The 57,671-nt window shown below is 35.6% G+C and carries 25 protein-coding genes, 1 other RNA gene and 1 pseudogene (1 of these 27 cut by a window edge); 14 read left to right on the top strand and 13 right to left on the bottom strand.

The features are described from left to right. Together lon and E5D58_RS06170 are read right to left on the bottom strand one after the other, a co-directional pair. Nucleotides 1-2,191, bottom strand: the 5' portion of a protein-coding gene (lon, locus tag E5D58_RS06175; RefSeq protein ID WP_136480959.1) for an endopeptidase La. It extends 260 nt beyond the left edge of the window; 2,191 of the gene's 2,451 nt are visible here — the first part of the coding sequence; the start codon lies at nucleotides 2,189-2,191; the stop codon falls past the left edge of the window. 287 nt (nucleotides 2,192-2,478) lie between these two features. Beyond that, nucleotides 2,479-3,129 (bottom strand): rhomboid family intramembrane serine protease, encoded by a 651-nt coding sequence (locus E5D58_RS06170; RefSeq protein WP_136480958.1) that lies wholly within the window; start codon nucleotides 3,127-3,129, stop codon nucleotides 2,479-2,481. A 58-nt stretch (nucleotides 3,130-3,187) separates the two neighbouring features. Here E5D58_RS06170 and E5D58_RS06165 point away from each other — a divergent pair, with 58 nt between their 5' ends. Next, nucleotides 3,188-4,078: a lysophospholipid acyltransferase family protein gene (locus E5D58_RS06165; protein ID WP_136480957.1), complete on the top strand. Its 891-nt coding sequence runs from the start codon at nucleotides 3,188-3,190 to the stop codon at nucleotides 4,076-4,078. Nucleotides 4,079-4,081: 3 nt separating this feature from the next. Here E5D58_RS06165 and glmM read toward each other — a convergent pair whose 3' ends face one another. Then, nucleotides 4,082-5,470: a phosphoglucosamine mutase gene (gene glmM, locus E5D58_RS06160; protein WP_136480956.1), complete on the bottom strand. Its 1,389-nt coding sequence runs from the start codon at nucleotides 5,468-5,470 to the stop codon at nucleotides 4,082-4,084. Between the two features lie 76 nt (nucleotides 5,471-5,546). Here glmM and E5D58_RS06155 point away from each other — a divergent pair, with 76 nt between their 5' ends. From E5D58_RS06155 to E5D58_RS06145, 3 genes are all read left to right on the top strand, one after another. Then, nucleotides 5,547-6,146 (top strand): acyl carrier protein phosphodiesterase, encoded by a 600-nt coding sequence (locus tag E5D58_RS06155; protein ID WP_136480955.1) that lies wholly within the window; start codon nucleotides 5,547-5,549, stop codon nucleotides 6,144-6,146. Then, a complete protein-coding gene (ggt, locus tag E5D58_RS06150) occupies nucleotides 6,143-7,828 on the top strand; it encodes a gamma-glutamyltransferase (RefSeq protein WP_394345705.1) in 1,686 nt (561 codons plus the stop codon). The genes E5D58_RS06155 and ggt overlap by 4 nt, the downstream gene beginning before the upstream one ends. A gap of 63 nt (nucleotides 7,829-7,891) precedes the next feature. Then, nucleotides 7,892-8,599 carry a hypothetical protein gene (locus E5D58_RS06145; RefSeq protein WP_136480954.1) on the top strand — a complete coding sequence of 236 codons (708 nt, stop codon included), beginning with the start codon at nucleotides 7,892-7,894 and terminating at the stop codon, nucleotides 8,597-8,599. A 115-nt stretch (nucleotides 8,600-8,714) separates the two neighbouring features. Here the strand turns inward: E5D58_RS06145 and E5D58_RS06140 are convergent. Continuing rightward, nucleotides 8,715-9,239, bottom strand: a pseudogene (locus tag E5D58_RS06140) (hypothetical protein). 125 nt (nucleotides 9,240-9,364) lie between these two features. On the opposite strand from E5D58_RS06140, the gene uvrA reads away from it, so the two are divergent. The 7 genes from uvrA to E5D58_RS06105 all read left to right on the top strand — a co-directional run bounded on the left by uvrA (nucleotide 9,365) and on the right by E5D58_RS06105 (nucleotide 23,221). Beyond that, nucleotides 9,365-12,196 carry an excinuclease ABC subunit UvrA gene (gene uvrA / locus E5D58_RS06135; RefSeq protein WP_136480953.1) on the top strand — a complete coding sequence of 944 codons (2,832 nt, stop codon included), beginning with the start codon at nucleotides 9,365-9,367 and terminating at the stop codon, nucleotides 12,194-12,196. A gap of 38 nt (nucleotides 12,197-12,234) precedes the next feature. After that, nucleotides 12,235-12,924 (top strand): LOG family protein, encoded by a 690-nt coding sequence (locus E5D58_RS06130; RefSeq protein WP_136480952.1) that lies wholly within the window; start codon nucleotides 12,235-12,237, stop codon nucleotides 12,922-12,924. 110 nt (nucleotides 12,925-13,034) lie between these two features. Continuing rightward, entirely contained in the window at nucleotides 13,035-15,866 is a 2,832-nt protein-coding gene (locus tag E5D58_RS06125) for a M1 family metallopeptidase (protein ID WP_136480951.1), read from the top strand. A 169-nt stretch (nucleotides 15,867-16,035) separates the two neighbouring features. Continuing rightward, nucleotides 16,036-18,447 carry an alpha-ketoacid dehydrogenase subunit alpha/beta gene (locus E5D58_RS06120; RefSeq protein ID WP_136480950.1) on the top strand — a complete coding sequence of 804 codons (2,412 nt, stop codon included), beginning with the start codon at nucleotides 16,036-16,038 and terminating at the stop codon, nucleotides 18,445-18,447. Between the two features lie 58 nt (nucleotides 18,448-18,505). After that, nucleotides 18,506-18,982, top strand: a complete 477-nt coding sequence (locus E5D58_RS06115; protein ID WP_136480949.1) for a hypothetical protein — start codon at nucleotides 18,506-18,508, stop codon at nucleotides 18,980-18,982. A gap of 118 nt (nucleotides 18,983-19,100) precedes the next feature. Beyond that, a complete protein-coding gene (gene pheT / locus E5D58_RS06110) occupies nucleotides 19,101-21,527 on the top strand; it encodes a phenylalanine--tRNA ligase subunit beta (protein ID WP_136480948.1) in 2,427 nt (808 codons plus the stop codon). A 1,463-nt stretch (nucleotides 21,528-22,990) separates the two neighbouring features. Further along, entirely contained in the window at nucleotides 22,991-23,221 is a 231-nt protein-coding gene (locus E5D58_RS06105; protein WP_136480947.1) for a putative signal transducing protein, read from the top strand. On the opposite strand, the gene E5D58_RS06100 is transcribed toward E5D58_RS06105, so the two are convergent. After that, complete coding sequence (locus E5D58_RS06100; RefSeq protein WP_136480946.1) at nucleotides 23,222-24,847, bottom strand: ABC-F family ATP-binding cassette domain-containing protein; 1,626 nt, start codon at nucleotides 24,845-24,847, stop codon at nucleotides 23,222-23,224. A gap of 175 nt (nucleotides 24,848-25,022) precedes the next feature. Between E5D58_RS06100 and E5D58_RS06095 the strand changes: the two genes are divergently transcribed. Then, nucleotides 25,023-26,444 (top strand): TlpA family protein disulfide reductase, encoded by a 1,422-nt coding sequence (locus E5D58_RS06095; RefSeq protein WP_136480945.1) that lies wholly within the window; start codon nucleotides 25,023-25,025, stop codon nucleotides 26,442-26,444. 6 nt (nucleotides 26,445-26,450) lie between these two features. On the opposite strand, the gene E5D58_RS06090 is transcribed toward E5D58_RS06095, so the two are convergent. Both E5D58_RS06090 and ffs read right to left on the bottom strand, forming a co-directional pair. Beyond that, nucleotides 26,451-27,254 (bottom strand): SDR family oxidoreductase, encoded by an 804-nt coding sequence (locus tag E5D58_RS06090; RefSeq protein WP_136480944.1) that lies wholly within the window; start codon nucleotides 27,252-27,254, stop codon nucleotides 26,451-26,453. A 77-nt stretch (nucleotides 27,255-27,331) separates the two neighbouring features. Beyond that, an RNA gene (gene ffs, locus E5D58_RS06085) (signal recognition particle sRNA small type) lies at nucleotides 27,332-27,430 on the bottom strand. An 88-nt stretch (nucleotides 27,431-27,518) separates the two neighbouring features. Between ffs and E5D58_RS06080 the strand changes: the two genes are divergently transcribed. Beyond that, complete coding sequence (locus E5D58_RS06080) at nucleotides 27,519-28,553, top strand: glutaminyl-peptide cyclotransferase (RefSeq protein WP_136480943.1); 1,035 nt, start codon at nucleotides 27,519-27,521, stop codon at nucleotides 28,551-28,553. 79 nt (nucleotides 28,554-28,632) lie between these two features. Here the strand turns inward: E5D58_RS06080 and E5D58_RS06075 are convergent, their stop codons facing one another. From E5D58_RS06075 to E5D58_RS06060, 4 genes are all read right to left on the bottom strand, one after another. Beyond that, nucleotides 28,633-30,126 (bottom strand): aminotransferase class V-fold PLP-dependent enzyme, encoded by a 1,494-nt coding sequence (locus E5D58_RS06075; protein ID WP_136480942.1) that lies wholly within the window; start codon nucleotides 30,124-30,126, stop codon nucleotides 28,633-28,635. A 21-nt stretch (nucleotides 30,127-30,147) separates the two neighbouring features. Beyond that, complete coding sequence (locus E5D58_RS06070; protein ID WP_136480941.1) at nucleotides 30,148-32,136, bottom strand: protein-disulfide reductase DsbD family protein; 1,989 nt, start codon at nucleotides 32,134-32,136, stop codon at nucleotides 30,148-30,150. Nucleotides 32,137-32,700: 564 nt separating this feature from the next. Further along, nucleotides 32,701-33,684 (bottom strand): PorP/SprF family type IX secretion system membrane protein, encoded by a 984-nt coding sequence (locus E5D58_RS06065; protein ID WP_136480995.1) that lies wholly within the window; start codon nucleotides 33,682-33,684, stop codon nucleotides 32,701-32,703. Nucleotides 33,685-33,707: 23 nt separating this feature from the next. After that, a complete protein-coding gene (locus tag E5D58_RS06060) occupies nucleotides 33,708-41,867 on the bottom strand; it encodes a T9SS type B sorting domain-containing protein (protein WP_136480940.1) in 8,160 nt (2,719 codons plus the stop codon). Between the two features lie 158 nt (nucleotides 41,868-42,025). Here E5D58_RS06060 and E5D58_RS14930 point away from each other — a divergent pair, with 158 nt between their 5' ends. Then, nucleotides 42,026-42,256, top strand: a complete 231-nt coding sequence (locus E5D58_RS14930) for a hypothetical protein (RefSeq protein WP_168796638.1) — start codon at nucleotides 42,026-42,028, stop codon at nucleotides 42,254-42,256. Nucleotides 42,257-42,311: 55 nt separating this feature from the next. On the opposite strand, the gene E5D58_RS06055 is transcribed toward E5D58_RS14930, so the two are convergent. Both E5D58_RS06055 and E5D58_RS06050 read right to left on the bottom strand, forming a co-directional pair. Further along, nucleotides 42,312-43,295 carry a PorP/SprF family type IX secretion system membrane protein gene (locus tag E5D58_RS06055; protein WP_136480939.1) on the bottom strand — a complete coding sequence of 328 codons (984 nt, stop codon included), beginning with the start codon at nucleotides 43,293-43,295 and terminating at the stop codon, nucleotides 42,312-42,314. A 25-nt stretch (nucleotides 43,296-43,320) separates the two neighbouring features. Further along, nucleotides 43,321-57,387 (bottom strand): T9SS type B sorting domain-containing protein, encoded by a 14,067-nt coding sequence (locus tag E5D58_RS06050; protein WP_136480938.1) that lies wholly within the window; start codon nucleotides 57,385-57,387, stop codon nucleotides 43,321-43,323. Nucleotides 57,388-57,671: the final 284 nt, after the last annotated feature.

Below are 57,671 nucleotides of genomic sequence, written 5' to 3'. Positions count from 1 at the left end.
CTTTTCGTTGCGTAAATAACGAAACTAATGATGTTAACATAGTAACACCTGCACTTGGACCATCTTTAGGAGTCGCGCCTTCTGGTACATGTATATGAACATTGTAATTCTCAAAAACACCTATATCTATTCCTAGCTCGTCTGCATTCGACTTAATGTACTCCATGGCTATCGTTGCAGATTCTTTCATAACTTTACCTAAATTACCAGTAATAGTCATATTTCCCTTCCCCTTAGAAAGAATAGATTCAATAAATAAAATATCACCCCCCACGCGAGTCCAAGCCAAACCAGTAACTACACCGGCTACATTATTATTTTCATACTTATCTCTTTCAAGCTTCGGACCTCCCAGAATTTCAATAATATCTTCATTAGATACCTTAACACTATAATCCTCTTCCATAGCAATATTCTTGGCAGCGTAACGAACCATTTTTGCTACTTGTTTTTCAAGTCCACGCACACCTGATTCTCTTGTATACCCTTCAACAATTTTTTCTAATTGAGGTTTACCAATTTTTAAATCCTTTGCAGTTAATCCATGCTCTTTCAATTGCTTGGGCAATAAATGTCTTTTGGCGATCTCTACTTTTTCTTCAATGGTATATCCTGTTACATTTATAATCTCCATACGATCTCTCAATGCAGGTTGGATAGTCGCTAAACTATTTGAAGTTGCCACAAACATAACTTTAGACAGGTCGTAACCCATTTCTAAAAAGTTATCATAAAACTCGCTATTTTGCTCAGGGTCTAAAACCTCCAACATAGCAGATGAAGGATCTCCTTGATGCGAATTAGACAACTTATCTATTTCATCAAGTACAAAAACAGGATTAGACGTTCCTGCTTTCTTTAAACTTTGAATAATTCGACCTGGCATAGCTCCAATATAAGTTTTTCTATGCCCTCTAATTTCAGCTTCGTCTCGCAATCCTCCTAGTGATATTCTAACATATTCCCTTCCTAGAGCCTCAGCAATAGATTTTCCTAAAGACGTTTTTCCAACCCCTGGAGGACCATATAAACACAGAATAGGGGATTTCATATCATTGCGTAGTTTTAGCACCGCTAAATACTCTATAATTCTACGTTTAACATCTTCTAAGCCAAAATGATCTCTGTCTAAAATCTTCATGGCATGCTTTAAGTCAAACTTGTCATCACTAAACTCGTTCCAAGGCAGGTCTAAAAACAACTCCAAATAATTTCGTTGTATTGAATACTCTGCAACTTGAGGATTCATGCGTTGCATTTTTGCTATTTCCTTATCAAAATGCTTAGCCACTTTCTCATCCCAAAGCTTTTCTTTGGCTTTAGCTTTCATTTCATCAATCTCCTCGTCATGACTCACCCCTCCTAATTCTTCTTGAATGGTTTTCATCTGCTGATGCAAGAAGTACTCCCGCTGCTGCTGACTCATGTCCATTTGAACTTTAGATTGAATGTCGTTCTTTAATTCCAATTTCTGAAACTCAACATTCATGTACTTTAAAGTGGCTAAAGCACGTTTTTTTAAGTCGTCAATCTCTAAAAGTTCTTGTTTTTCTGAAACAGAGAGATTCATATTAGAGGATACGAAATTCACTAGAAAAGAATTGCTTTCAATATTCTTGATAGCAAATGATGCCTCACTTGGAATATTGGGACTCTCTTTTATTATCTCTAAAGCTAAATCTTTAATAGAATCAATTATAGCAGAAAACTCCTTGTTTTTAACCGCAGGTTTAGCCTCTGGAATATCGCGAATTGTAGCATTTATATAAGGTGTTTCAGTTAATACTTCTGCCACCTTAAAGCGCTTTTTACCTTGAATGATAACTGTTACATTTCCATCAGGCATCTTTAAGACTCTTAATATTCTTGCTACGGTACCCGTCTCATGAATATCCTTGGCCTTTGGTTTTTCAACAGACTCATCTTTTTGAGCAACCACGCCAACTACTTTACCTCCTTTATTAGCGTCATTAATTAGTTTTATCGAGGCATCTCTACCCGCCGTTATAGGGATAACAACACCTGGAAATAAAACAGTATTCCTTAATGATAAAATAGGTAAAGTTTCCGGTAATTCCTCATTGTTAATGGCCTCCTCATCTTCAGGAGTCATTAACGGAATTAATTCTGCATTTTCATCAAATTCTTGAAGTGACAAACTGTCAAGAGTTGTAAATTTTGATTTTTTCATAAGCATATTTAGGTCAATCTGTCATTCATACAGATCTAACTAGATTTTTAAATTTTAAAAAAAACTATAAACTCTTTCGTAAATAGAGCTATACAAGCCTTTAAACTCGTTTCTTGCTATTATAAATCCAATAGTTGTGCCATTATTAAAACTAAATAATGAAATATACTTCCTAAGATATTTAAATAAGTATGCTGCTATCTTTTAAAAAACAAAGTCCGACATTAATATAGTATTTCGCAGAACGATCAAAGAAATAAAGGCAACATCAAGAAAACAAAAACCAATTAAATTTTACCCATTCTTTTTAAGAGAAATAAAATAAAAATAGGAACAGCCAACAATATAATCATCAACAAGTTGGTTTCAAACAACCCTGGCGACAAGATTAATGTAATAATGTAACCACCTATGGCACCTCCAAAATGAGCATCATGACCAATATTTCCAATCCTATTTTTCATACCATAAATAGAATACAACAAATAACCAATACCAAAAAGGTAAGCAGGAATGGGTATTGGAATAAAAAATAGGTACAAATTCATTCCTGGCTGCAATAGAATAGCTGAATATATAACTCCACTTACAGCACCACTAGCTCCTACAGCACTGTAATTATATTCGTTTTTATGAAAATAAAGCGACAGCAAACTACCTAGCATTAAACTTCCAACATAAACAATTAAAAACTGAATAGGGCTCAATAAAGAAATCACTACATCGGCAAAAAAATAAAGTGTAAGCATATTGAACAATAAGTGTTGAACATCGGCATGTAAAAAGCCTGAACTAAACATCCTTATTTGCTCCCCTCCCCTTACAGCTCCTACATGAAACTTGTATTTATCAAAAAAACTATAGTCATTAAAGCCTTTGTAGGATATAATAACATTAGCAGCTATTAATATTCCTGTAATTAATTCTAAATTGCCCATTTAGGAAATTAAGTTTGAAATTAGTATATATTTGCTCTTACAAATCTAAAATTAATTAATGCAATTTCTAGCTTATATCATAGTTTATCCATTTTTATGGCTAATTTCTTTACTTCCCTTTAGAGTACTATACGCCCTATCTGACATCGCTTACATATTTGTATATCGCATTTTTGGTTACAGAAAAAAAGTCGTTACAAACAATATGAAAATGACGTTACCGAATAAAACAGACAAAGAAATAGCTGTTTTAAGAAAAAAATTCTATCATCACCTATGCGATATGTTGGTTGAATCCATCAAATCAATTACAGTTTCTGAGAAGGAAATCATAAAAAGATATGCATTTACCAACCTAGACGACTTACATGAGTTGGAAAAAGAAAAACGCAGTGTAGTACTTATGATGGGCCACTATGGTAGCTGGGAGTGGATCTTTATACTACAAAAACATGTAAATTATATAGGTTATGCTGTTTACAAACAGCTTAGTAACAAGTATTTTGATAGGCTAGTAAAACGGATTCGAGCCAGATATAACAGCTATTTAATTACCACGAAGGAAACATTCCCAACGCTTATAAAAGCTAAAAGAAATAAGGAATTAACCTTTAACGGTTTTGTTTTCGACCAGTCGCCAAAACTAGACAAAGCGATATATTGGAAAGAATTCATGGGAATAAAAGTACCGGTTCATGTAGGCGCAGAAATTTTGGCGAAACGACTAGACATGACCACACTGTTTTTAAAAGTTAAAAAAGTAAAACGTGGCTATTATGAAGCCACGTTTACTGATATTATAAAAAACCCTAACGAGTTCGATAATTTTGATATTACAGATATTTCTTTAAAACGTGTTGAAGAACAAATTCATGAAGCTCCAGAGTTTTATTTATGGACACATAAACGCTGGAAACACAGAAATAATGTTCCTGAAAAATTTAAATAATTGCTAAGCTTCTGCTAAAGCTTCTAATTCTTTTATGAATCTATTTCCGAGGGCATCCGCTTCGTCTTGCGACCTGGCTTCAGTATAAATTCTAATTATGGGCTCTGTATTACTTTTACGCAAATGCACCCAACTATCTGAGAAATCTATTTTAACACCATCAATAGTGGTTAATTCTTCATTTTGATACCGTGCTTCTATGCCTTTTAGGATAGCATCGACATCTAAATCTGGCGTTAATTCTATTTTCTTTTTACCCATATAATAACTTGGGTATGTTTTTCTAAGCTCGCTAACTTTCATTTTTTTGTCTGCCAATAAACTTAAAAACAAGGCTACTCCAACTAAGGCATCCCGTCCATAATGCGCTTCTGGATAAATAATACCCCCATTACCTTCTCCACCAATAACGACCTTGTTTTTCTTCATCAGTTTAACCACATTTACTTCTCCTACAGCACTGGCCTCGTACATACCGCCATGTTTTTCGGTAACATCTCTTAAAGCCCTTGTAGAACTCATATTGCTCACGGTATTCCCAGGGGTTTTACTCAATACATAGTCGGCACAGGCAACCAATGTATATTCCTCTCCAAACATATCTCCATTTTCATCCATGAATGCTAAACGATCTACATCTGGGTCTACCACAATTCCAAAATCCGCATTGTGTTTTTTAACTGCATCCGAAAGGTCTGTTAAATGTTCTTTTAAAGGCTCTGGATTATGAGGAAAATGACCATTAGGCTCGCAATGTATTTTTACAACATCTACGCCGAGGCGTTCAAGCAATAACGGAATAGCTATACCTCCAGTAGAATTCACGCCATCAACAACCACTTTAAAACGTTCTTCTTCAATAGCCTTAACAGTAACTACATCTAAATCTAGAACTTCAATAATATGCAAATCGATATAAGCCTTGTTCTTCGTTATTTTCCCTAAACTATCTACGTCAGCAAAATTCATAGTATCACCTTCTGCGATATCTAAAATTTTCCCACCTTCAACAGCATCTAAAAATTCTCCTTGGGCGTTTAAAAGTTTTAAAGCATTCCATTGCTTCGGGTTATGGCTTGCAGTTAGAATAATCCCACCATCTGCACGCTCCATAGGAACCGCAACTTCAACGGTTGGCGTAGTGGAAAGACCTACATCTATAACATCAATACCAAGCCCTATCAAGGTATTCATTACTAAATTCTGTATCATTTTACCAGAAATTCTGGCATCTCTGCCAACCACCACCTTATACTGGTCTTTTTGACGTTGCTGCTTTAACCACACCCCATAAGCTGATGCAAACTTAACAGCATCTATAGGCGTAAGATTTTCGCCTACTTGTCCCCCAATGGTCCCTCTTATTCCCGAAATAGATTTTATCAAAGTCATAATATTGTTTCTTTTATCGAGCAAATATAATGTTTCAAAATCGGATTTCTTGAAAGGGATTTTGTAAATTTCACAAATGAACTACTTGGCCCATATTTATCTTTCTGGTGATAATGATTTGGTAACTATTGGAAATTTTATTGCCGATGGTATTAAAGGAAAGAGTTATAAAAACTACCCTAAGGATATTCAAATTGGTATTTTATTACATAGGCATATTGACACTTTCACCGATGCTCATAAAACAGTAAGAAAAAGCACAAAACGATTACATAGTAAATATGGCCATTACTCAGGCATTATTGTGGATATTTTATACGACCATTTTTTAGCTAAAAATTGGGAAAAATACTCCAAAACAACACTCAAATCTTACACCAATGCTTTTTATGACTCACTTGAGACACATTATCATTTGCTTCCTAATAGAATTCAAAAAATGATACCTTATATGCTTGCAGATAATTGGCTTTTAAGCTATGCCTCTATAAAAGGTATTGCTAAAGTACTTGATGGTATGAATAGGAGAACACAAAATAGATCAGCTATGAACGAAGCTGTTGAAGAACTTAAAGCGTTTTATAATGAGTTTGAAAATGAATTTTCCTTATTTTTTGACGAATTAATAGTGTCATCAAAAAACAAACTTATTGAACTTAATACGCAATACGCTTGAAATACTCCATATTCTACATTTTCCTATTCCTAATTGCATGTAAAGATCAAGACAAAGCTCTAAGAAAAGTAGGTTTAATAGCCAAACATGCCATGGTGGTTTCGGCAAGAGTCGAAGCCTCTCAAATAGGCAGTGATATCCTAAAAAAAGGCGGTAATGTGTTTGATGCAATGATAGCAACAGAATTTGCGCTAGCAGTTGCCTATCCATACGCAGGAAACCTTGGAGGCGGCGGCTTTATGGTTTACAGAACAAATAGTGGTGACATTGGAGCGATTGATTATAGAGAAAAAGCACCAATAGCAGCCACAAAAAACATGTATTTAGATAGCATTGGTAATGTGATTCCTGAAAAAAGCACCTTGGGCGCCTTGGCAGTAGGTGTTCCAGGAACGGTAGCAGGTATGTTTGCTATACATGAAAAATTCGGATCCTTACCTATAAATGTCATACTTAGACCAGTTATTGAATTAGCTTATAAAGGTGTGGTTGTTACTCAAAAGCAAGAAGATCGAATAAAAAAATACCAACCACTTTTCCTTAAAACTAATAAGGATTCCATAAAGTTCAATAGACCATGGAAAACTAACGATACTATTAAATATCCAGAACTGGCAAAAACATTGGAACGCATTTCAATGTATGGAAAAGATGGATTTTACAAAGGAAAAACCGCCAAATTACTTTCTAGTTTCATACAAAGTAATGGTGGTATTATTTCGCAAGAGGATTTAGCCAAATACAAGGCCATATGGCGATCTCCCATAATTTTTAATTATGATGATTTAAAGATAATTTCTATGTCGCCTCCGGCAAGTGGCGGCATCTGTCTAGCTCAAATAATGAAAATGATAGAACCTTTCCCAATTCATGAATATGGGCATAATTCCTTAAAAAGCATTCAAGTTATTACAGAAGCCGAACGCAGAGCTTATGCAGACAGAAGCTTTTTTTTAGGAGATCCAGACTTCGTGGAAATCCCTATAAAAAATCTTATAAGTGAAGATTACGCCAAACAAAGAATGCAAAGTTTTTCGTTTAACAAACCCACACTATCCTCAGATTTAGAGCACGGCACCATAGATTTTATAGAAAGTGATGAAACCACCCACTATTCTATAATTGATCGCTTTGGAAACGCCATTGCAGCTACTACTACTTTAAATGGCGCCTATGGTTCTAAATTGTATTGTAAAGAACTTGGTTTCTTTTTAAATAATGAAATGGACGACTTTAGTAGCAAACCGGGTAGTCCAAACATGTTTGGGCTCCTAGGAGCTGAAGCCAATAGTATTGCTCCAGAAAAGCGCATGCTAAGTTCTATGACTCCTACTATTATTGAAAAACAAGGAGCTCTATACATGACCTTAGGTACACCTGGAGGCTCCACTATTATTACTTCTGTATTACAAACAATATTGAACGTTCATGAATATAAAATGAGTATGCAAGAAGCCGTAGATGCTCCGCGGTTTCATCATCAATGGCTACCAGATGAAATTAGAATGGAACCCAACGCTTTTAATAAAAGATTGATTAACGATCTTAACGACAAAGGTTATAAGACTAACCAAAAGGACAGTCCCATTATTGGAAAGGTAGACGGAATACTTGTATTACAAGATAAACGGTATGAAGGAGGTGCCGATCACCGAGGGGATGATACGGCTGTCGGTTTTTAATGGTTTTCTTTTTAATAAAACCACATATTTAATAACTTAGAACCCTACGGTCCCAAAAAACGCATGAAAAAAGAATCAAAAAAAACACTTAAAATCATTAGTGGGATAATTATATTTTGCACTCTACCCAGTATCCTTTTATTTGGTTTTTTCTATTTTAAATACAATGAAAAGCTTCCAGAAGGTAATGCCGGTGCCGAGGCTGATAACATAGCCCTAAAAATGCTACAAAGCTTAGATTACACAGCTTTTAAAACCACTCCAAATCTAGAATGGACCTTTAAAAAAAGAAGGCACTATGAACTTAACAAAAAAGATAGTGTTTGCACAGTATATTGGGGTGCTAATAAAGTGGTTTTAGATTTGAAAGACATTAACCATAGTAAGGTATATATACACAGCTTTAAAAATGAAAGTGACATGGCTAAAGATCTTATTGAAAAAGCCTTTAACTACTTCGCAAATGACGCCTTTTGGGTATTAGCGCCGTACATGGTTTTTGATAAGGGAACCATACGAAAAACGGTTAGCACATTAAATAGTGGACGTAATCTTCTGGTTACTTATAAAACTGGAGATTCTTTTTTATGGTTACTAGATGAAAACTTTAAACCTAAATCGTTTAAAATGTGGACCTCTCAACTTCCCATAGACGGTCTGGAAGCCTCATGGACTGATTGGACTACTACCGAAACCGGTGTTCAACTTCCAACATTTCATAAATTCTTGTTCTTTGGCATGGAAATTACAGATATTAAAAGCTCCTATTGAATTGGTGAGTGTTTATTATTTTAAACAATTGCAGTAGTTTATAACAACAGCATATCCGTCTCTATCAATAGTATAGCAATTATCATTGAAAGCCCTGATAATTATCTTGAAAATACTATTTACTTCTTTGCCCAACAAATTGCTGGTTTTTAGATTTAAATAACACATTAAAACTTGTTAAACTACCGTAAATCCTAGTTATATATTGTTGTAAATCTATTTTGCCTTGTTCATCTAAATCACTCGCGTTAATGCGCTGCTCCATCACACGCAACCGATCTCTTACCATGGTTATTTTATGAAAAAACTTATCAATTGGTATATCATAAGATTTCAAACTGGTATCAGCGGGCTGTAAAATAAGTGTTCCCCCTTTATATTTATCAGAAATAGGTACAATTTCACTAGCGTCACTCCACTTCTTTAAAATCTTTACTAAGCTACTTTCTACTTCAAATAAGCTAATTGTATCAACCTCGTCAATAGCTGCTTCTATGACTTCAAAATCGCTGTCTAGATCAATGGTTTCCAGTCCATTATCTATAAAGGTCACCCATTAGTGCTGAGATGTCACATTAGTTACCACGCCTTTTCCAAACGATTCATGATTAATTCTAGATCCTATTCCTAATAATTTCATAAGTTAAATTGATTTATTTCGCCAAAGCAAAACACTTAGTTAGTGCTTACAATAATAACAAATCTGAAATAAACCTTCACAAGAATTTAACAACTAAAATTGTACCTTTGCACTTTTGCAAATTTATGAGTCATTCCAACGAATTTATTGAGGTTAAAGGAGCAAGAGCACACAATTTAAAAAACATTGATGTCTCCATTCCAAGAGAAAAACTGGTTGTTATAACGGGTTTATCTGGAAGTGGAAAATCCTCTTTAGCCTTTGATACCATTTATGCGGAAGGTCAACGTCGCTATATTGAAACTTTTTCCGCCTATGCAAGGCAATTCTTAGGAGGTTTAGAACGGCCCGATGTAGACAAAATTGATGGACTCTCTCCTGTTATAGCCATTGAACAGAAAACTACGAGTAAGTCTCCAAGATCTACTGTTGGGACTATTACCGAGATTTATGATTTTATGCGCCTGCTATTTGCAAGAGCTAGCGACGCATATAGCTATAATACAGGTGATAAAATGATTAGCTATAGTGATGAACAAATTAAAGCGCTCATTCTTAAAGATTTCAAGGGGCAAAGAATCAACATATTATCTCCAGTAGTACGTTCAAGAAAAGGACATTACAGAGAATTATTTGAACAAATAGCTAAACAAGGTTTTGTTAAGGTGAGAACTGATGGCGAGATTCGTGATATTGTAAAAGGCATGAAATTAGACCGTTACAAAACTCATGACATAGAAATTGTAATAGACCGTTTAGTGATTGATGATTCCGTAGATAATGACAAACGCTTAACCGAAACTATAAATACAGCCATGTATCATGGTGATGATGTACTAATGGTAATAGACCAAGATACTAAAGAAGCTCGCTATTTTAGTAGAAGTTTAATGTGCCCCACATCTGGCATCTCATACCCCAACCCTGAGCCGAACAACTTTTCATTTAACTCGCCTAAAGGCGCTTGTAGTCATTGTAATGGTATAGGCGACTTATATCAAATTAATGAAAGTAAAATAATCCCTGATGACAGCCTTTCCATTAAAGCTGGTGCTTTAGCGCCACACGGCCCTGAGAAAAACAGCTGGATTTTTAAGCAATTTGAAACCATAGCACAACGTTTCAATTTTAAATTGAGTGATCCCTACAAAAGCATTCCAGAAGAAGCCAAACAAATGATTCTTTATGGCGGTAATGATAAGTTTTCGGTGGAAAGTAAAACTTTAGGGGTTACCCGCGACTATAAAATTGATTTTGAAGGGGTCGCAAATTTTATTGAAAATCAATACAAAACTGCCGAATCTACCTCGTTAAAGCGATGGGCCAAAGACTTTATGGATAAAGTTAAATGCCCTGTTTGCAAAGGTTCCAGGCTTAAAAAAGAATCGCTCTATTTTAAAATAAATAAAAAAAATATTGCCGAACTAGCAGAAACAGATATTGTAGAACTAGCCGATTGGTTTAACAATTTACATAAACACCTATCGAAAAAACAACTAATCATTGCAGAGGAAATAATAAAAGAGATCAAGTCTAGACTCCAGTTTTTACTAGATGTAGGATTAGATTATTTAGCTTTAAACAGAAGTTCTAAATCGCTATCAGGTGGTGAGGCCCAACGTATTAGATTAGCAACTCAAATTGGATCTCAACTGGTTGGTGTCTTGTATATTTTGGATGAGCCTAGTATTGGTTTGCATCAACGAGATAACGAAAAGCTTATAAACTCGTTGGTATCGTTAAGAGATATTGGTAACTCCGTTATCGTGGTTGAACACGACAAGGACATGATAGAACGTGCTGATTATGTTATTGATATCGGCCCTAAAGCCGGGAAGCATGGCGGAGACATTATAAGCCTTGGAAATCCGGAAGAATTAAAATCGCATAACACACTTACTGCGGATTACCTTAATGGCAATAAAGCTATTGAAATCCCTAATTCCAGACGGGCTGGTAATGGCAATTTTTTAGAACTAAAAGGCTGTACTGGAAATAACTTGAAAAATATCTCTGTTAAGTTTCCATTGGGGAAAATGATTGGAGTTACTGGTGTTTCAGGTAGTGGCAAATCTACCCTAATTAATGAAACTCTTTACCCCATTCTTAATGCACATTATTTTAACGGTGTTAAAATACCTATGCCTTATAAAAGTATAAAAGGCTTAGAACATATTGACAAAGTTATTGATATAAACCAATCTCCTATAGGTAGAACACCTAGAAGCAACCCAGCAACCTACACAGGCACTTTTAGTGAGATTAGATCTCTCTTCGCGAAAATACCAGAAGCCATGATAAGAGGTTATAAGCCCGGACGGTTTAGCTTTAATGTGAAAGGTGGACGCTGTGAAACCTGTCAAGGTGGAGGCCTACGCGTAATAGAGATGAATTTTCTCCCGGACGTTTATGTAGAATGTGAAACCTGCCAAGGAAAAAGATTTAATAGAGAAACCTTAGAAATAAGATATAAAGGAAAATCGATTAGTGATGTACTCAACATGACTATCAATGAAGCTGTAAACTTTTTTGAACACATTCCTAAAATCCATAAAAAGCTTAAAACAATCAAAGACGTAGGTTTGGGTTACATTACTTTAGGTCAACAGAGCACGACACTTTCAGGAGGAGAAGCACAGCGTATAAAGTTAGCTACAGAGCTCTCTAAACGAGATACTGGAAACACCTTTTATATTTTAGATGAACCTACTACTGGTCTGCATTTTGAAGACATAAGAGTACTCATGATTGTTTTAAATAAATTAGTAGATAAAGGAAATACAGTTCTTATTATTGAACACAATTTAGACGTTATTAAAACTGTTGATTATATTATAGATATTGGCTACGAAGGTGGAAAAGGTGGAGGACAAATTGTAGCCAAAGGAACACCTGAAGACATTATAAACCACAAGAAAAGTTACACAGCAAAGTTCCTAAAAAAAGAACTGAATTAGTTGAATACATTATACTAACTTTAAGCAAAAAATTAACTATGAGAAAAGAAATTCATCATAAAGGTTGGAATGAAATAAAAACAAATGATTCTTGGGCTATTTTCAAAATTATGGGCGAGTTTGTCAATGGTTTTGAACGTATGAGTAAAATAGGCCCTTGTGTTTCCATTTTTGGTTCAGCACGAACTAAACCTAACGAGACATATTATGAACTTACCGTCAACGTTGCCAAAAAAATTGTTGAAGCTGGCTATGGCGTAATTACCGGTGGAGGCCCAGGTGTTATGGAAGCTGGGAATAAGGGCGCACACATTGGAGGAGGTACTTCCGTTGGCCTAAACATAGAATTACCATTTGAACAACACGATAACCCATATATAGATCCTGATAAAAATTTAGACTTCGACTATTTTTTTGTTCGAAAAGTAATGTTTGTTAAATACTCGCAAGGTTTTGTTGTTATGCCGGGCGGTTTTGGTACTTTAGATGAGCTTTTCGAAGCTATCACCCTTATACAAACTCATAAAATTGGAAAATTTCCGATTATTCTGGTAGGCACAGATTTTTGGCAAGGTTTATTAGAATGGATAAAAAGCACACTGCTTGAATCTTTTTCTAATATAAGTCCTAAAGACTTAGACCTCATACATTTAGTGGATACCGAAGAAGAAGTTATAGATATTTTAGACAATTTCTATAAAGATTCTGGTTTGAGCCCAAATTTTTAGCATGTATTCTTTTGAATATCCAGCTAGTCATTATGAAACCTTAAAACCACTATATTTCATTATATTGCAGCGCCTTACATGAATCTTTTAACCCTAATTGTTTTTTTAAGTTGAGAATCCGTTTTTTTAGTTGTGTTTTATTCTTACCAATATGCATTGCTAGCTTTGGTCAAAACAAAATTGACCTAAAAGCTGTATTTGATATTGGTAACAAACAGATTAAAATTTCGCAAACCATTAGATATGAAAACACGACATCTGATGAACTAAAAGTCATTTATTTAAGCGACTGGAACAATAGTTATTCAACAAAACAAACACCTTTAGCCATTCGTTTAGCCGAAGAATATAACAACAGTTTTCACTTGGCTAAAAGTGAAGATAGGGGATTTTCAGTAATCAAATCCATACAACAAAATGGTCAAAATGTTTTATTTGAGCACCTAGAAAATCAAAATGACATTATAAAGGTTGAGCTTAAAGAAGCTCTAAAACCCAATGATGCTTATGTATTAAACCTTGATTACTTGGTGCAAATTCCAAATTCGAAATTCACGAGCTATGGAATTACTAATAAAGGAGACTTAAACCTTAGATATTGGTATATAACACCCGCTATTTATGATGGTGAATGGCAATACTATAGCAACAAAAACTTAGATGACTTATTCATCCCAAAAGCTGACATTACTTTAAATCTAGAATTTCCTTTAGGGTATACATTGACTTCAGATTTAGATGTAATTAAAACAACTCAAAATACTAACAGTCAGGTTATTGAATTAAAAGGAAACGATAGAAACAGCAATAAATTATTTTTAAGTAAACGTAGCAATTTTGAAACTTTAGACAATAACGAGTTAGAAGTTATATCAGATATTAATTATGACCAGATAGATATTCTTGAAAAAGTTCTAATCATTGAAAAGGTAACTAAATTTATCTCGGAACATTTTGGGGACTACCCGCAAAAAAAGCTGCTTCTGTCTCATATTGACTATGAAAAAGATCCAATTTATGGCTTAAACTTTTTACCCAAATTTATTAAACCTTACCCAAGTAATTTTCAGTATGAACTCAAAGTTTTAAAAATTGCCTTGCACAATTTTTTAGAAAATACGCTTTTAGTTAACCCTAGAAATGAGCAATGGCTTCTTGATGGCATACAAATTTTCTATGCCATGAAATATGTAGACAGTCATTACCCTGATATGAAATTTCTTGGTACCATAGCAGATGCCTGGCTTATTAGGTCATTCCATGCAGCCGACATGAAATTTAATGATAAATATGTGCTGGCCTATATGCTTATGGCAAGAAGCAATAGGGATCAAGAATTATCGAAGCCAACTGATTCCTTATTAAAGTTCAATAGAAACATTGCAAACAAATACAAGGCTGGTGTTGGCCTTAAATATTTAGACGACTTTGTAAATCGCGACGTTGTAGAAACGGGTATCGAATCTTTTGTTAAAGACAATAAACTTAAACCAACCACTACCAAGCAATTTGAAAGTTACCTAAAATCCTTAACTGATAAGAACATTGATTGGTTTTTTACAGATTATCTCAATACGAGTAAAAAAATAGACTTCAAAATAAAAAACGTTTCAGAAACAGAAGACTCCATTACACTTACTATTAAGAATAAGCGAAATAACAACATGCCTGTTTCTTTATATTCATTAAAAAACGATAGCATAGTTTCCAAAATTTGGATAGAAAACATATTTGAAGAAAAAAAGGTTACAATTCCTCGTAACAATGCGAATAAATTAGTACTAAACTACGAGAATACAATTCCAGAATTTAACCTTAGAGATAATTGGAAATCGTTAAAAGGGTTCTTCTTTAATAATAAGCCTTTACAGTTTAGGCTGTTTAAAGATATTGAAGACCCTTATTACAATCAGGTGTTTTTGATGCCTATTATAGAATTCAACAATATTTATGATGGTATTACCTTAGGTGTTAAAGCATATAACAAAACCCTATTAAAAAAGCGATTTAATTATAAAATTGCACCAAAATATTCTATTGGATCTAACGCTCTCACTGGCAATGCTTCTGTTTTAAACACGCATTATCTAGAAAACAGAGATTTGTATTCAATAACCTATGGAATATCAGGAGGATACAACTCGTATGCCGAAGATTTGTTTGTAAGAAAAATAACTCCAGGCTTAACATTTAGATTTAGAGAAAGTAATGATCTTAGGTCAAATAAAAGAAAAACCCTACTCTTCAGGTATGTAGACATCAATAGAGATAAAGATATCAATAACATTTTAACCTCAGACGAACCAAACTACTCGGTGTTTAACGCAAGGTATATCCACTCCAATGATAACTTAATTACGTTTCACAGATGGTATACAGATTTTCAATTGGGAAACAACTTTAGCAAATTGGCCTTTAATTATGAATTTAGAAAGCTATTTGAAAACAACCGACAATTGAACTTAAGAATGTTTGCTGGTACCTTTTTATCAAATAAAACCGATTCTGATTCTGATTATTTTAGTTTCGCATTGGATAGACCAACAGATTACCTTTTCGATTACAACTATCTAGGTCGCTCAGAAGACACTGGCTTGTTTAGTCAGCAATACATACCTGCCGAAGGTGGCTTTAAATCTAAACTAGATCCTCCTTTTGCAAATCAATGGATGACAACCTTAAACGCCAGTACTACGCTTTGGCGATACATACTCCTTTATGGAGATTTAGGGTTTGTGAAAAATAGATTCGAGTCATCAAAATTCGTTTATGATTCTGGTGTTAGAATAGATTTAGTAACAGACTATTTTGAAATCTATTTCCCCCTGTATTCAAACCTTGGCTGGGAAGTTGGCTTACCTGATTATGCCGAACGAATTAGATTTAGGCTAACGCTCGATCCTAAATCGCTTTTAGGCTTGTTTAGAAGACGTTGGTTTTAGTTAGTAAAATACATTATTTTTAATTTATCGTGTTTTTTTTGCGTTTTATTTAATAAATATAGTTTTTTAGATAAATATTTAAATAATAAGCAAGAAAATAGCACAGTCTAAAATTGTAGAAAAGGCAAACTTTACCTACTTTTGCAGGTACGTAAAAAGCATGATTATTATGCAAATTCAGTCCTATTTGAAAGACAATTTATCGTTCGAAGATTTTAAAGCAGAAGTTATAAACGACTACAAGACAGCTGTTATTAGTCGGGAATGTAGCTTACTTGGTAGACGAGAAGTTCTTACAGGTAAAGCAAAGTTTGGAATTTTTGGAGATGGAAAAGAAATACCTCAAATAGCCATGGCGAAGGCTTTTCTAAGTGGAGACTGGAGATCAGGCTATTACAGAGACCAAACCTTTATGATGGCTTTAGGTGAACTAACACCCGAACAGTTTTTTGCAGGACTTTATGCTAATACCAATTTAGAATTAGAGCCCATGTCCGCTGGTCGCCAAATGGGAGGGCATTTTGTTACGCATAGTTTAAATGATAATGGCAGCTGGAAAGACTTAACTACTCAATACAACTCAAGTGCCGACATCTCTCCTACCGCTGCTCAAATGCCACGACTACTGGGACTAGCCCAGGCGTCAAAAGTTTTTAGAGAAGTTAAAAATATAAACGCTACTGGTTTTTCGGTAAATGGTAATGAGGTTGCTTGGGGTACTATTGGTAACGCAAGCACAAGTGAAGGTCTATTTTTTGAAACGATAAATGCTGCTGGTGTCCTTCAAGTACCTATGGTAATAAGTATTTGGGATGATGAATATGGTATTTCCGTCCATGCCAAACATCATACCACCAAAGAAAACATATCCGAAATTCTAAAAGGGTTTCAACGTGATTCTGAAAACCAAGGTTTCGAGATCCTAAGAGTTAAAGGATGGGATTATGCTAACTTAATTGAGACCTATCAGGAAGCAGGTAGCATTGCCAGAGAAGAACATGTTCCCGTTTTAATTCATGTATTGGAATTAACGCAACCCCAAGGCCACTCAACCTCTGGATCACATGAACGCTACAAAAATGCTGAACGATTAGAATGGGAAGCTAATCATGATTGCAACACTAAAATGCGTGAATGGATTATTGAAAGTGGTATTGCGACTGTTGAAACGCTTGTTGAAATTGAAAGAGCTGCTAAAAGAGATGTTAGAGAGGCAAAAAAGAATGCCTGGAATACCTTTTTAAAACCAATATCAAGAGAACAGAAGGAAGCCATAAAATTACTGAAATTGGCCGCTAAAAAAAGTAAAAATGGCGTATTTATAACCAAAATTCAAGAGAGTCTTGCGAACATTGATGAACCAACAAGAAAAGACATTCTTTCCCATGGAAGAAAAGCGTTGAGGTATTTAATTGGAGAAACATTCGAAGAAAAGCAAAAGCTTGGCACTTGGATAAACGAGCTTATTAATAACACACAGCCTAAATTTAGCTCTCATTTATATTCACAAACCCAAGGTTCTAATACCAGAATAGCAGAAACGAAACCCGCTTACAACGACGATTCTGCATTGGTTGATGGCAGAATTATACTTCGCGATAATTTTGACGCTCTTTTTAACAGGTACCCAGAGGCTTTAGTCTTTGGGGAAGATACAGGAAAAATAGGCGATGTAAACCAAGGATTGGAAGGCTTGCAAGATAAATACGGAGAATTAAGAATTGCAGACACTGGCATTAGAGAAGCTACAATTGTTGGGCAAGGTATTGGTATGGCTTTGAGAGGGTTAAGGCCCATTGCCGAAATACAATATTTAGACTATATTTTATATGCTTTACAAATAATAAGTGATGACTTGGCGACCACGCATTATAGAACCAAAGGAAAACAAAAAGCGCCTGTTATTATAAGAACCCGAGGACATAGGTTGGAAGGGATTTGGCATTCTGGCTCACAAATGGGAGGTATTATAAATTTGGTTAAAGGGGTCAATTTACTAGTTCCGAGAAACATGACAAAAGCCGCTGGTTTTTACAATACGCTGCTTCTTGGGGACGACCCTGCGATAGTTGTAGAGTGTTTAAATGGCTATCGCTTAAAAGAAAAGATGCCAAATAATTTGGGTATTCTTAAAACCCCCATTGGTGTTGTTGAAACGTTAAAAGTAGGAACCGATATTACCGTAGTGTCTTATGGCTCTACATTGCGTATTGTTGAGGAGACAGCTAAAGAACTGTCTGCTGTTGGAATAGATATCGAAATTATAGATGTTCAGTCGCTAATGCCTTTCGATTTAAAGCATGATATAGTAAAAAGCATAGCTAAAACAAATAGAGTTATGATTATTGATGAAGACGTACCAGGAGGAGCATCAGCATATATTTTAGATGAAATTTTAAATAAGCAAAATGCATTCGAATATTTAGACAGCTCGCCAAAAACATTAACAGCGAAACCTCATAGACCAGCTTATGGCAATGATGGTGACTACTTTTCAAAACCCTCTGCGGAAGATATCTTTGAAGCTATTTATGAGGTTATGCACGAGGTAAACCCAAGTCATTATCCGCAGTTAAGATAGTTTATTCCCATGATGCAAAGATCACTTCCTTTTGGTTTGATTGTTATATCATAATTCTATGAAAGCCGTTTCCTTAAGAGAAATTAAAAAAGAGTTAGATACGTTGTCTACTCAAGAAATAAAAGACATTTGCTTAAGGTTATCTCGATTTAAAAAAGAAAATAAAGAGCTTCTCACCTATTTGCTTTTTGAGTCGCATAATGAAGACGACTATGTTCTTAGCATAAAGGCATATATGGACGCCGAGTTCGAAATTATAAATAGAGTGAGTTTTTTTTACATAAGAAAAAGTGTCAGGAAAATATTGCGAAACGTAAAGAAGTTTATCAGGTATTCTCAAAACAAAGAAACAGAAGCGACTCTTCTACTCTATTTTTGCTTAAAATTAAAAAACTTTCAACCTTCAATTTCCAATAGCACACAATTACAAAACACCTTTGAACGCCAGCTGCTGCTATCAAAAAAAGTGATTGGTTCGCTTCATGAGGATTTGCAATATGATTTTAATGTACTGGTTGAAAATCTTGTTGAATAATTGAAGGCTTTTATTATTTGCCATTTATTTAGTTTACATAGCACAATTCACCACCTTGCTATTTGAATGCTTGCAGCAATATTTTATCTTTGCCGCCTATTAAATAGGATATTTATTTATGAAGATTTCATACAACTGGTTGAAACAGTTTTTAAAAACATCTTGGACACCAGAACAAACAAGTGAATTACTTACAGATTTAGGTTTAGAAGTTGAAGGTCTAGAATCTTACCAGTCTATTAAAGGTGGACTAGAAGGTGTTGTTGTGGGTGAAGTTTTAACCTGTGTAAAACATCCCAATGCAGATAAATTGAAAGTAACCACAGTTGATGTAGGTGACGAATCCCCGTTGCAAATTGTTTGTGGGGCTCCCAATGTTGATGCTGGCCAAAAAGTACCTGTTGCAACCATTGGAACTGTTTTATGTACCAAAGAAGATGAAGCATGGACTATAAAAAAAGGCAAAATACGCGGGGAAGCAAGTCATGGTATGATATGTGCTGAAGACGAATTGGGTTTAGGTAAATCGCATGATGGTATTCTAGTTCTTGATGAAAAATTAAAACCAGGAACCCCTGTTTCTGATATCTTTGATATAGAAAATGATTATGTCTTTGAAATAGGTCTTACTCCAAACAGAGCCGATGCTATGAGCCATTTAGGAACTGCAAGAGATTTAAGAGCTGGACTTATTCAAAAAGAAATAAATTTAGAGCTTATTACACCATCGGTAAGTGCGTTTCAGGTTGAAAACAGAACAGTAAAAATTGATGTTAATGTTATTAATCAAGATTTGGCACCTCGTTACTGTGGCGTAACAATTACTGGACTTAAAGTTAAAGAATCTCCTAAATGGATACAGCACAGACTAAAAGCTATTGGCTTAAGCCCTATTAACAATATTGTTGATGCTACAAATTATGTGCTTCATGAACTCGGTCAGCCGCTACATGCTTTTGATGCTGTTAAAATTACTGGAAACAAAGTTGAAGTTAAAACATTAAAAGCAGGAACCAAGTTTGTAACCTTAGATGGTATTGAGCGTGAGCTTCATGAAGACGACCTGATGATTTGTGATGCAGAAAAGCCCATGTGCATAGCAGGAGTTTTTGGAGGTGAACATTCTGGAGTTTCAGAAAGCACCACAAGCATCTTCTTAGAAAGTGCTTATTTTAATCCTGTTAGCATTAGAAAAACTGCTAAACGCCACGGTTTAAACACGGATGCGTCTTTTAGATTTGAAAGAGGTATTGATCCAAACATAACAGAATATGCCTTAAAGCGTGCTGCCTTATTGATACAAGATATTGCTGGTGGGGAAATAACTAGCGACATTGTAGACCTATACCCAAAAAAGATAAAGGATTTTGAGGTGCGACTAAGTTTTGAAAATGCTAAAAAACTCGTTGGAGAAGAAATACCGCGAGAGGTTATAAAACGCATACTTACGTCTCTAGATATTAAAGTAAATAATGTTACCGAAGCAGGATTAGGCCTTACTGTGCCTGCTTACAGAAACGACGTTCAGCGTGAAGCTGATATTATTGAAGAGATTTTAAGAGTATACGGGTATAATAATATTGAAACTACAAAAAAACTAAATGCCTCTATTTCTACGACTTCGCGTTTTGAAGACTATAAAATTCAAAACATTATTGGAGACCAATTAGCCTCACAAGGTTTTTTTGAAATTTTATCAAATTCCTTAACAACACCCAATTACATTGAATTAAGTGAGCAACTTAAGGAGAATCATAATGTTACTATGCTAAACCCTCTAAGTAACGATCTCTCTGTTTTAAGACAGTCATTGTTATTTTCGGGATTAGAATCTATTTCTTTTAATATTAATAGAAAACGTTCTAATTTAAAATTCTTTGAGTTTGGTAAGACCTACCATGCCTATGATAATAAAAGAGAAGAATACAAACATTTATCACTATTTATTACAGGTAACCAATTTGCAGAAAACTGGAATCAAGAAAACAAAAAAAGTGACTTTTTTGTGATGAAAGGCCTTGTTTGTTCCATTCTTGAACGTTTAGGGGTTTTAAAATTTAATGAATCGCCTGTTAAATCTGATTTGTTTTCTGAAGGACTTTCTCTGTCATTAGGAAAAAACAAACTAGTCGATTTTGGTATTATTAAAAAAAGTGTTTTAAAACACTTTGATATTGAACAAGAAGTTGTCTATGCAGACTTTAATTGGGACACTGTATTAGATGTTATTAAGCATCATAGTATTAAATTTAAGTCCATACCAAAGTACCCAGAAGTGCGCCGGGATTTCGCCCTATTATTAGATAACAATGTTACTTTTGAATCTATTTACACCGTTGCTAAACAAACCGAAAAACAACTTTTAAAAGAGATTAACCTTTTTGATGTTTATCAAGGTAAAAACTTACCAAAAGGAAAAAAGAGCTACGCCGTTAGCTTCACCTTGCAGGACGAAAGAAAAACGCTCAACGAAAAACAGATTGATAAAATCATGAAGAAATTGCAATCTAGTTTTGAAAAGCAGCTTGGAGCCGAATTAAGATAATATACTAATATAATTGACTTTGTATACTTCGCCTTTTTTGAATCCTTTAAAACGGGATAAATATTTACAACAACTTATTGTATCACAATGAATTAAAATTTCTTTTCGAGCTGAAACCTCTTTTTATTAAGTATTCATTTTAATAAATTACCGTTTATTTAGTGTTAGCCTTTATTGACTTTTCAACAAGAAAAAAATAAAACAAAATAACTACTGAAAAACTAAAAAAAAGATACAGATTAAAAACGCCAACTCTTGGGCCTATAGTGGTGCGATATATACCAAATGATAGAACTGCGTTAATTAAAAAGGCTATAACAAAAAAAATACTTCTTCTGCCACTGAGAAATAATGATTTAAAACTAAACATCTTGAATATAAGCTTGAAGTTCTCGTAAAATAATGTGCCAAATATAGGCCATAAAAAAAATAATGGCATCAAAAATAAACGAACCTCTCTTGATTTAGTATTCATGTATACCACAAGGGTGTTTATTAATAGAGTAATAAAAAATGCATAAAGCATTTTTTTATTTTTTACCGTCAATTGAGATTTCTGAAACCTGTTTATAAATAAGAAACTCAATGGAACTAAAAAAATCAATAAAAACCCACCAATTGATTCAATGCTATAAATAGCACTCTGAAAATTCCATTTAATGTAAGAGAATCGTTGTAAAAAATACTCCTTTGAAGCTTGATTAGATGCATTAGTTTTTATGAAAAACAGCAGGTAAAACAAGTAAATTATTAAAGACATAACGATTGAAAGGGATCTTACCCAAAACTCCTTCGATTTAATATTTTGATATAACGATTCACCCCAATTGTATACAAAAACAAAAAAAAGAGCCGGCAATAAAATCACTCCACTTTCTCTTACTATTAAACTTGTTCCAAAAACTATTGCAAAAATTAGGTAATTATCTCTATAATAACAGATTAAACTAAACAGAATAAGACAAAACTGCAAGGGTTCATCATATGAATAAACGGGCGGGAAAAACATAAAGAAAATTGGAAAACACAAATAATAGGCATAAAGGCTATACATATTTAGAATATAATTATTTGTGAATCTCCGTGAGAGATAAAAAATTAGTATTCCGCTAAAGAAAAGTAACGTAAAATTAACTAGGACAAATGCACTCCCAATGTTGATACTAAAAATATTTGAGCAAAAATCTATTAATAGGGTGGTTACTTTTCGTCTAATAAAAACGGGATGTGTTCTATGCAAATTAACAATTTCTGTTAATGAGAAATTTGAAATACCAAATCCACCCCCATTAACCATTGTTGAAATACCTCTTGTAACATGAACTAAAAGTATAATCAATGTAAAGAACAGACTAGTGAGTATTGGTCTTACTTTTTTCATTACAAATTAGGCATTAAAATGAAGCTGTACAATAATAGAAATTTTTTCGTATCTTTAAAAGAGAACCCTTAAACCTATTGTCATGTCAAACTATATAAAAGTCTACACTGGAAATTTTATTGAGGTACAACGCATTTTTAATGCCCTAGAAACACAGAACATTTCTGCTATTATTAAAGATGAATCAGAGTCGGGAAGACTTGCCGGTTTTGGTTCTTCAATACAGGGACTTCAAGAAATTCATGTGCATAAAGATGAACTTGCGTTAGCTGAACCTATTATTGAGAAATTAACATCGGAACTGCATAATTAACTAGACCGTAACGCTGTACATTTTATTTCTTAATTCCTTTATTTTTGAGTCCTGCATGTACTCATCAAAAGTAGTATATCTATCAATAACCCCATTTGGCGTTAATTCAACAACCCTATTAGCCACTGTTTGAGCAAACTCATGATCGTGCGTTGTAAATAAAATCGTGCCTTTAAAGTTTTTAAGTGAGTTATTAAAAGCGGTAATACTTTCTAAGTCTAAGTGGTTTGTTGGCTCATCTAACTGAAGTACATTGGCCCTCATCATCATCATTCTAGATAACATACATCTTACCTTTTCTCCTCCAGAAAGTACAGAAGACTTTTTAAATGCTTCCTCTCCACTAAAAATCATTTTTCCTAAAAAACCTCTAATGTTTACTTCTTCTCGTTCTTCTTCGGTTGTTGCCCATTGGCGTAACCAATCTATTAAAGTTAAATCATTATCAAAAAACTCGCTGTTATCTAGTGGTAAATACGATTGTGTTGTGGTAACGCCCCACATAAATTTACCAGCATCTGCCTGCTCTTTATTATTAAGTATTTGGTAAAAAGCTGTTGTAGCTCTTGAATCTCTTGAAAAAACCACAACCTTATCACCTTTGGCTAAGTTTAAATCAATATTTTTAAAAAGCACTTCTCCATCTATAGACGCTGCTAAACCTTCGATATTCAATATTTGATCGCCCGCCTCTCTATCGCGCTCAAAAATAATGGCTGGATACCTGCGGCTAGTCCTTCTAATATCTGCAATATTTAACTTATCAATCATCTTTTTTCTACTGGTAGCCTGTTTACTTTTAGCAACATTGGCAGAAAAACGCCTAATAAACTCTTCAAGTTCTTTCTTCTTTTCTTCGGCCTTTTTATTTTGTTGCGCATGCTGTTTTGCTGCTAATTGAGAAGACTCGTACCAGAACGTATAGTTTCCAGAATAATGGTTTATTTTACCAAAATCTATATCAGAAATATGAGTACAAACCGCATCTAAAAAGTGTCTGTCGTGAGATACCACAATAACACAATTATCGTAGTTAGCCAAAAAATTTTCTAACCAAGCAATGGTTTCATAATCCAAATCGTTGGTAGGCTCATCCATGATTAACACATCAGGGTTACCAAATAAAGCCTGTGCCAATAATACACGTACTTTTTGCTTTCCATCAAGATCTGCCATCATAGTATAATGAAACTCCTCCTTAATTCCTAAATTTGACAACATAGCAGCAGCATTACTATCGGCATTCCAACCATCCATTTCTTCAAACTTAACCTGTAACTCCCCTATTTTATCGGCGTTCTCATCAGAATAATCGGCATAAAGTGCATCAATTTCTGTCTTAATATCATATAAGGGCTTATTTCCCATTAATATGGTATCCAAAACGGTTTGCGCATCGTATAAGTTATGATTTTGCTCTAACACAGACATACGTTTACCAGCCTCTAGTGATACATGACCGGATGTTGGCTCAAGCTTTCCTGAAATAATTTTTAAGAAAGTAGATTTACCAGAACCATTTGCTCCAATTATACCGTAACAATTACCGTTATTAAATGTTGTATTTACTTCATCGAAAAGCACACGTTTTCCGAATTGAACTGAAAGATTTGATACTGATAACATAAACTTCTATTAAATTTTTTGCAAAAGTAGAAAAATCAAACCGTAAGACGAAAACATAGCTTCTCAAATTTTATTCAAGAGCAGTATTGATATATAAACTTTTAACAGCGCCTTAACAGGTGTTTTTGAAGACAAGGTATACTTTTGTTATACAGAATGTACCCTAACATTATCTATGAAAATTTATCTCTCAATATTACTATTAGTACTCACTTGTTTTGGATGTATTAATGATTCCAAAAAAAAGGACGTACATTACGCTTACCTTGGAGGTGAAATAATTAATCCTAATTCAAATTACATAATACTATCGCAACGTGAACGCGTTATCGATACCATAAAACTTGACGGAAGAAATAGATTTCTGTACAAAATTAAAAATGTAAATGAAGGTATTTACACCTTTAGCCATGGTGGCGAATACCAAATTGTCCTTATCGAACCTGCGGATAGCTTACTTTTAAGACTCAATACTTTAGATTTTGACGAATCATTGGTGTTTACAGGAATTGGTGATAAAAAGAATAACTACCTTATTAACGATTATCTTGAAAATGAAATAGAAGAACGTCATATACTTAGACTATGCCAGCTCAGCCCGAACACATATCAGAATCACATTGACTCTCTAAAATTAAAAAAACTTGAAGCATTAAAGAAGTTTAAGAAAAAATATGACTACTCACCATTGTTTGAAGAAATAGCCTTAACAAACATTAACTATAGCTATTATTCAAATAAAGAGGTGTATCCTTTTGTTCATTATGGTAAGAATAAGGCCGCAATATTAGCGTCTTTACCTAATGATTTTTATGATTACAGAAAAAACATTGATTATAATGACGAGTCGCTAAGTAGTTATCATAATTATAATACCTTTTTGAGACATCATTTTAGAAACCTCTCTTTAAAGGCACATGATGAACATGCAATGGGCAAATCATTTAATAGAAAATCTGTTTGTTACAATTTAGATAGATTAAAGTTAATTGATAGCCTAGTGGTTAATGAAACCATTAAGAATGATTTACTTAATTATTTTACCATTAAATATCTTGCCAGTAGCAAGAATGAAGTGTCTAATAATGCCATTTTAAAATCTTATCTAAACAAAAGCACGAATGATAAAGATAAAGAAATGATTAGCCAATACACTAAATCCATTAACTTGTTAAAAGATGGATCAAAAATTCCAAGTGTTTCGCTTATTGATTACAACAATCAAGTGTTAGATCTTGAAAATATTATTGTTAGACCTACGGTAATTACATTTTGGTCGTATCTATATTACCAACATTTTAAGGAGAGTCATTATAAGCTCATTGAGTTAAAAGAAAAATATCCTGAAGTAGATTTTATAAGTATTAATGTAGATAAATTTGGTATAGAAAAATCTAGAAAAATCCTTAAAAACAATGAGTTCACTCAAGAAAATGAATTTCAATTTAAGTACCCAAAAGAAGCTTCAAAGGCTTTAGCTATTCACCCTATGACCAAAACTATAGTAATAGATCAAGATCATAAAATTGTGAACAGTAATACCAATATATTTTCTATATATTTTGAAAAAGAACTACTAGGCCTAATTAACCGATAGCTATAGCTATAGCTTATAATGATTCATTAATAATTTTTCGTAGACCTTACTAGGCAGTACTCTCTTTAAAACGATTGAAAACTTCTGCATAAATTCTCCAACTTTGTAGTGTACTCCGGGTTTTCCTGTATTTATTAATTTATAAACGGCCTGGGCCATTATGCTAGGGTCGCTACCAGTGTCTACATGTTTGTTCATTAAGTCTAAAGTGTTTCCGTAAGACTGCTTATAAGGAGATGTATCATTTAAAGGCACATGATACCTTCCTGCCGCAATATTAGTTGCAAAATCACCTGGGGCTACATTAGTCATTTCAATATTGAAACCTTTTAACTCCATTCTAAAGGCTTCAGTAAGTAACTCTAAGGCTCCTTTGCTCGCACTGTAAATACCTCTGTATGGCAAGCCCATATAGCCTGCAATTGATGTTATGTTAATGATTAAGCCTGACCTTTGCTTACGCATTTGCGGTAAAACCGCTTTTATAACATTTATGGGGCCAAAAAAATTAGTTTCAAAATTCTTCTTGATTTCATCTTCTGGAGTTTCTTCAATGGGCCCTGTAATCCCAGCACCAGCATTATTGATGAGCACATTTAAGCACCCCTCCTTTTTAATGACTACTTGTACAGCTCTCAAAATAGTTTGATTATTTTGAACATCTAATTCAAGAATAGGAAACTTACTGGATTTATAATTATTAGGGTTTCTACTGGTTCCATAAACCTTAAACCCTTTTTCTAACAAAAATTCGCCAATAGATTTTCCAATACCCGATGATCCTCCTGTGATCAAAACAACCTTAGACATAGTCATTGAATTAAGAAATGAAAGCGCCAAAATACAACATTGAAACCTTTAAAGAAAACGTAAATATAGCGCATAAAAAAAGGCAAGCTACCTACATCACACCGCTACGACCATTTACCTTTGCTTCGTTCCCGACCTGGAGGATTCAACAGGAGCTGGTTGTGTAGGACTTGCCGGCTGCAAAGATACAATCTTTTAAAATTTTCACAATGATTTTTTAAACTGATTTTAAATAAATATCTTGCTTCGAACTAAATTATAATAATGAAATCTATCAAATATCTCACTATCATATTTTTAGGAGTTTTACTAACTTCTTGTGGCTCAAATACTGGGCAAAAAAAAAGTGATTTTACTATAGTTACAAATGCTAAAAAGGGGAATTTACCAAATAATAAAACCCTAGAATTATCTATAGAAAACAAAAAAAAGTACACCATAGATTCTATCACTTATTTGCTGAATGGCATGAAAATAGGGTCCCAGACATTATTAAGTGATTTTAAATTGGGCAAACAAACGCTTGAAGCTGTAGTTTATTTTGAAGGAGAACAGCAAAAAGTAACGTCTACTATTACCATATTACATAATGAACTCCCTAAAGTTTATACCTATAATATTATAGATGAATACCCTCATGATATAACATCCTATACACAAGGCCTAGAGTTTTATAATGATACGCTTTATGAGAGTACTGGGCAGTATAAAGAATCTAAACTTAGAAAGGTAAATTATAAAACAGGTGAGGTTATTAAGAATATGAACCTAGCTGACGAATACTTTGGAGAAGGACTCACCATTTTAAACGATAAAGTATATCAACTTACTTGGCAGAAAGGTACAGGATTTATATATGATGTACATAGTTTTAACAAATTGGACAGTTTTAAGTATGGGAACAGTAAGGAAGGATGGGGATTATGTAACCATAACGACATTATTTATAAAAGTGATGGAACCGAAAAAATCTGGCTACTAAATAAAGATACTTTAGCCGAAGAAGATTACATTCAAGTATATACAAACAAAGGCAAAATTGTTGGTATTAACGAAATGGAATGGATAGATGGTAAAATATATGCCAATAGATATCAAAAAGATGGCGTTGCTATTATAAACCCCGAAAACGGAGCTGTTGTGGGTGTAGTAGATTTTTCACCCCTAAAAAAATTGATAAAACAACATGCAGGTTTAGATGTTTTAAATGGTATTGCGTACAACCCAAAAACAAAAACAATTTTTGTAACAGGAAAACGCTGGAACAAATTGTTTGAGGTTGAAATTATAGAAAAATAATAGCTTAAAATAGGTAATAACAGACAAGATCAGGTTATAAACACTAGCCTTTTAGTTTAAAATTAACCTATGAGCTATTTTATATTTTAAACCAATTTTTGATTATGTCCTTTTCGATGTTATAGTTTCCCTTATGAATAAACTCATTTTTAGATGCATTATATTCATAATCCTTTCCCCAGTCCTTATAATTCCTTGCAACTTCTTTTATAGACTCACAGATAAAATGAATCTCTTTATCAGTCATAGTGGGATGAATAGACATGCGTACCCAACCTGGGCGTTCGATTAAACAGCCATTAAGTATTTTTTGTTCAATAGACTTTGATGTTGGTTGGTCCACATTCAATAAATAATGGCCATAAGTTCCTGCACAGGAGCACCCCCCTCTTGTTTGAATGCCATACTTATCATTTAAAAGTTTAACAATTAAGTTATAATGAACATCTTCAATATAAAATGAAAATACACCTAATCTTTCCCTATGTTTAGGAGCTAATATCTTTAAATTTTCAATTTTTGATAGTTCATCAAACACAATTATATTGAGTTCATGCTCTCTATCCAAAATATTCTGAACCCCCATTTGCTCTTTAAGTTTGATAGACAAAGCTATACGAATGGCTTGCATAAAACCTGGTGTTCCTCCATCTTCTCGGGTCTCAATATCGTCTATATAATCATGATCTCCCCACGGGTTTGTATAACTTACAGTTCCTCCTCCAGGGTTATCGGGAACTAAATTATTATAAAGTTTTTTATTGAAAATTAGAACTCCCGACGAGCTAGGCCCACCCAAAAACTTATGAGGAGAAAAGGTAATGGCGTCTAAATATGCCTCTTTACCATCTGGGTGCATATTAATATTCACATAAGGAGCAGAACAGGCAAAATCAACAAAACATAAACCATTATTTTGATGCATAACTTTTGCAACTTCGTAATAGTTTGTTCTAATACCTGTTACATTTGAACAACCTGTTATAGCCGCAATTTTTATCGGGTAATCCTTATACTTTTCAATAAGTTCTTGCAACTTTTTAGTGCATGGCAGCCCCTCTCTATTAGATGGAATAATCTCCACACGAGCAATAGTTTCTATCCAAGACGTTTGATTACTATGATGTTCCATATGAGAAACAAAAATAATTGGACGCTTCTCCTTAGGGATTTGAGTATAATCCTTTAAATTTTCATTTAATTTAATACCTAAGATGCGCTGAAACTTATTAATAGCTCCCGTCATTCCAGTCCCAACGGTAATTAAAACATCTTCGTCTGAAGCATTAACATGCTTTTTAATTATCGTTCTTGCATCATGATACGCATGTGTCATAACACTTCCTGTAACGGCTGTTTCAGTATGCGTATTAGCCACAAAGCGACCAATTTCATTACTTAACTTATCTTCAATAGGTTTATATAATCTACCACTTGCAGTCCAATCGGCATATATTACTTTCTTTATTCCATAGGGAGACTCAAAATATTCATCTATTCCAATAATGTTCTTTCTAAACCCTTCAAAATAATCTTCAAGATTCTTAGCTAGAGTATTTGTTTTTTGTTCCATAACACTATTGTTTTTGTACAATTATTTATAGGCGTCTAAACCCTTTTGTAAAAACGTGGCATACTCATCTTCATCTGGCGTATAACCAACAGGCTCGGTTAATACCTCATTGTTTTTCGCATTAAACAATACATAAAACGGTTGGGAATTCGATTTAAAAAACTGTGTTTGAAAATTTGCCCATTTATGCCCATAATTTTTAAGAAGTCTCGTCCCTCCATTAACTCGATTAACCTCTAACTGTTCATCGTCAGGAAGTTCCCTTTTATCATCTACATATAAAGAAATTAACACATAATCATTTCGCAAATAGCTGTCTATTTTATCAAGTGGCCAAATGTGCTCTTCCATCTTTCTGCAATTAACACAGGCATACCCTGTAAAATCAATCATTATTGGCTTATTTACCTTTTTAGCATAGGCAATACCCGTTTTTAAATTTTTGAATGTTTTAAGGTTATTTGTAGAAGAACTCGGAAAAAACCAACTATACCCGACAGGAGGTGCTAATCCGCTAAGCAGTGTTAATGATTTATAGGTATTGGTTTTCTCATCAACTCGAAAACCAGACACCAAATATATCACAAATGCAATGACTAAAACCCCACCTGAAATTCTAAAAAATGACAATTTCTTGAGAGGTGAATCATGCGGAAATTTTATTTTTCCAAAAACATAAAGCGCTAAACCAGCAAATATTAGAATCCAAATAATAAGAAAAGGCTCTATTTTTAATAAACCCCAACGTTTCACCAAGTCTGCATTGGACAAAAACTTAAAAGCTAAAGCCAATTCAAGAAAGCCTAGAATAACTTTGGTAGTATTTAGCCACCCTCCAGACTTTGGTAAGGCATTCATCATATTTGGAAACATAGCAAATAAAGCAAAAGGCATCCCTAAAGATACACCAAAACCAGCCATACCAGCTGTAAGTTGCCAAGCCCCACCATCAGCCGTTAAAGATCCTGCAAGAAGCGACCCCAATATAGGTCCTGTACAAGAAAAAGAAACGATGGCAAGCGTAAGGGCCATAAAGAAAATACCGATTAAACCTCCTGAACGTTCTCCTTTAGTTGTTTTCGTTGTCCAAGTAGCTGGTAGTGTTAACTCATAGTATCCGAAGAAAGAAAAAGCAAAAAACACAAAAATGACAAAGAACACAATGTTTAAAAACACATTGGTTGAGATTTCATTCAGAATATCTGGGTTTACAGAATCTAATAAGTGAAACGGAATACTTAAAATTAAATACACCATCAATATAAAAAAACCATATAAGATTGCTTTCGAAATTCCTGAACTCTTACTATGATCTCCTTTTTTAGTAAAAAAACTAACCGTTAAAGGAATCATTGGAAAGACACAAGGTGTTAATAGTGCCAACAGACCTCCTAAAAATCCTAATCCAAAAATGGTCCAAAGTGATTTCTTTTTTATCGAAGTACTTTCTATTAAATGAATATCTCTAGGAAGCATGCCGTAAAGAGCCTTATTAACCGATTCGTTATCCAACAACCTATCTTTTTCTTTATTTAAATTCGCTCCAGCCTCCGCACCGTTGCTACCTGACAGATTAAATTCCAATTCAACTTCTGTAGGGGGAAGACAACGCGTATCATCACAAACCATAAAATCAACTGCTCCTTTTATAGCTTTTATATCCTCAATTATTACTATAAATTGTTCAAACACGGCTGTATTTTCGAAAAACTTGATGCGCATTTCAAAAACAGGATCGTCTACCACATGTCCATTTTCTTCAAGTGTTTTGCCTTTTAGATTGAAAGTTCCTAATGAATTATCATAGGTAAAAGTAGTTGGTAGCGGACCATCTTCAGGTACTTCCTGAGCATATAGGTGCCAGCCTGCTTCGATTGAGGCTTTACTAATAAGCTTATATTCTGTTTCGGATACTTTCTCTACCGACGTTGACCATTTTACTGGTTCCAAAATCTGGGAAAATACATTTGTACTAATAACTAATAATGCAAATAATAAAACTCTTTTCATATGCTGGATTTAGTTAAAAACAACTATTACATACCAATAGCCTTCAATAAAATATTTCTTTTTTATTGACCGTTGAACGTAATAATACATTAAAACAAATGTAAAAAGAAAGATAGTGATTAATGTGTTAAATAGTCCATAAAACCTTGTATCACTTACTAATTAAATGTTAAAACCGATAACAACTGTAACCAAAAACCAATTCAAACATAAGACACTCATTACATGATAATTATACTTAAAAAAACTGGTTTTTTGACTTAGAACCTACAATAGTTATAAATTCAGGGCTATGAAGTGTCTTTATAGAACTGAAACTCTAAATTGTCACATATAATTTAAATCCTTCCAGACTCTAAACCGTATTGACACCGTACGTTTTGGGTTGAGATTATGTATGCATTGATCCGCTTGTAAACAAGCAGAATACGGGCCCTCAATCGGTAAAAATTATCTGTCTGCATAAAGGGTACGATTATTTCCCTGGCTTTTTCATTCAAAAAAAATAATTCAACCAAATAATATCGATTGATTATTTGAATTTATCTCAAAACATAAAATTCTTTATTTATGCACAGCTCCTTGGGTACACGGACAATCACTTAACCCTTGTAAAAAGTTTAATCCAATAGTTACGACATGTGTTCCAGAGTTATAAGCGGACAACTCATTGGTTGTAATCTGGTAGGCATATCCGAAATAAAATATGGACTTTTGAAACCCTACCATTGGCCCTATATTTAATGGTTTTAAAAACTGGTCGTTTAAAAACCTATAAGATATACCCGCCCACAAATAATCTTCATTTCTATTAAACTTTCTTACTTTAAAATTTAAATCGGTACTAGATCGTTTGTCACTGCTAAACATTTGATAGAAAATAGATGGTTCAAATTCTAAACCACTTTTTTTAGGTCCGTTAAAAGTATACCCCGTAAAGATTTGATAGTTTAATAACAAACTTGGCTCCTGTACCCTAACCACATCATCAAAATTCTTTTTGAGAAGGTTGTTAATATTAAAACTTAAAAAGTACCCTTTATTTCTATACAAAGCTCCAATGTCAAAATTAACATTCGAAGTTCTTCTGTCATCAGTTACGAAGGCATCTATACTAGGATTATCATAACCGTTATCAAAATTATTAATATCTATCCTAAAATTATTTATGTTTAAAGATATACCAAAAGATAGATACTGTTCTGTGTAATAATCTAGAATAAGGTGATGAGAGAAAGAGAACTTCATCCCTGTTTGAATGGTATTTCCATTTCTATCATTATAAAATGATGCACCAACACCAGTACGGTTAGCAATTCTGGCATCTCCATAAATGGATTGATTATCTGGAGCACCTTTAATACCAACCCATTGAGTTAAACCATTAGCCCTAATCTTAACATTGTCACCAATACCCGCAAACGTAGGCGACACTACAAAATTATTATCGGCCAAATACTGCGTAAAAACAGGTAGATTTAACTCTTGACTGTAACTTTTGGTTACAATAAAAAGTAATAAGAACGGTATTAGTATTGATTTTCTCATCATTATAGAAAGGCTACTAATCATTATCTATATAGCGTAAAGTGTCCAACAAAATCTCTATCATCTTTAGGGTCGTTAAGCTTAACAACATACCAATAGTCACCAGTTGGTAATTGGGCTCCGTTATAGGTTCCATCCCATTTTTGATTAACATCTAAAGACGCTACTTTTCTTCCATATCTATCAAAAATATCAAAGGTTAGTTCCTCATATTGTGTGGCACAACCAGGGCCCCATCTATCTTCTGTTCCATCACCGTTAGGCGTAAAATAATTTGGTATACATACGTCTACATATTCAAAATACCTTGTTGCAGATGCCACACATCCATTACTATCGGTAACTGTTACGGTATAATCGCCCGACGCATATATGATAAACCTATTCTGCTCTCCAAAAGATTCCCCATTTAAAGTATATTCATAAGGTTCTGTTCCTCCTGAAGTTAAAGCTACTATCTCATTAAGTTCGCCATCTTCTAAGGTCATTTCTAATGGCTCTATAGCGTCTACATCAAAGCTTAATGCTGTTTTTTCACATCCATTGGTATGACGTACGGTTATGCTATGCCCTAAACCAGGTACAACATTCGTAAATACATTAGATGCTTGATACGGGCCATTGTTTAATGAATAATCAATATTTGAAGTGTCTGTTATACTTGGGTCAACACTCACGGTAACAGTATTAGCGGATAGATTATCTACACAGCCATATTCTACCTGAATTTGTGGAGCCAATAATACAGATTCAGGGAAAGTAATATTCCATTCAGATTCACATCCTTCATTATCGCGAACATATACTATATGATCACCTCCATTTAAATTATCAAAATCGAAAATAGTCTGAGTTAAATCACCGGTAGTATAAACTCCTGAAATATCGTCTAAGCTTACACTATAAGGTAATGTTCCTCCTGAAATTTCAATACTAAACGCACCATCTAAGTCACCCGAACATACTTCAGGAATAATAGAATTACCAACTATACTTAACATTACTGGTGTTGGTTCTTTTATTGTAAAATCAAAGATTACGAAACATCCTAATTCATCCTGAGCAATAGCTTGATAGTTCCCTGCCATTAATTCTGTGAAAACAGGTGAATCAAAAAACTGATTTAACTGAGGAGATATAGCATATTTTATCGCACCTGTACCTCCAGAAGCACTTATCTCCATAATACCATCATCACCTCCATTACAGGTAACGTCGTTAACTGTAAAATTAGCTACTAGCGGTTGTGCAGGTTCGGTAATTGAAATAGTTGCCGAAACTTCTTCACAATCAGATCCGCTTGATACCCTGACTTGATAAACACCAACTGGTAAATCTGTGAAAACACCTGGTGTGGTTTGATTTGGCGCTGGAGTAATGTCTGCCCCTGAGGCATTCTGTAACACATAAGTATAACTACCTAATCCTCCTTCAGCCTTTGCTACAATAACTCCACTTTCATCACCTGTACAGTTAATTGTGGCGTTTGTTGCATCAATATTAACTTTTAGTGGAGGAAGCGGATCTATTTTAATTTCATTTGAAACAGTAGATACACATCCATTAACATCTCTAACGTAATACATATAAGTTCCAGCTCCTACTGTAATTGTTATAGATGATGCAAATGATCCTAAAACAGAGGTGAATGCTGGAGAATCACTAAAGGTATATGGACCTGAGCCTCCCGTTGCACTTAATGTTAAAGTTGTTGTTGTAAAGCAAGATGGCGAAACAGATTTTACGAGTGATGCTTCTATTTCTGTAGGCTCATTAATAGTAACATCCGCAGTCGTGAAATCACAATTATACCCATCAGCTATAGTAACATTATAGGTTCCTGCAGCTAATCGATTAAAAACTGGAGAAGTTTGAGGTCCTGAAGAACTAGCCGTTGGTGTTATTTGATTGAGCACATAGGTATAGTTACTACCTCTACCTCCATTAACCGTAGTTACAGTAATATTGGCATTAGAATCACCAAAACATAATAAGGTACTCGTACTTGCTGAAATAGTTCCGTCTATAATTGTTGGACGTATTAGCGTTATATTGTCAGACGCTACGCAGCCACCTGCATCACGAACATTAACAGTATAATTACCAGCAGCTAAGTTCGAAAAAGTACCATTTGATGAATAAGCAACAGTAGCTGCTCCCGTCAATTCATATTCATAACTTCCCCAACCGCCGTTTGCAATTGCAACGATCGTTCCTTTATCGTTATCACAGGTCACATTTGATGCTTCTGAAGCATTTACTGTGAGCGTTTCATTTGGTGAGGAAACAATAATATTAGAAGTACCAGAACAAAATGGACTTAAGCTCTCTGTAACTACTACAGAATAAGTATCAGCTAATAGGCCTGTTACTGGTTGTGGGTTTAAACTTGTATTCCCTGTACCAGTTCTTACTGAACTTCCAAGACTATTAAATATCTCATAAGTATACCCACCGGAGTAACCTGAAACACTAATACCAATTTCTCCATTATTATCAGTTAAACAAGTTACTGGTGTCGAGGTTGTACTCACAATTGGGTTCGCAGGCTCTGATAAAAAGATACTGGCCTCCTTTGAACAAAGTGTTATGGCATCGGTTAGGGTAATAACATAAGTTCCTGATGGTAAACCAGAATATACATTACCGCTTAAAGTAGCAGATACTGGGCTTGGGTTTATAGCATAGGTATATGAACCAGAACCTCCTGTTCCCACGACTGTAATCTGACCGTCGGTAATATTACAAGTAGGTGCACTTGTTAGTTCTGGAGCTATATTTAATGGTGCCTGAATATCAATAGTAACTAGATTACCACATCCGTTAGCATCTTGAACTTGCACTGTGTGAGTTCCTGAACTCAGATTACCAACCGTAAAAGGAGCTGTTCTTGTTTGAAATGCACCGCCGTCAATACTATAGGTATAAGGTGCAACACCTGCAGTTGTCATGGCCACATCAAGAGTAAAACTCCCCTCAGTAACTGTACATTGATTATTTACTGAGGCTGTTATTACTGGTTCAGGGTCTAATCCTATGGTTTCACTAAGTCTAGTTTCACAATTATTAGCATCTCTTACCACAATATCCCAATTAGTCCCAGTGGCATAATCTACGTTTAAAACATTACTTAATCCAAAATCAGAAGGTGATGGTGAAAATCCTGGAGCACCAGCTGCATAAGTGTAGGGTCCTGTACCCCCAGCAGTTGTTAAAACGATTTGTGCTCCCACGTTACAATTTGCATTCTCTTTTGATGCTACCGTAGATAGTAGAGGTTGAATTGGTTGCCTAATTTGAAACATTTGTGATGTATTACATAATGTTCCATTTGCTTCCCTAACTAATAGTGTATAGTCGCCTGCTCCTAATCCTAATATAGAGGCACTGGCTGGACTACCTGTTAAGCCTGTAAGCGTTCCATTTTGAGCTGGTATAATTGGATCGTTGGTTAAGCGGTCTACTATTTCATAATATAAAGACGTTACAGAAGCATCATAATCTGATACGGTAAAACTTACAGTCCCATCATTACCGCCATGACAATTCACATCGGTTGCCGTTACCGCATTAAGATTAATTGGAGATAAAACAGGAGTAGTAACTTCTATTACTGCTATACAACCACCAGCGTCTTCAACTTGGAACTGGTATGTAACACCGTGATCCAAATTTGTAAATGTATGCGATGTTGCCGCAGTTGGTCCAAATGCAGTACCTGGTTGTCCATAAATAGAATATGTAAAAGAAGGCGTTCCTGAAAGCACAGAAATATCTGCGGTAGCACCGGTTGCACAAGAACCAGTTGTTGCTGTTCCATCTAATTGAATATTTGGCGGTGTTTCAATTCTTTGAACACTACTTCTAAATTCACACCCATTAGAATCAACTATAGTAATATAATAATCGCCAAAAGATAAACTATTAAACGTATGCGTTACAAACGCTGATGAAACGCTAGCACCAATTTGAGTAAATGTGTTATCGTATAAACTATATACAAACGGTGCCACACCTCCTGAATTAATACTTACATCTAAACTACCTAAAGTTCCAGATGCACATTGAATCGGGTTTCTAACAATCGAAGCATCAATAGGTAGTGGGTCTATTAAGGTGACAGTACCTGAAGCCTCACAGCTTTTGCTGTCGCGAACAATATAATTGTAGTTTCCAGCCGCTAAGCCACCAAAAATATTAGAGGATACAAATGTACTACCTCCGTCTATACTATAGGTAAAAGGAGCTTGGCCTGTTACACCTGTTAAGGTAATAGAACCATCATTATAACCATTACATGTTGGATTATTTGTTGATGAACTAGCCGTTACAACTACTGGTGCATCAAGGGTTTCTATGGCAGACTCTGTAGTACAGTTATTAGCGTCGGTAACTTGTATTTGATACGTTCCTGCCACTGAAGCCGCGTAATTAAAGGTTGAACCTGTGGCAACAGGTGCTCCATAACCTCCTCCGTTAAAAGATACAGCATAGGTAAATGGCTCTACTCCACTAGTAATGGATCCTGAAATAATAGCATCTGGAGATATCGTACAATCTAGACCTTTTGTGATTACAGTATTTAAAGCTACTGGAGGCAAAGGGTCTATGGTGTATGACTCTGTATACGAACAATTATATGCATCTGTCACTCTAAATGTATAAGTGTCAGGTGTTAGATTCGTAAAGATACCGTTTGTAGCACCAGAAGTATTTACAGTAGCACTAGCAGGTGCAATAATTTCGTAAGTTAATGCTCCAAATCCGTCTGTAGTGCTTAGTGTAACATCAGACACATTAAGCGGACAACTTAATGGTGTATTTGTAAAGCTTAGGTCTGTTGGCGGTGTTATTGAATTAATGGTTGCTGGTACCGTAATAAATGTACAATTACTGGCATCTCTAATAGACACCGTGTAGGTACCATCTGTTAATCCTGAAAATACTGCCCCACTTTGAAAGTTTAGGCCATCAATACTATAGGTGTAAGGCGCAGTTCCTCCAGTAACTCCTGAAACGGTAATCTCTCCTGTTGTGGTACATGTAAACGGTGCGGTTACAATTGCCTCTCCTTCTATAGGACTAGCAGCATCGATAGTAATACGCTGCGGATCAGACAAACAAGCATCAGGACCTGTAGTATACCTTACAACAACATCATAATCACCTGAAGTCAATCCAGAAAAGACAGAGGCATTAGAAAACGTAGCGCCATTGTCAATGCTATATTCTAAGCTATTACCGTTAGCATTTATAGCATTAAACTCTATCAGACCTGTATTTCCAGCTTCAAAACATAAAATATCTGTTTTTACTACATTAAAATCTGGAGCATCAATTTGATCTATAGTAATCGATGTTTGTGCTGTACAGTTATTAGAATCAACGACTGTAATATCAAAGGTTCCTGGTGCCGTTACTGCAACGGTTGGTGTACTTTGAAAAACAGTTGAGCTATTTACAAAATAATAATATGGCGGTGTTCCACCTACTGGGTACACCGTAATCTCTCCATCTGTACAAGTTAATGGTTTCGTCAAAGCTGAAGTAGCTTCTAATAGGTCCGGTTCAATTATTTCTATATCTCCAGAATACACACAACCATCTTCAGTAGAAACATCTATGGTATAGACTCCTGCATTTAAATTAGAAAACGTATAATCATTCTCAACTATAGGCCCCACACTGTTTACTAAGGTACCTCCTTGTGAAATGGAAAAGAAATACTGTGGTCTAGCATCATTAGCTGCAATAGCCACACTTCCCAGTTCGCCATAACACAAAGGTTGTGTAATAATGTTGGATACTGAAAAATCGTGATCAACAATTTGAACATCTGGTACTGTAAAAATACAGGGGTTAGGTGTAACACCAATTTGTCTAATATAAATCGAGTAAGAATTAGCCGTTGTAATGCTGAACGTATTACTTGTTTGGTAGTTAGTTCCATCAATACTATACTCATATCCATTAGGCACACCTCCAATAGTAATCTCTCCTGGTGTTGCACAATATATGTCCTTGGAGGTTACTGTAGGTGCTAATAGGTTCGTATATATATTAAAATAGAATTGATTAAAACAGCCTCCTTGGTAGTTCAAAGTTAGTCTATACTGTCCAGCCGTATCGGCCATAAAATCAGGACCAGTGGTTACTTGATTCCAAGTACAACCAGCATCTTCGTTGGCACAGTCTTGATCGACAACAGCCGCACAGCTACTCTCATCAAGTTTTTCCCATATCATAGAAGTAGCGTCTGTAATTCCTGTTTCGATCACTCTGGCACCATTGCCTCCACACAAATATATATTAGGTAATTCTTTGCCATCATTTGGACAAACAACAACTTCGTCTGCAAAAGGAATTACTGGGTTTGTAACATTGGCACCAAAGGTTACCACTTCAAAAACCTGATCTGTATCTTGACACGGAGCAATGGCATAATTGTGTACATAATAAGTTCCCGGTTCTGTAACCGTTATAGATTGGGATGTTCCAATTACGGGTGTTCCTGTAGGGCTTGTAGACCAAGAATGCGTATCATACCCGTTACCCGCTGTTAATTCAACACTTGAACCACAAAGTATAACCTCTTCTTCAAAAGTACAATCATTTATATCTGCCAAGAAATTTGTGGCTCCAGGTGTTAATAAACATCCTGTGTTACTATTATAACTAGGGTCATCGGAAATAACAAAATCAGGGTTTATAGTCCCTTTGTAAGTGGCGTATGCTTGATTGTCGATATTATTTGAACACGCATCACTCAATAAACTACAGGTAGAAACTACAGTAACTTTAAATCGAATATTTGAAACTGGATCATTTTCTTCTACCACATCCCTATCTACTCTAAAAATAAGCTCTCTTGTTAATGGATCGTAACTTTGAACAACTACTCCAGGGGGTAATGATTCAATATCTTCAGGATAATTAAAAACAATGTTTGTTGGAAGAATATCTCTTATTGTTAAATCGGTAGCATCATCGTTACCATTATTTTGAAACCCAATAGTATAAAACAATTGGTCCCCTAAATCCACAATTTGTCCACCAATATCATTTCCTAACTCATCTTCAACAATTTTTGTAAGCACGATGTTAGGCGCGATAATTTCAATTGCAAAAGCATTGAAATAAAAATAATAGATATCTAAATTACTTCCTAAGCTGATAGTTGCAGAGGTAGCTCCATTAGCAATAAGACTATTCCCTGCATTTGGAACATTAATTATACCAGAATCAAAACCTAAGGTATTAGACCCATCAGGCAAGCGATTGGTCATAATTTCTGGTGTATTCGTAACCGGATCTATAATAGACGACGTACTATTAAAAAAATTGTCATCTTCACGAATAACAACACCAGCATTATTTGTGGCACTAATTGCAGTACCATTCATTAGTAGGTAGTCTCCTGTCCATCGTCTGTCTCCTTCAATAGTACTAAAGGCATATTTTGCTCTTACTGGACCTGTAGGTATAGTTTTAAATCCTGAAACCGGAAAGGTTTCATTAATAGTACTTGTAATTTTAGTGAAACCATCAAAAGACGTGATATACTTACTAGGAAGTAAAGGATCTTCATAAACCACAAAAAGAGACCAACCAGCAGATAACCCTTCACTATTAGGTTTTGGGCCAACCATTGAGGAAATATTTGCTACGGTATAGGTTCCTTCTGGGTCTGGCAATGCTGTTAACATGGTCGTAACATCATGGTAATAGGCATAAGTATTAGAATACCTATCGGTTGCAGCATTCTGAAAATAGATTTCTGTTCCCGTAATATCCACATATGAACCTCCGGGTACTTTAAATTTTACATCTGAAATTGGGGTATCACCATCAACCACAGCACTCCAATACAAACCTGCATAGACTATTCTATAACAATTGACATCATTTGGCACTTCTAAATCAGCACTACTTGAATTAAAGGTACTGGGATCTCCATCTATATCAACAAATACGGCAGCATCTAGGACGTCGTTCGTATTGGTTCCATTATACGGGTCTGTAGGATGAAGACCTACATTACTATTTCCAATTTGAAGTATATCCCCCTTAATCGCCCTATCGTATCTTGGGCTAAATGGCACTAGATTTTGAGAAAACAGTTGCATGCTAAGACAAATCAAAGCAATAGCAAACAAGTAGTTTGTACAAGTAGGTTTTTTCATGGTGGTTATTTTTTGGTATTTCTTTTTGCTTGGGCTTACAAAAAGAAATTGTACTCGTTACTTATTAAAAGTCTAAATTAAAATGTAAGAATAATACCTTAAAAATATCATTACAACCCTACATTTTGCTCTTAGACGATTTAAATATCGATAATTTTATGAAAAAATTAAAGAGGAAAGGATATTTATGTATTTTTAGTCAGAATTTTATGCATTTTATCCGATATTTAGATGTTTTTGTAGGTTTTTTCAATCAATTAAAACTTGTATTTTGCAGATCATCGGATAAATTTATTGCCATAAATACCAATTATAAGGTGAATAAATGCGCTATTACAATAATAGTAGTAACCATTACGTTTGATATTGTTTGGGTAATCTTAACCTAAGTTTAAAACAAACTTCTTAAAATGTTATGCCGTTAGTGCAGTTCCTTTAAACCTATTAATGCCTTATCGGACTTTGTGTACAAGGACAATTACTTATGCCTTGTAAAAAGTTCAATCCAATAGTAACTACATGGGTACCCGAACTATAATTGGCAATTTGGTTGGTTGTAATTTGATATGCATAACCAAAATAGAAGATTGACTTTTGAAAACCAATCATAGGCCCAACGTTTAAAGGCTTAAAAAGCTGATCGTTTAAAAATCTGTAGGAGACACCAGCCCATAGGTAATCCTCTTTTCTATTGTATTTTCTAACTTTAAAACTAACATCCGTACTTGAGCGACTATCGCTGCTAAACATTTGGTAATAAACAGAAGGCTCAAACTCTAAATAACTGCCTTTCTTTCCTTCAAAAGCATATCCTGAATACACTTGATAATTTAGTAATAGCCTGGGTTCTGAGACTCTAATACTTGGGTCCAGATTCTTTTCAAGAATATTATTAGCATTAAAACTTAAGAACAGTCCTTTGTTTCTATATAAAAATCCAACATCAAAGTTGTTATTTGCGGTTCTTCTGTCGTCAGTAACAAAAGGATCTAAGGTTGGATTTTCTGTACCCCCATCAAACTTACTAATATCTATTTTAAAAGTATTAATATTATAAGATATTCCAAAGGACAAATATTGTTTTGAATAATAATCTAGTATAAGATGGTGTGCAAAGGAAAACTTTATACCTGTTTGTGTGGTATTACCATTTTTATCGTTGTATAATGACAAACCTAAACCAGACCTGTTTCCTATTCTTACATCTCCATATAGCGATTGATTATCTGGTGCACCTTCCACTCCAGCCCATTGCGTTAGTCCATTAGCCCTTATCTTTAAGTTATCCCCTATACCTGCAAACGTAGGAGATACCACAAAATTATTATCAGCTAAATACTGAGTAAAAACCGGCAAGTTTAACTCTTGACTATACCCCCTTAGTATTACTAAGAGACATAAGCACATGATTAGTTTTAGCTTTTGCATAATTTTGGTTTTAACTTTACCTATATTATCGGTAGAGTGTAAAGTGTCCTATAAATTCTCGATCATCCTTCGGGTCATTCAATTTAAGAATGTACCAATAGTCTCCTGATGGTAAGGCTTTCCCGTTATAGGTTCCGTCCCATTTTTCATTTACATGTAGTAGCTTGATTTGGCGTCCGTATCTATCAAATACTCTTACTATAAGGTCTTCATATTGAGTTGTACAGCCTGGCCCCCATTCATCAATAGTTCCATCTCCATTTGGTGTAAAATAATTGGATATACATACATCTATATATTCAAAATACCCCTTAACAGCCGAAACACATCCATTGGCATCTGTAACACTTACCGTATAATCTCCAGAACTATAAATAAAATACTTTTCTTCATCGCCATAATCTTCCCCATTCAATGTATAGGTGTAAGGACCAACTCCACCTGAAACAGTCGAAACAATCTGGTTCATTTGTCCTTCTCCAATTGAAAGGTTTAAGGGGTCTATTTGATCAATATCAAAATCTGGGCTTAACTTTTCACAGCCATTTGTATGACGCGCTGTAATGGTGTGTGATATTCCGGCAGGCACATCGGTAAAAACGTTGCTTGCTTGAAATGGTCCTCCATTCAGAGAAAAATCAACATCACTCATATTTACAGCACCTGCATCTAAAGAAACCGTAACGGTATTTGTAGATAAATTACTTGTACATCCATAATCTATTGAGAGTTGTGGCTCTAACAACACAGATTCTGGCAGGGTAACATTCCACTCCGATTCACATCCAGCAGCATCTCGAACATAGACTACATGGTCGCCCCCTCCTAGATTATTAAAATCAAACTGAGTTTGTGTTAAACTCCCAGATGTATAGGTTGCTGTAACATCGTCGAGACTGTAACTATAGGGCAACATGCCTCCTTCGATATTAACGCTAAAACTGCCGTCAAGGTCACCTGAACAAATTTCTGGTACAATAGAGTTAGGCACAATACTTAGCATGACAGGGCTAGGCTCTTCTATCTCAAAATCAATGACACTAAAACATCCTAATTCATCTTGAACAACCACTTGATAGGTGCCAGCAGTTAAATCTTCAAAAATTGGAGACTCAAAAAATTGGTTTAGTTGCGGAGAAATAGCATATTTAATCACTCCTGTTCCTCCTGTAGCTATTATTTCAATACGACCATTATCCCCTCCCGCACAACTAACATTCACAGTGCTAAAGGTCGTTTCTAATGCCAATAATGGCTCCGTTATAGACACCTGTTTCGATACCTCATCACAGTCTAAACCACTCGTTACTCGAACTTGATATGTCCCAGCAGCTAAGTCAGTAAAAACACCTGGGCTACTTTGTATTGGGGCTGGAACAATATTTACTCCCGTTCCATCTTGTAAGCTATAAATATAATTACCCAAACCTCCTGTTGCTTGTGCCACAATAACCCCCGTATTATCTCCTGTACAATTAATAAATGCATTGGTTGCATCTATATTAACCTTAAGCTCCGGAAGCGGATCAATGGTAATGTCGTTTGAAACGTTCGATACACATCCGTTCGCATCTCTAACATAGTATCTATAAGTTGTGGAAATAGTTGTTTTAAATGCAAGAATATTAGTATCGTTAGTAAAGCTACCTATTACCGTAGAGAATGATGGGTCATTGCTATATTCATACGGACCTGTTCCGCCAGTGGCACTCAAATTTAGGGTAGATCCTTCTATACATGTGTCAGAACTTACCTGTCCCAATAAAGCGTTTATTCTGGTTGGTTGGTTAATTACAACATTAGATGTTATAAACTCACAACCATAACCGTCTTGTACAAGAACATTATAAGTTCCCGCTCCTAAGCCTTCAAATCTAGCTGAATTTTGAGGCCCTGACGACGTAACTACTGGTGCTACCATATTTAATGTATAGGTATAATTACTACCCTGACCACCTGTAACGCCATTCACTTCTATAACGCCATCCGTATTTCCAAAACACAATAAGGTAGATGGAACCGCCAAAATATTGGCTGTAATAGGCTGTGGGTTTTCTAACAATACAGTGGTTGAAACTACGCATCCTTTTATATCTCTTACTCGTATTGTATAATTTCCTGCAACTAAGCTAGTAAAACTAGAAACTGCACTATATGCTGAAACTACCCCTTGCGACGCAGATTCCAACTGGAACTCGTAATCACCAAACCAACCTCCTAAAGCCGTTGCAGATATGGTGCCATCGTTATTAGCGGCCATACAAGTGATTTCTGTATGTGTTTCAGAAATTCGTAATGGCTCAATGGGTGCATTAATTGTGAAACTTTTGGTAACCGCGCAGAATGGTGCATTTACAAGATTTGCCGTTATGGTGTAAGTTCCCGATGCAAAACCAGATAAGGTTACTGGTCCGGCATTAGCCACTAAGCCAGATGTTATTGAATTACCAATGGCATCTACAACATTATAACTAAAAGGGCCTGCCTCATCTAGAGGCGTTGGTACTCTGTCAATAAAAGTAACCTCTATACTGCCATCTGTGTCGTTAAAGCAAGTCACATCAACAATTTTATCAATCGTCAAATCAAACGTGTTAGGCTCATTTACATAATGCACGGTCTGCAACGCACAGCCCGTATCTAAATTGGTAACGGAAATCACAAAATCTCCTATTGGTAAGTTTGTAAATACTCCCGAGTTATTGGTTTGACTGTAAACCCCACCTGTCGTGCCATTGTTATTATCTTCTACAGTATATTCCATATTAGATAATGTACCTCCAGTAGAAGCTACCGCTATAGATATATCTTCATTGTTGGTGCATGTAATGGCGTTATCTACATTAACACTTAGTCCATCCATAGTTACAAATGGCAATATGGTAGCTGATGCGAAGTTTGTACACCCTTTATCATCATAAACATGAATCGTATAATTACCCCCTAACAAATCCGTCTCCGTATACACATTGCTGGATCCTGATTGTACTGTGGTTCCTCCTCTAATAAATTCGTATACTGTATAATTTGAAGAACCTCCAGTAACACCATTAACAGTAATGGTTGCAAAATTTGAGGTATTTGTATTCACTGAACAGGCATAGTCTATTACCGTTGGGTTAGGAACGTTAATTACATTAGGGGCTGTAATAGCCTCTGCAGATACTGATGTACAGTTTCTACCAGAAAATACCATAACGTTATAGTTACCAGCAGTTAAACCCGTAAATATATTTGATGTTTGCATAGTTGCACCAGCATCTAAACTATATTGGTATATTGGGTTATTATTGCTTGATGGTAAACTTACTGTAATGGTACCATCATTACCACCATTACAACTAACAGGAGTTGCTGTTGTTGAAAAGCTAACAGGAGTTGCAGCTTCGAGAGTTATGGCTTTATCACGTGTACATAAAGTTGTAGTGTCTTCAATGGTAAGTGTATGTGTCCCTGCAGGTATATTAGAAATGGTATTTCCAGATACTATGGCGCCTCCTGCACTAATAGCGTATACATAGTTTCCTGAGCCACCAGAACCCGTTAGCGTAATAATACCATCCCCATCTGTACATGTTGGGAACGCCGTAATACTTGGTGATACATCCAAGACAGGATATACTGTTAATACGCCACTTGTTGCTTCACATCCATTAGCATCTTTTACCGTTACAACATAGTCGCCTGGTAAGGACACAGTATAGGTTGGACTAGACTGGAAACCATTTCCTATAGAATACAATAAGGGTGCAACGCCGGTGCCTGTTGCGGTAAACGTAAATGGATCGCCATTTAAATTACACTGATTAGAAGCCAGTGCAGGAATATTTACCGTAGGGAGTGCGTCATTGATAAGAGTAACCGTAGTTGGTGTACCAACACCACAACTATTAGCATCCATTACATAAACATCCCAAACTAAATTTGTTCCAGAATTGGTATCAACACTTAATACATTATTTGATATAAAATCTCCTGCCGCGGGTGAAGGACTTCCTGAAATAACAGCAGCATAGCTATAGTTAGGTGTTCCTCCTGATGCGTTTACTGTAATTAAAGCCATATCATTATTACAATGTACATGTGTTCCTGTGGCACTATCAATTGATAATGCACTTGCTGGCTCATCTACCGTCAATGAATATGTAGCAGTACAATCGGTGCTTTCATCGGTTACTAAAATAGAATATGATCCTGCTGATAATCCAGACATCAATACAAAACCACTATTTTGACCAGTTACCAGTGTTCCTGAGTTTATGGCGTATGAATATGTTGATGCATAATTCCTTATTCTGAACCCTAAAGCGCCATCTGACTGACCCGTACAACTTACATCGTTGGCGACAGATCCCGTTACTGTAATATTGTTAACCGGGCTAACTGTAAATGATTCAGTGTAAGAACAACCATTAGAATCAGTTACCATAAAGGTGTAAGTATCTGGTACTAAACCAGTATAGATTCCTGAACTATCGCCGGTACTATTGGAAACAGCACTTGCCGGTGCTATTAAATCGTAAGTTAATGTTCCTACGCCATCGACTACGGTTAATGTAACATCGCTTGTTAAATTAGATGGTGCACAGGTTATTGCTGTGGCATTAAAGATTAAATCTGACGGAGGCAATAAATCAAAAACAGGTACATCAATTTGTGACGATATACAACCTTTAGAATCTTTCACAAAGGTAAATACAGTTCCTGCAGAATACGTTTCAAAAGTGTTCATTGTCGAATAATTTACACCTCCATCAAAACTATAGGTATACGGGGGTGTCCCACCACTTCCAACCAACGTTATAGTGGCCGGTTGCGTAACATTACCAGTGCCACACGTAAGTCCTGGACTAACCGTTGGAGTGCCACTAACCACATTGGGCTGGCCGATGGTTACTGACATTGCTAAAGACTCACAGTTTTTAGCGTCCCTTACCCTTATACTGTATGGGCTTCCTGCAGCAGATAGACCATTAAAAACGTTTGAGGACTGATAGGTTGTTCCTCCATCAATACTATATTGATAAGGTGCAATTCCAGATGTTGTGGTTACCACAATACTACCATCCGAACTGCCATTGCAGGAAACGTCTGCATGTGTTTCTGTGAATGTCGGTGTTGTGTTAGGCGTCACTATTATTTCTGCAGATTCTGCAGTACACGATTGAGCGTCTGTTACTCTAAATTGATAGGTTCCTGCAATCGCAGTTGTATAAGGAGAGCCCGGTATAGCATTATAAACTCCACTATTGATACTTACTTCGAAAGAATAGGGTCCTGATGCTCCACCACTTGGTGTTAAAGTTATACTAGCATCAGTTCCACATAATAAATCTTGTGTTAAATTGGCATCTAATAATAAAGGCGGTTCAACCACATACGTTCTGGATGCTATACAACCATTTCCATCTTTAATAAATAAATCGTAAGTCCCTGCTGTACTCATTGTAAAGATATTGTTGGATTGGAATGCAGCAGGTACACCTCCAGTTCCTATACTATACGTTAATGGTGGTAAAGCTGTTCCTGTTCCTTCAACCAAATTAATTGTTAATGGTGTTCCGTTAAAACATTGTTGCGCTACTGGATCAATGGTTGGTTCAGGGTCTAAACCAATTGTCACATCTGCTTCCCTAATACATCCATAGGCATCTTTTACATAAACTGTATAAGCGCCTGTATTAGTTGTAAATGTGTTTGGCGTTGCCCAACTTGGATCGGTAGATGTAGGCATAGGATCTGTATCAGGAAGTAATATATACTCATAGGGTGCCGTTCCTCCTTGAGCTATAGCTGAAATAGCGCCTAGTTCATTACAGTTTTGATTTTTAGGTGACGAGGCGGTAAGGCTTAAATCTATGGCAGATTCTGTAATATTAAAAGGTAAGGTAGTTATACCACAACCTGCATTAGAACCAGTTAGCTCCTCAATAGCTACAATATAATTTCCAAAATCCAAGGTGCCAAGGTTAGACACTGAAAGCCCCCCACTAGCAGGAACCGTTCCTGTTCCGATAAAACCAGTTGAAACTAGTGATTGAGCATCAAGAAGCTCATATCGAACATCAACACCTAAAGCATAAAAACTATTTATATCAAAACTCACATTTCCATCAGCATTCCCCCTACAAGTGACATTCTGCGAACTTAAACCTGAAACACTGAGCGTCGAATTTGTTTGAATGGGAGTGGTTGCAGTTTCAAAATAATAACATTTTGAATCATCATCGTATACAATAAATGTATAAATTGCACCAGGAATCAATCCAGTAAATGTAGTTGATACCGGAGTTCCAGCCCCTAATTGCCAAATTGCTGACCCTCCAACAATACTGTCCCAAACCATTCCTGGGCCCGTATATATTGCGAAGTAAAAAGGTCCCGTACCAGTAATTGTGGTAGCTGTACCAATACTGACTTCTGCTTCGCCTCCTAAACTACAGTCTACAGTGGTAGCAATATCAATATCTAAGTCGTCCGGTGGTGATGCTACCAAAATATCTTGTTCAATAACATTACAACCATTAGCGTCTGAAATTATTATCTCATACAAACCAAAATCAACAACCTCAAAAACTTGTGTTGCTCCGGTCTGGTTGAAAAACTCACGATCATATCCGTTCACACCAGTAACATGATATGTATAATTTGCAGTACCTCCTGTAACCGAATTAATTATTATTCTACCAAGAGAAACCCCGCCTGCGCCGCAGGTAATTGGATCTATATCAAAATCTAAAACAAGTAGTACTGGTTCTGATATAGTAACTGATTCAGTATCTGTACACCCTTTGGCATCTGTAACCGTAATCGTATAATCGCCGGCATCTAAGCCAGAGGTTTGGGTTCCATAATCTCTACTTTCTGTATTGTTAAAAACATTAATGGTATATGGTGCCAAACCTAATGCATTATCTATGACAATACTTATGACTCCTGTTTCTTCTCCATGACACAAAATGGATTGCGTTGGAGTCACGGAAATAATATTTGGATTAACTGGATTAGTTACCGCAACAACATCTGTAATAAACTCACAACCATTAGCATCCGTAATTCGGAATTGATAATTATCAGCGACAGACGTAGTAAATGGCAAACCTGTAAAACTAGAATAAGTTGAACCACCGTCATCACTAACTTCATAAGTATAAGGCGCATTTCCTCCTGATACTGTAATATCAATACTGGCATCAGTAGGTACTGGTGCACAGGTTAAATCTTTAACCAATAAAGCACTTGCTGTAATAGGCTCATAAACGTCTACGGTATTAGCACTAGTAGCCAAACACCCATTCCCATCTTTTATCGTTACGGTATAACTTCCCGGCGCATTAACCGTAAAGGTTGAGCTTGCTTGATAGGAAGCTCTTCCGTTTATGCTGTATGTTAATGGCGCTAAACCTGTTCCTGTTGCAGTAAATGTAAATCCTGAAGCTACCGAACACTGGTTGGTAGCCAATGTTGGCACTGTAACCGTGGGTACAGCATCCAAAATAACAGTAACAGTTGTAGTCTCTATGCAATTATTAGAATCTTTCACATAAACATCCCAAATAAGGTTTGATCCTGCAGAGGTATCAATATTAATAATGTTACTATTCTGGTAATCTCCATTTGCTGGGGCTGGATTACCAAATACCACGGCAGCATACGTATAACCTGGTGTTCCATTAGAAGCGCTCACTGTAATTTGCGAGTTATACGCATTACAATGTACATTCGTTGCTATTGCGCTATCAATAGTTATAGCATTAGTAGGCTCTGTAATGGTTACCGACGTTGATGCCGTACAACCTGTTACATCATCAGTCACCGTAATGGTTTGGACTCCTGCTGACAAGCCACTAAAGAATAAGCGTGAATTTGTTTGACCAGATACGGTTGCTCCGCTATTAAAACTATAGCTATATGATGTAGAAAAACGATCTGTTCTAAAACCTACCGCACCATCTGAACCGCCATGGCAACTAACATTGTTAACTACTTGTCCGCTTGCTACAATTTCTGAAACAGGACTAATAATAGTGGATTCGCTATAATAGCAACCATTAGCATCGGTTATCCTAAAAAGGTAAGTTCCTGGAGTTAAACCTGTAAACACATTCGACGATTGTTTCCCAAAAATAATAGGCGATGGTGCAATCGTTTCATATTCTAAAGCCCCTACACCATTTGTAGCAGTAAGTGTTGCTGTAGATGTTGTGTTTATGCAGGTAATATCGGTCGCTGTAAAATCTAAATCTGTTGGTGGATTTAATTGTGTTAATGTTAAAGAACCACCATCCGAACAACCATTGGCATCTTGTACCGAGTAATTAATAATTTGGTCTGTACCATTATCATTAATGGTCAATGTGTTATTGGAGCTATAACCAGATCCATTAAAACTATACGTATACGGTGCCGTTCCCGTAGTAGGAACATTAATAGTAACGATAGCAGCTTGTTTACCATTTCCTGCATCACATGAAAATGGTGTGGCACTGGCTGTAGCTACCAGAGTTGTTGGTTCTGATAATGCAAATGAACTAGCAAATACGCAATTTTTAGAATCTCTTACCTCATACAAATAATTAATACCTGCACTCAATCCTGTATATAACGAGGTGGATGAAAAACCAGATCCGTTAAAACTATATTCGTATGGGGCAACGCCGTTAGCTGGAATAATTTGAACTGAACCGTTGGTATCTCCATTACATGATGGATTTACCGTATTGAGCGTTGCTGTTGGAAACTCGATTGGAGCTACTGTAACTATATTTGATAAAGCCTGACAAGCATTATCATCGGTAACTTGAAATTGATAAGTTCCACTGGCGGATGCTGTATAGGTAAATGTAGTACCCACCGATCCCAAACTTGTAAATGTGCCTCCATTAAATGACACTGCATATTGATAATTAGAACTTGAATCTGAGTAACCATTTGTGATGGTTCCTGAAATAATACCATCTGGTGACGCAGTACAATCTAACTCCTTGGTTAAAACACTGCTTATAGTAACGCTAGGTTCTATAGTTTCCGTAGGTAATGTAAATTCACATCCGTAGGCGTCTCTTATCGTTATATTGTATGTACCTGGTGTTAATCCTGTAAATCTTGGATTTGATTGGAAAGCCCCCCCATTAATACTATATTGATAAGGCGATTGACCTCCAGATGCAGAAACTTCTAGGGTAGCTTGATTGGATGTATCGTAACAATAATCTGCATTAATAATAGTTGCAGAAGGAAGTTCTGAATCGACTAGGTTAAGTGTTGTGGTTTCTAAACAGCCATTTGCATCGGTCACTCTTACCAAGTAATTCCCTGCAGGAACATTTACCAATACGCCATTTGCTGGAAAACTATTAATAACTGTTGCCGTTGTATCATCTAACAAATCGTAAGAATATGGAGGTACACCACCTGTTCCTATTGCAGTAACGGTAGCACCATCATTACAAGTAACAGGGCTTTCAGAAGTAGTTACCCCAAGCGGATTAGCCGCTGCTATACTTTGATTAAAACTGAAATCACATCCTACCTCGACCGCATCATAGCGTATTTGAACGTTATAACTACCATCAGATAGTCCCTGAATTGTATGCGGAGACGACATCTCTGTAATCCAATTTATACCGTCTAAAGAATATTGGAATCCATTAGTTGAATCAAAATTTTGGGCTGAAATGGTAATAGTTCCATCGTCTGCTCCAACACATGTTTCATTAGTTGCTCTTAAAATTCTTGCTGAAAAAGCATTTCCAGAATCAATAACAATTGGAAAATCTCTTTGGGTAATACAAGCTGTTGGTAATTGAAACACCTGAATATCATCAACTGCAAAATCAATACCATTAGTTTGAGATACTTCAAGTCTCAAAACAAAATCCAACGATGTGTTGTTTCCCGGATTAATGGTTCTGTTATACTCTACCCAATCATTCGTTTTTGGAATGCCTCCTGTAGATTCAGAAGATAATGCAACGCCATTGATATCCTGAAGTTCAACTGTAAGCGACGCATCGGGTTGTGTATTTCCCATTCTTAAAAGGTTAGTTGCATAAAAACGTACTTGAATCGGTCTATTCGGAATAATATCATTAATACGCTTTCTGTATAATACAGCATTATTCGGTATAACACTTCCGGCATCTACAGCCATGTACCTGCCATTTGCACTCCCCGAAGTATGATCCACAGGATTATGCCACCCGCCATAAATACTACCTTTAAGTCGATTGGTAATGGTATACTCTCCATTCCCCAAACGAAAATCCCCGTTACAACTAGTAGCTGCAACTTGACGTTCGAAACAAAACGCAGGGTTAATTCCTGGTGAACTTACATCTGGCCCAGAGCCAAAATCTTCCAAAAGTAAATTACTATAAGTTGGTACAGTCTCTAACTGGTAGGTTACACTAACTGTATGAGGTCCATCCGGGACATTCTCGAAAACTTCTGGGTCTGCCGTATTCGGGTTTAATACCCCATCTAATAAATAAGTGTAAGTAAAAGCATCTGTTCCTGGGTTTGTAATAGTAACGGTAGTGTTTGCAGAGCCATCACAGTTAAAATCTGGATCAGAGATACTAATAGTAGGTGCCAATGGTTCTTGATCTATAATAATATCTGGCATGGGGTACACGCATCCATTGGAGTCCCTAGCATACAACGTATATGTTCCAGGAGCTAAAAATGCTTCGTTTGTTGTTGTCCAAGAAGCTTGATTATCAAAACTAAATTCATAGGGTGGCACCCCGCCTTGTGGATTTGTTATTCTTAGTGCACCCTCTCCAGAAGGCCCACAACCAGCTAGCTGGGATACTCCAGCCGATGCCGTTACTGTAGAAAAAGGTTCAAGAATATCAATATTCTGTGGGGTAGTTAAACATTGAGACGTGTTTAACGTATATCGTATCATAGCTTGATAGGATCCCGAAGTCAAATTTGAAAAAACAGAACTGGTTTGATAGTTAAGCCCATTGTCAATACTAAACTCAATGGCATATCCATTAGCGTTTGTTACATTAAACTGTATTTGTCCCGCATTATCACCGTAACATAATATATCGCTATGAGACACATTAAATTCTGGTTCAGCTACCTGATTAACTGTAATTGAAATTGTTGCAGAGCAGTTGTTTGAATCCACGACTTCAATATCAAAAGTACCTGAGCTAGAAACAGGAATGGTTGGAATGGTTTCAAACGTACTGCTACTATTTACAAAATAATAGTACGGCGGTGTTCCTCCCACAGGAGTTACCGTAATCTCTCCGTCCGTGCATGTTAATGGGGTTGTTAAAGCTGATGTAGCCACTAACAATGGGGGATCTATTATTTCAATATCTTCTGAAAATGTACAACCATCTTCAGTGGATACCTCAATAGTATAAGTCCCTGGGCTTAAATTAAAAAATGTATGTCCTCCATCGGTAACTGGGCCAATACTTTGTATTAAGCTAGTTCCTTGAGAAATGGCGTAGTAATACTGTGGCCTAACATCATTTACGGCAATCACAACATTGCCTTGATTTCCATTACAAAAAGGTTGATTGATTATTGTAGAAACAGAAAAGTTTCGATCCCTAATTTGAACATCAGGAACTGTAAAAATACAAGGGTTAGGCGATACGCCTATTTGCTTTATATAAACGGTATATAAATCTGGAGTCGAAATATCGAACGTATTACTCGTTTGATAGTTGGTCCCGTCAATACTATATTCATAGCCACTGGGTACACCTCCAATAACAATTTTTCCATTGCTATCACAAAAAATATCTGCAGACGATACGTTAGGACTTAAAAGGTTGGTATAAACGTTAAAATAAAAACGATTAAAACATCCTCCTGGATAGTTTAATGTTAATCTATATTGGCCGGCAGTATCGGCCATAAAGTCTGGTCCTGTTTGTACTTGATTCCAAACACAACTAGAAGACTCATTTGCACAGCGATCATCAAAAACGGTCGAACAGCTTGATTCATCTAATACTTCCCATATCATTGAAGTCGTATCAGATAGATTGGTTTGAATTAATTTACCTCCTATTCCTCCGCATAAAAAAATATTCGGTAACTGTTTTCCATCATTTGGACAAGTCACTGTTTGATCCGCATAGGGGAATACAGGATTAACTACATTGGCACCAAAGGTAATCACATCAAATTGCTTGTCAGTTGTTTGACAGGGCGCTAATGCATTATTTTTCACATAATAAGTCCCTGTACTGGTAATATCGATACTTTGGTTTGTGCCGATTATTGGGCTAAAGGTTGGACTTGTAGACCACTCATAAGAATCATATCCACCAGGTGCCGTTAAGGTTACACTTGCACCACATAAAATGACCTCTTCTGTGTATGTACAACTATCAATATCTGCCAGAAAGTTAGTAGCTTGAGGCGCCAATAAGCATCCGTTATTTATATCATAACTCGGGTCATCAGAAATAATAAAAGATGGATTCAATTTACTTCTGTAGGTACCGTATGCCTGATTATTAACACTATTAGAGCAGGCGTCATTTAAAAGATTACAAAATTCAACAACGCGTACACTAAAGCGAATCTCTAGCAACGGACCAAATTCTGTAACTACTGAATCATCCACTCTAAATATAATTTCTCTAGTAGCAGCATCATAGCTATCAATAGTTACTCCTGGCGGCAAAGGTGCTATGTCAGAAGGGTAATTAAATACAACATTAGTAGGAAGCACATCTCTTATGGTATAACCTGTTGCATCATCATTTCCTGTGTTTTGAAAACCGATAACATAGTTTAGTTGCTGTCCTAAATTAACAACCTCTCCTCCAATGTTATTACCTAATTCATCTTCAACAATTTTCGTGAGTACTATATTTGGTTCAATAATATCAACAGCAAAAGACGTTACAAACGCCCCGTAACCATCGCCACTAGTTGTCAATCTTAAATCACCTGCTGTAGCATCATTCGGTAAAACCGAATTACTCGGATTTGGAATTCTAACATTGGCAATATCAAAACCAAGTACATTTTCACTATTAGGATTTCTATTAGTCATATAGGCTCCATCGTTAGTGATTTTTGAGTTGAAAAAATTACTATTTGAATTCAATGCATCACTTAAATTAGTATAAGTACCTGATGTACTTGCTTTGAATCTAAATGTGTCACCACCTATACCTAAGTCACCTTCTAGAGCAGCCACCCCTATTTTAGCATTAACCGGAAGTGGTGCGGGTAAGGTTTGAAACCCAGAAACAGGAATATCAAGCGTAGTACTACCTTGAACTCCTGCATAACCATCAAAAACAGAGATGAATTTACTTGGAAGTTGCGGACTCTCGTAAATTACAACAAGGGTCCAACCTGCAGCACAGCCTCCTCTTCTATCCCCTCTGGTTGCCCTTAAATTAGCAACCGTGTATGTACCATCTGCCTCTGTTAAACCCTGAAGCAAATTAGTAACGTTTTTGTAACATACAATTGGAGAATCTTTAAATGAATTATTTATGTTAACCGGATCGTAGCCATCAAATATAATATCATCCTCTTCGCCAACTGGGTCTGGATTATTATCGGCAACCAAATCAATAAAACCTCCTGTGGGAAGCTTAAATTTTACTTGATTCCAATCCTCTAGTCTTGGTGTTCCTTCAAACTGTTGACTGCCATTAGTGCCTACCTCATTTGGATAAACTGATGCCCAATACAAGCCGGCAAATACAATTTTTTTACATGGATTATTTAAGTTTAAATCTGCTGTACTTGAACTAAAAATACTTGGATCTCCTCCACTTGCAACATTTATATATTCTCCATCATAGGAGTTATTGTTACCCGATCCGTTAAAGGGAAGCCCTAACCCTTGACCAGTAATAACCGTATTACCTATCAAGACAATATCTCCTTTTACTTTAATATTTCCTCCAGGCAATCTTGGCGAAAAAGGGACTGCTAATTGTGCAAACGACTGGTTACTAAATAATAAAATACTAACCAACAGTAAAAAAGTAACGACCTTTTGATTTGGCGAAAGGAATTTCAAAATCACCGAATAGATCTTTTGAAACAAAATAAATATGACTGCCAAACAAGTAGGTTTGTTCATAATGGTTGTTTTTATATTTCTTTTTTTAAGGCTAAAAAAGAAATACGACTAGTTAGTTTGTTAATTCAAAAACATAAAACCAAGTAAGATTTAAACTTCAATATTTTACACTTAATCTGATTTTATTGCTTTTAATCGATATAAATATCGGATTTTTTTTGTGAAGCACAAGTAAAAAGGCTATTAAATTACTATTAATCGGTAAATAATTACGTTTTAACCTAAAAATAACACTAAAAAGAAGTACTTATCTTACATTTAAAGTGATTAGTTCTTCTATAACT

Origin of the sequence: Cognatitamlana onchidii, from assembly GCF_004804355.1 — a bacterium.
GTDB lineage: Bacteria > Bacteroidota > Bacteroidia > Flavobacteriales > Flavobacteriaceae > Cognatitamlana > Cognatitamlana onchidii.
The sequence above is the reverse complement of the archived record's forward strand: the minus strand, read 5'-3'. Positions and strand labels throughout refer to the sequence as shown.

Coding starts and splice junctions, on each gene's coding strand:
- E5D58_RS06080 (WP_136480943.1), top strand. CDS start 27,519: ATGAAATCTATCAAATATCTCACTATCATATTTTTAGGAGTTTTACTA.
- E5D58_RS06050 (WP_136480938.1), bottom strand. CDS start 57,387: ATGAACAAACCTACTTGTTTGGCAGTCATATTTATTTTGTTTCAAAAG.
- uvrA (WP_136480953.1), top strand. CDS start 9,365: ATGAGTCATTCCAACGAATTTATTGAGGTTAAAGGAGCAAGAGCACAC.
- E5D58_RS06065 (WP_136480995.1), bottom strand. CDS start 33,684: ATGAGAAAATCAATACTAATACCGTTCTTATTACTTTTTATTGTAACC.
- E5D58_RS06170 (WP_136480958.1), bottom strand. CDS start 3,129: ATGGGCAATTTAGAATTAATTACAGGAATATTAATAGCTGCTAATGTT.
- E5D58_RS06095 (WP_136480945.1), top strand. CDS start 25,023: ATGAAAATTTATCTCTCAATATTACTATTAGTACTCACTTGTTTTGGA.
- E5D58_RS06070 (WP_136480941.1), bottom strand. CDS start 32,136: ATGAAAAGAGTTTTATTATTTGCATTATTAGTTATTAGTACAAATGTA.
- glmM (WP_136480956.1), bottom strand. CDS start 5,470: ATGACTTTGATAAAATCTATTTCGGGAATAAGAGGGACCATTGGGGGA.
- E5D58_RS06165 (WP_136480957.1), top strand. CDS start 3,188: ATGCAATTTCTAGCTTATATCATAGTTTATCCATTTTTATGGCTAATT.
- E5D58_RS06155 (WP_136480955.1), top strand. CDS start 5,547: ATGAACTACTTGGCCCATATTTATCTTTCTGGTGATAATGATTTGGTA.
- E5D58_RS06075 (WP_136480942.1), bottom strand. CDS start 30,126: ATGGAACAAAAAACAAATACTCTAGCTAAGAATCTTGAAGATTATTTT.
- E5D58_RS06100 (WP_136480946.1), bottom strand. CDS start 24,847: ATGTTATCAGTATCAAATCTTTCAGTTCAATTCGGAAAACGTGTGCTT.
- E5D58_RS06115 (WP_136480949.1), top strand. CDS start 18,506: ATGAAAGCCGTTTCCTTAAGAGAAATTAAAAAAGAGTTAGATACGTTG.
- E5D58_RS06145 (WP_136480954.1), top strand. CDS start 7,892: ATGAAAAAAGAATCAAAAAAAACACTTAAAATCATTAGTGGGATAATT.
- pheT (WP_136480948.1), top strand. CDS start 19,101: ATGAAGATTTCATACAACTGGTTGAAACAGTTTTTAAAAACATCTTGG.
- E5D58_RS06090 (WP_136480944.1), bottom strand. CDS start 27,254: ATGTCTAAGGTTGTTTTGATCACAGGAGGATCATCGGGTATTGGAAAA.
- E5D58_RS06130 (WP_136480952.1), top strand. CDS start 12,235: ATGAGAAAAGAAATTCATCATAAAGGTTGGAATGAAATAAAAACAAAT.
- E5D58_RS06060 (WP_136480940.1), bottom strand. CDS start 41,867: ATGAAAAAACCTACTTGTACAAACTACTTGTTTGCTATTGCTTTGATT.
- E5D58_RS06120 (WP_136480950.1), top strand. CDS start 16,036: ATGCAAATTCAGTCCTATTTGAAAGACAATTTATCGTTCGAAGATTTT.
- E5D58_RS06105 (WP_136480947.1), top strand. CDS start 22,991: ATGTCAAACTATATAAAAGTCTACACTGGAAATTTTATTGAGGTACAA.
- E5D58_RS06055 (WP_136480939.1), bottom strand. CDS start 43,295: ATGCAAAAGCTAAAACTAATCATGTGCTTATGTCTCTTAGTAATACTA.
- E5D58_RS14930 (WP_168796638.1), top strand. CDS start 42,026: ATGAAAAAATTAAAGAGGAAAGGATATTTATGTATTTTTAGTCAGAAT.